The sequence below is a fragment of the Chelativorans petroleitrophicus genome (genome assembly GCF_025398195.1).
Lineage (GTDB): Bacteria > Pseudomonadota > Alphaproteobacteria > Rhizobiales > Rhizobiaceae > Chelativorans > Chelativorans petroleitrophicus.
The window spans coordinates 1-55,615 of sequence record NZ_JAODNV010000019.1; the positions used below are offsets into that span (position 1 = coordinate 1).

Sequence of the window (55,615 nt, forward strand, 5' to 3'; positions counted from 1 at the left end):
CTACGCTATGCTCGAAGAGCCGGCCATGGCAGCGTGACTCAAACCAAAATGCCTCCGGCAATCCCGGCGCGGTTCAGTTCTCTGGCTTCTGCACGATTTTCTTGAAGTAGAGAGAGCTTATGTGGGAATTGGACGGGCTAGGTTCGCGACGACTGCTCCAGCCTCGATCTGGCGTCGGATGGATAGTCAAGGGCTGCGAGACAGTTGACCTTCACCGCTTGCGCTATACCCTCGGAGGTCGTGCCAGGGGTGACCTTAGTAAGAATCATACCGATCGATGATGCCGCATGCTCTATGACAGGTAACGTCCTCTCTGGCGGCAGCCCTTGCCGGATTCCTCGCTTGCAGATGACAGCAAGGAGATTCGCAAAGGCGTGAATTCCTTCTGGGGTGTCACCGGTCGCGTGGCCTGTACCCCTGACAGGTGGCCTACGAGTTCCGTATGCCGAGGCTGCGTGGCTTCCGTGATCGCTAACAGTCGACGAGTCGATGCCTGCGTATTCGATCGCCCTTGTCCGGGCCGAACCCGCATCCGGGGCGGTTCTGTGACGGTCGACGGCTTGCCGCGCCGTTCGCGAATCCCCAATAGACCAGTCCAATACTGGCAGTACATCGAGCCGGAGCCAGTCTCCCAGTTTGTGTCCACCAGGCCAGGTTGATCTTTGACTGAGGTCCTCAAGGGCTTTCATGAGTTGAGCCCAACGACTGCCGGACGGGAACGATGACCACGAAATGGTCGTGGCTTCCGTCGGGTGCGGAACAGGATGGAGACAGAGGCTACGGAGTTCCAGGATGCAGAAGCGAGATGGCACGACCACTTCTGCCAACGCACGCTTCAGCGCACGTGGCCCGGTGGATCCCTCCAGGGCGATCTGGACCCGGTTGTAGATCCAGCGCAGTCGCCGGAAGAACTGCTGGGCGTATCCCCACTTTGCGGCGTGGTATCGCCTGACCCCCTTGGCCCCACCAACCTCCCGCTCCGAGGAGCCATCAGTCGAGCCCCGCCGCGAAACCAGGCCGGAGATCTCTGCTACCGTTGGCCTCTTGCCATTCCGGATTGCGTCCAGGACGTCATCGACCATTTCAGGCGCCCGGGACAAGTGGAACAGCGAGGCCCTTGGGACGCCGGCTACTATCAGACGATCCTTGTATTCCGACAGCGTCTTCGACACCTTGATGAACCTGAATGCGTATTTCCTGTCATATGGCCAGACAAGGCGCAGCCATTCGTCAAAGGTGCTATCGACGAGCGCCTCCTGTACACGTCGAAGCGCATCTCCCTTTGTGAAGGTCGCGCCGGTTTCGGTCGCTTCCGTCTTGTTGAGCTGGGCTTCCGACTCAAGGGCGATTAAACGCGCATCAGGATCCAGACGCGTATAGAACCGTGCCTTTTCGTCAGTCGCCTGGCGGAGTTTCGCGTACGGGCCCATATCGGTCCGCGCCCTCCTTCTGGTAGTCCGGATGGTGGTGACCATAGGTCTTCTCAAGGGTCTCGAGGGTCATGCCGAGAAAGCCGCCAGCTCCCATTTGTTGGCTCCAGCTTGCATTCCCCAGGTCGCGCGCGTGTGCCTCAGGGGGTGAGGAGAAACCCCGGACAGGCCTGCTTTGATGCATGCGTTCCTGAATGAACTCTTCACGTCGCCAATCAGATGGCCGTCATCATGGATGACGTAGTCGCTCGTGCCACGACGCTCGTACGCCCGCCTCAAATGTGGAACCAGCTTGCGAGGCAGGCGAGCGAGCGGACGCACCTTGTTGTTGTTCGGAGGGCGCGTCGGATCGCGCCAGTCGATTCTCCGATCGTTGAAGGATATCTGCGACCAGCGCCATCCGAGGATTGCACGCTTGCGCTGGCCTGTGTGCAACCCGATGACGATGAACAATGGCAGATAGGATCGGCTCTTTGGCAATCGAAGCGCAGCGCGCAACAGCGCCGCTGCCTCTTGTCGCTCCAGCCAACGTTGCCGAGGGGCCGGCTGCCTCTGGCAGGAATACCTTGACCCGTTCCTTCAGGCGTCGCGTGTCCGCGGCGTAGTAGATGGCGGCACGAAGGATCCCAAGTTCCCGGCGGACGGTCCCGTCGGATCGGCGCCGCCATTGCCCGTATTTCGCACACGAATCCTTGTCGACTTCCGCGACAGTCTTTTCTTCCCAGAATTTCGACAACGGGACCGCCGCATATGCCGCGCGCTCCCTGGAATCCGGCTCCATGGCGCCCTCGTCAAGGTAGATCTCCAGCACCTCCGTGAGGAGGAGCTGGTCAGCCGGGGTCAGCTTGCCTGGCTCCCGCAGACGCTCCTGGAGGAATTCCGCGAGCCTCGCCTCAGCTTCAATGCGGTCTCTCGTACGCGTGCTGCGCTCCTTGCTGCGGCCATTCTCCGACCAGACGATGTAGAAAGCCCTGCGCTTCGGGTATCATCTGATGCGCGGACCATTGTTCCTTCTGCCCATGCTGTCGTGGTCCTCTCTGCGATAAACTTCTCCCATGCACCGGAAGGGATCATTTTGCGCGATCCCACCGGCACATACTCGAGTCCCTGCCGGATCAACTGATCGACCTGGTAGCGGGTCAGCCCCTCTTCCCGCTGAAACTGCGCGAGTGATCGTAGTGCCATAGGTGTTCGAACTCTTGGTGCTAAATTGTGCACCACGCAATAGTGCCGCTTATCCCCCGGTGTCAATGATGGTAGTGGTGGAAGACGAGACTCGAACGATTCTTGGTTAATGATGCCACCGACCAATCCGCACTGGCATGCAGTCGCCGAGGAGCTCCGCAAGGAGCTTCAGGCGGCGCGCTACGGAAGCAAGTCGGAGATTATTCGGCGCTACTCGGAACAGACGGGTTACCACCCCGCCTCCCTGCGACGCGACGTGATGGCCATCGATTTCATACAAGCGATGGAGAAGAGCGATCCGGCTTTTGCCGCCATCCTGCGCAAGCTGGGGAGTTCGGTCGTCCTCGAATTGGCCCGCCTCCATGCAACGGATCCCAAAGGCGCATTGGAAGCTGCGCTCGCGGCTGTAGCCGGTGCCAGGACTCGCCGTGAACTGTCAGCGCGTCGGAAAAAGCATCAGAGCATGCGAAGGGAGGAGATTCGGGCGGAAGCAATGCGCGCCTTCGAGCACGTGAGATTTTTTGAACTCCTCGAGGACTTCGGCCGGCCACCGTCACTCGAGGGAAGCGCCGAGGGGGAGCTTGAGACGGGCATTCACTTCAGCAAGCGTGCCGGCAGCTGCTTCGCCTATTGCCGGTTGAAGGGCACGCGCGGCACGTTCAAGCAGCTGCTTCCGTACCTGGGCCTGTCGCTTTACTATGGGCGCGTGGTCCTTGCCATCGACGTTCCCCGGGTTCCCAAGGAGTGGCTGCGAGCGTTGTCGAGTTCGTATTCGAATCCTGGCATGACGCTCTACGTCAATGATGTGAACCGTTGGCTGCCTGCGCACCCGAGAGAAGTGGACTGAAGCAGAGGCGTCCGCATAATGTCCGCAGTATGGCCGAAAATCCGGGGTTAATCCGGGGTGTTTCGATTTGCTTCGTCCATTTTTTTCAAGCCCTTGAGCGTTGGCTCTGCCCTCCGAAGGCAGAGGTCACACGTTCGAATCGTGTCGGGTGCGCCATAATTTCTTTGAATTCCGTAGCTTAAAGAAGCAGCGAAATTGCAGATTCGCAAAGTGCTGGCTGTGCTGGGAACATAGGCCGCCAGTCGGAGAGGTCGCGGTTTTTTCGCGCCCGCCGCCGTACTTTCTACCAAGGTTCAAGAAGATTGGTTTCGGCATATCGAAACAATGGACAGGCGTGTCCATATTTGCCTAAGTATAAAATCAATCGCCCGAAACCTGCCTTGGAGATGCCGTGATCGGCGCGGAACCTCACCGCCCAATCGTTGTTCGTGTGCCACGCTGGCAGCCCGTATTGCTTGCCTGCGTGGTCATCATCGTTGGCATTCACGGCGCGTTTGCCAGAGCCTTCTGGAGTTCCGGGGAACCGGACTCCGTGCTCGAGTTCAGGCTATTCAAATTTCCCATACGCAGCCATCCGCGACTGGAGGCCCACAGCCGGGACGGTTTCGCCGCCGGCGCGCTTGACGGTTGCGGCCAAGCCGCGATCGTCTCCCTGCCTCCTTTCATCCCGCTGAAGGCCATGGAAAAATGCGACCTCAGCGGGATGGCTGCCGAATCGCTGCCGTTCCGTCTAGACAAGGATACCGCACCAAGGGCGCCGCCCGTTGCTTCGCGCTTGCCGGGAACTGACAGCAATCGCTGAGTGACTTTTTCTCGAGCGACCGATTGGCAGGTTCTCGGTTTCGTTTGCCCTCCCTTTTCCGGCGGTATGGCGGGACAGGGTGTCTTTCGACCGAAGATGCCGTGCGAAGTCCGGTATTCTTTTCGCCTGGGCCGCGAGTGGATGATGATTACGAACAATGCATTGCCGGCGCTGATTTTTCTGCCCTTTCTGGGGTCGATGCTGGCTGCTTTGCTGCCTGCGAACGCGCGCAACGCCGAGGCGTGGCTCTCGGGCGTAACAGCATTGCTGACATTCGGGCTCGCAGCTCTGCTCTACCCCTCGGTCGAAAACGGGGGGATCGTCCGCCGGGAAGTGGCCTGGCTTCCGGAACTCGGCCTTAATCTCGTGCTCAGGATGGACGGCTTCGCATGGCTGTTCACCATCCTGATCGGCGGCATCGGCCTCCTCGTCGTCATCTATGCGCGCTACTACATGTCGCCGCAGGATCCTGTTCGGCGCTTTTATTCCTTTCTGCTCGCCTTCATGGGCGCGATGCAGGGGGTGGTCCTTTCCGGCAATCTGATCCTGCTGGCGATCTTCTGGGAACTTACCAGCATCGTCTCCTTCCTGCTCATCGGCTACTGGTACCACAACGCGGCTGCGCGCGACGGCGCGCGCATGGCGCTCACCATCACCGGCATCGGCGGCCTCTGCCTTCTCCTGGGCTTCATCCTGATCGGCCACATCGCAGGGAGCTACGATCTGGATGAGGTGCTGGCATCCGGCGCCGCTATCCGCGCGCATCCGCTCTATCTTCCCGCGCTCCTGCTGATCCTGGCGGGGGCGCTGACGAAGAGCGCGCAGTTTCCGTTCCACTTCTGGCTTCCCAATGCCATGGCCGCGCCTACGCCGGTTTCGGCCTATCTTCACTCCGCGACCATGGTGAAGGCCGGCGTGTTTCTCCTGGCGCGGCTTTGGCCGGTTCTTGCGGGCACCGACGCTTGGTTTTTCATCGTGGGGATCGCAGGCATCAGCACACTGGTGATCGGCGCCTATTTCGCGATCTTCCAGCAGGACCTGAAGGGACTGCTCGCCTATTCCACGATCAGCCATCTGGGCCTGATCACGACGCTTCTGAGCTTCGGCAGCCCGCTTGCGGCCGTGGCGGCGATCTTCCACATGGTCAACCATGCGACCTTCAAGGCTTCGCTCTTCATGGCAGCCGGCATCATCGACCATGAGGCCGGAACGCGCGACATGCGCAAGCTGAGCGGCCTCTTCAGCGCGCTGCCGATCACGGCGACGCTGGCCATGGTGGCGAGCGCGGCCATGGCGGGCGTGCCGCTGCTCAACGGCTTCCTTTCCAAGGAGATGTTCTTCGCCGAGGCGATCGAGGAGCATCGGGAATCGCTGCTCGACAGCGCGATGCCTTATCTCGCGACGCTCGCCAGCGCCTTCGCCGTGACCTATTCGGTGCGGTTCATTCACTCCGTTTTCTTCGGGCCGAAGGCGGCTGATCTGCCTAACGAGGCGCATGAGCCGCCCCACTGGATGCGCCTACCCATCGAGCTGCTTGTGCTTGCCTGCCTTCTGGTCGGCATCATTCCTGGCATCACCATCGGACCCTATCTGAACACGGCCGTAACCTCCGTGCTGGGCGACCGGACTCCCGAATACAGCCTTTCGATCTGGCACGGATTCAACCTGCCCCTGGTGATGAGCGCGATAGCGCTCGTCGGCGGCGTCATTCTTTACCTCCTCCTTCACCGGTACCTTGCGCACTGCAAAGAAGATCCGCCCGGTCTGCGCGTGCTTGTCGGCCAGCGCATTTTCGAGCGCGTGCTGGTGACGGTCTCCTGGCGCTGGGCGCGCTGGGTGGAGGTAAATCTGGGCACCAGACGGCTGCAGCCCCAGCTTCGCGTGCTCGTCACTGTCGCGCTCATGGCAGGCGCCTGGCCGCTCTTCGAGGCGGGATTGATGCCGGACCTGATTTCGGTCGCGAACCTCGACCCGGTCCTCGCCATCATCTGGATCGTGGGGATCGGATGCGCCATCACCGCGGCGTATCAGGCAAAGTATCACCGCTTCGCGGCGCTTATCCTCATTGGGGGCGCGGGGCTTTCCACCTGCATCACCTTCGTCTGGTTTTCCGCGCCGGACCTTGCGCTCACCCAGCTCGTGGTGGAGGTCGTCACCACCGTGCTTATCCTTCTGGGCCTGCGCTGGTTGCCGAAACGCATCGAGGAGATCGACACACCGACGACCCTTGCTGCGCGTCTGCGCCGGCAACGCGACTTCCTGCTTGCACTGGCCTGCGGCTTGGGGGTCACGGTAGTGTCCTACGCCATCATGACCAGCGCGCCGCCAACCACGGTCGGCGATTTCTATCTCGAGCGCGCCTATTCGGAAGGCGGCGGCACCAATGCCGTCAATGTTATCCTCGTGGATTTCCGCGGCTTCGACACGTTTGGCGAGATCACGGTTTTGGGCATCGTCGCGCTTTCCGTCTTCGCGCTGTTGCGCCGCTTTCGCCCCGCGCCGGACAGCATCGAACTGCCCGAGCAACAGCGCATTCAAAACGCCTATGACGATGCGCAGCAGGGACGCAAGCTTGGCGAAACCGCGCATGATTATCTGCTCGTACCCTCCGTTCTCATGCAGTGGATGTTTCCGGTGATCATCGCGCTTGCAGCCTACCTGTTCCTGCGCGGCCATGATCTTCCGGGCGGCGGCTTTACTGCGGGCGTTGCCATGGCGATCGGGTTCCTGCTGCAGTACCTGGCGGGAGGAACGCGCTGGGTCGAGGAACGGCTGCGCATCCTGCCCGTCCGCTGGATTGGGTTCGGCCTGTTCATGGCGGCCTTTACCGGCATGGGCGCGTGGCTCTTTGGCCTTCCGTTCCTCACCTCCGCCTCGGGCTATCTCGAGATCCCGCTGATCGGCGAGGTGCCGCTCGCCAGCGCGCTGCTGTTCGATCTCGGGGTCTTCTTGCTGGTCGTCGGTGCCACGGTGCTCATGCTGATCGCCATCGCGCATCAATCGATCCGCAGCCATCGCGTCCGCGCGACAGAGGCCGCCGCCACCAGGACGGAGGAGGCTGCCTGATGGAACTTCTTCTGTCGCTGAGTATGGGGGCGCTGGCCGGCTCGGGCGTATGGCTGCTGCTCAGGCCGCGCACCTATCAGGTCATCATGGGTCTGGCGCTGCTTTCCTATGCGGTGAACATCTTCATCTTTTCCACCGGGCGCCTGCGGGTGAACGCGCCTCCCATCGTCGAGAAAGGTATGGAAGTCGACCCCGCAGCCTTTACGGACCCCGTTCCGCAGGCCTTGGTACTGACCGCGATCGTCATCAGCTTTGCGACCACGGCGCTGTTTCTGGTAGTGCTTCTGGCCTCGCGCGGCCTGACGGGAACGGACCATGTGGACGGAAGGGAGCCGGAGAAATGATGTCCGCTCCCTCGCACCTCATCATTGCGCCCATTCTTATCCCGCTTCTTGCGGGGGCGCTCCTTCTGTTCTTCGAGGATCGCGAACGCCGGCTGAAGGACGCGGTCTCGATACTGACGTCGGCGGCGCTCGTGGTGGTGGCGGCGGTGCTCCTGTTCAGGACCGGCGCGGACGGTGGACGGATTTTCGTCTATCTGCTCGGTAACTGGCCATCGCCCATCGCCATCAATCTGGTGCTCGACCGGCTGTCGGCCATGATGCTCCTGCTGACGGCCGTTCTCGCGCTGCCCGCACTTGTCTTCTCGATCGCCCGCTGGCAGAGGGCCGGCGCGCACTTCCACAGCCTGTTCCTGTTCCTCCTGGTGGGGCTGAACGGCGCGTTCCTCACCGGGGACCTGTTCAACCTCTTCGTCTTCTTCGAGGTGCTTCTGGCAGCTTCTTATGGGCTGATGCTGCATGGCTCCGGCCAGCTCAGGGTAAGAGCCGGAATGCACTACATCGTCATCAATCTCGCCGCCTCGCTGCTCTTCCTCATCGGCGTGGCGATGATCTACAGCGTGACCGGCACGCTCAACATGGCGCATCTGGCCATTGTTCTGCAGGGGCTTGAAGGTGAGAGCCGCTTCATGGCCGAAGCAGGCGCTGGAATCCTGGGCATCGCCTTTCTGGTCAAGGCCGGCAGCTGGCCGCTCAATTTCTGGCTGCCCACCGCTTATTCGGCGGCTGCGGCGCCTGTGGCGGCGATCTTCGCCATCCTGACCAAGGTCGGCGTCTATGTGCTTCTGCGGTTCTCCCTTCTGCTCTTCGGCAGCGAAGCCGCCTCGACGGGCTTCGGGGAACAGGCGCTGTTCTTTGTCGGCATGGCCACGATCCTGTTCGGCGCGATCGGCATTCTTGCTTCCCAGGCGCTTGGGCGGCTTGCCGGCTATTCCGTCCTCGTCTCGTCGGGAACTCTGCTTGCGGCCGTGGGCTTCGCGCAGACCGGTGTTACGGCGGGCGCGCTCTTCTATCTCATCAGTTCCACGCTGACGCTCAGCGCGTTTTTCATGCTCATCGAACTGATCGCGCGTGGGCAGGACCCTGCGGCCGATGTTCTGGCCGTGACGATGGAAGCCTATGGCGAAGGCGAGGAAGAAAAGGAGGAGGCGGAGGAAGTGGGCGTCACCATCCCCGAAACGCTGGCCGTTCTGGGCGTGAGCTTTGCCGCCTGCGGCATCCTGCTTGCGGGCCTTCCGCCGCTGTCCGGCTTCGTCGCCAAATTCGCCATGCTAACCTCCATGTTCAATCCCGACGGGGTCGGCGAGGGCGTCATCCGGCATTCCTCCTGGTGGCTTGCGAGCTTCCTGATCCTGTCGGGCTTTGCCACGCTGATTGCCATGACGCGTGCCGGCATCAGCGCGTTCTGGGCCCGCATAGACGGGGAAGTGCCGCGCGTCCTGCTGGTGGAGATGGCACCGGTCGCGGCTCTGCTTGCAATGACGGTGTTTCTTACCATCGGGGCCGGACCCGTAATGCGCTTTCTGGAGGCCGCCGCGGCGGATCTGCACTCGCCGCAGGCTTATATCCAGTCGGTGATGGAGGCGGTGCAGGCCGTGCCGCATGCGCGGGAGGTTCTACCGTGAACCGCCTCCTTCCCTATCCGCTGCTGATCGTCTCCATTGTGGTCATGTGGTTAGCGCTCACACGATTTTCGGTCGGGCAGCTTCTGCTCGGCGCGGGGGTGGCGCTGGTGGCCGCTCAGGGCCTTGCAGCGCTCCGCCCGTCGACACCCAGATTGAGGCGCTGGGACCTCATACCCAAGCTGATCGGCATCGTCCTCCTCGATATCGTTCGCTCCAACATCGCCGTGGCGCGGCTGATCCTTTCTGGCAAACGGGCGAAGCGCAAATCGGGATTCGTGGCCATCCCGCTGGAACTGCGCGATCCGATGGGGCTTGCCGTGCTGGCGGTGATTATCACGAGCACGCCCGGCACCGCCTGGCTCGACTACAGCGACAGGCGCGGCGTTCTGCTTCTGCACATCTTCGATCTGGTGGATGAATCCGAATGGGTCGATCTGATCAAGACCCGCTACGAATACCTTCTCATGGAGATCTTCGAATGAGTGGTGCCATTCTCGGCTGGTCGGTGCTGATCGCCCAACTCGCCGTCGCCGCAGCGATGATCCTCGCCGCAATCCGCATGCTGAAGGGACCGCGCGCGCAGGACAAGGTGCTTGGGCTCGATACGCTCTACATCACGGCAATGCTGCAATTCCTGCTGTTCGGGATCAGAACGGGCACCAGCATCTATTTCGAGATGGCGCTCGTCATTGCAATCCTCGGTTTCGTAGCCACCGTCGCCCTTGCCAAGTTCCTGATGAGAGGGGAGGTGATCGAATGAGCGTCGAATACGATATTCCCCTGTGGATCGCGCTGCCGGTTTCGGCCTTTTTGCTCATCGGAGCGTTCCTGACATTGACGGGGACCATCGGTCTTATCCGGCTCAGGATCTTCTATGACCGCCTCCATGCTCCAACGCTGGGATCGAGCTGGGGGACCGGGGCGATTGTCATCGCCTCGATGATCCTCTTTTCCTATCTCGAGAGCCGGCCGGTGGTGCACGAGATCCTGATCGGCATCTTCGTGACGGTCACCACGCCGGTGACCTTCATGCTGCTTGGGCGTGCCGCGCTCTACCGCGACCGGTCGGAGGGAAGCCCGCTCGTGCCGCCTATGGACGTCGCGCCGCCGCCGTCCAAGGAAACGACGGCCGAACCCGCATCCTGAACCGGATCAATGGCGCCTCAACTCAAGCTCGATTGCTCGCCAGCTGGCTGCGCTCGAAACCGAGCACGACCAGAAGCGCGATGATGAAGGGAATGATGAGGTAGAGAAGCCGGAAGACGAGCAGGGCGGCAAGCACATCGGCCCGGTCCATTTCGGAAAGGCCGGTGATGAACGCGATTTCCAGCACGCCAAGTCCGCCCGGCGCATGAGAAAGAAGCGCGAGCGAAAAAGAAATCACGAAAATGCCGAGCACGACGAGGAACCCGGGATTGCCAGCAGCCGGGAGGGCGAAATAGATGATCGCGGCCGCACCGATGATCTCCAGCGGCCCGATCAGCAATTGGCGGCCGACAATGGGAAGGCCGGGATAGGCGATCTCGAGCTTGCCGATCCGCAGAGGCCGCAGCTTCAACGCGCTCCCGATTACGTAAAGCAGCACGGCCCCGAGAAGAAGAACGCCGGTGGCCGCGGAGGCTTCCATGGGCAGCTCATCAACGAAGCGTTCGGAAAGCTCAGGCACCAGGACGAGCACGAGCCCCGCCAGCAGCGTGATGCCCAAAGCGAAGGTGAAGGAACAGAACCCGACGAGCACACCGACTTCGGCGGCGGACAGGCCCTTGGCCGAATAGGCCCTGTAGCGCACGAGCGAGCCGGAGAGCACCGATGCGCCGATGTTGTGGGACAGGGCGTAGGTCGTAAACGACGTTACGGTGATGTAGAACCAGTCGATCCGTTTCTTCAGGTGAAGCAGAGCCAGATGGTCGTAGCCCGCCAGCGCCGCGTAAGCCAGAAGAGTCGCCCCAATGCATAGCAGCCAGTTTGGCGCCGAAATGGCAACGATGCTGTCCCACAGTTCGTCGAGCGAAAGCCCCCGCAGCTCGTGATAGAGCAGCCAAGCGGAGAAGAACACTGCACCGAAGCCAATCGCGGGCCAGAAATACTTCTTAAGCTGCATGGGCCATTCCGGATCACGCTTTCTTTCCGATTGTCACAATGAAGATGTCCCACCGGTTTGCCTGCGATGCAATAGGCGTTTTGGCCAATCGGCCGGCGGAATGCAAAGCCTTCGGCAAGCGAACGCCTTCAGCAAGAGGGGTGTTCCCTGATCCCGATAAGCCGGTCCTTCGAATCTGCCGCAGTTTCGTCAAGATGGGGCTTGCTCTATGGCGCGTTCAACCGCGCAAATCCGCGCAGCAGAAGGCTTCGCTCAGGAAGTGAAGGCGATCGCAATAAAAATGTGCGGCCTGTCGGCTCAGGCCGGTCGTCTTCGTCCTTTGTTTGCATGCAACACGGAGGACTGACCGATGGCTTATGTAGATGGTTTTCTGATTCCCGTCCCCAAGGACCGGATCGAAGACTACAAGGAACAGGCTCGCCTCGGCGAACAGGTCTGGCGGGAATATGGCGCCCTCGATTACGTCGAATGTATCGGCGATGACGTGCCCTATGGCGAGGTGACCTCCTTCCCGCGGGCGGTGCAGGCGAAGGAAGACGAGGTCGTTATCTTCTCTTGGATCGTCTACAAGTCGCGCGAGCACAGGGATGAGGTGAACGCCAAGGTGATGGCCGATCCGCGGATGCAGGTGGATATGAGCAAGTCGCCTTTCGACGGCAAACGCATGATTTTCGGCGGCTTCCAGCCCTTCCTGGGACTTTGAGCACGGGCGATTCGATGCGCCGGCTCGCGAAAGGGCGGGCCGGCCTAATAAGTCGTGGTGACGCGGGTTTCGCCCTCCCGGTGCAGCACGTGGACAACCACTTCCGTCTCCGCCTGCCTCAGAAGCACGTCGATGCGCCCCTGAGGGAGCGTTATGCCGCGCAATGTGACCTCCTTCAGGAAGTCAGGCAGCATGGGCTGATGAAAGATCAGCGTCCCGGCGGAACAGTCGAAGCTCATTCCGAGGCAGGATTGCAGGATGGACAATGGCGCCACCGCCGCCCAGGCCTGGGGCGCGCAGGCCACTGGATAGAAGGTGGGGCCGCGGCTGCGTTGGCGAGGGAAGCCGCAGAACAGCTCCGGCAGCCGGCGCAGATCGATATAGGTCGAGGCCATAAACAGCCCTTCCAGAACGCGCGCGGCCTCGGCGCGGAAGCCATAGCGGGAGAGCCCGGCGGCAATCAGCGCATTGTCATGCGGCCAGACCGAGCCGTTGTGATAGCTCATCGGATTGTAGCGTGACTCGGTGGTGGCAACGGTGCGGATGCCCCAGCCGGAGAAGGACGACCGGCCCATCAACACGTGAGCCACGGAGACGGCGCGCTCAGGATACGCTATGCCGGTGAAGAGGGTGTGGCCGGCATTGGAGGCGCGTACGCGGCAGGGCTTCTTTTCCCCGTCGAGCGCAAGCACATAGGTGCCGAGCTCCTCATCGAAAAAGGTCCGGTCGAAGCGGCCCCGCAGATCCTCCGCCAGCGTCTCTAGCTCATGCGCACGCGCTTCGAGGCCAAGCGCGCGGGCAACCCGGGCGGCCGCCTTCCATGCGCCGTAGACGTAAGCCTGCACCTCACATAGCGCGATGGGACCTATGGCGAGACGCCCATCGGCGTGGAAGATCGCATCGAAACTGTCCTTCCAGCCCTGATTGGCCAGCCCCGCCACCGTGCGCCGGCCGTATTCCACGAAGCCGTCGCCGTCGCGGTCGCCGTAAGTCCGTATCCAATTGAGCGCCGCCTCGATGTTGGGCCAGAGCCCGCGCAGCGTGTCCACGTCGCCGGTGCGCTCCAGGTAGCTGCCCGCCAGCATGACGAAGAGCGGCGTGGCATCGACGCTGCCGTAGTAGCGGCGGAACGGCACCTCGCCCAGCTCCGCCATTTCACCGTAACGCACCTCATGCAGGATCTTTCCCGGCTCCGCATCGGCGGCAGGATCCTCCTCTGTCGCCTGATTGGCCGCGAGATGCTTCAGCACGCCGCGGGCAATGGACGGGTCCAGCCACAGTGTCTGCATGGCGGTGATCAGAGCATCGCGGCCGAAGACGGTGCTGAACCATGGAATGCCGGCATAGGGATAGTGGCCGTGCTCCGTCTCGGTGACGAGCATGTAGAGGTCGGCTATGGCGCGCCGTATGGCCTCGTTGAAGACATCGTGGGAGGTGGCTATGGACGCGGCTTTCGTAACCATGCCACGCATGAAGCGGCGCGCCTCGAGAAGGCCGGAGAAGAACTGGCGGCGGGGCTCGAATCTCGGCTCCTCCGCCCCGCAGATCACCTCAATGAAGAGCTGGCGCGTTTGGCGCGGCTTCAGCTCCACTTCGTGCACCGCGCGCTCGCCGGTCAATTCGTCCGGCGCCGGGTCAAAGCGCAGGACCGTCTGCCGCTTCACGCCGTCAAGGCCCGTGTAGGAAAGAATGACCCGATCCTTTTCCACCTTGGGCTTGTGCATCGTGCCGCGCTTCGGCCTGCGCGCGCCACGCACCTCGAAAAGGTCGGCGAAATCGGACGCGAAGGCGAGTTCCAGCCGGATGCGCCGTGTCGTCTCGTCATAGTTGCGCACGCTCACCCGTTCGAAGCAGGTGGCGTTCCACAAAAAGCGCGTGCGGCGGATGTGGATCAGGTCGTGCTGGAGCCTGAGCTCGTCAGCCTCGTAGAGATCGGGATTGGCAAGGTCGAAGGTGAGCAGCGCGTTGTCATCGCGCAGCATCGAACTCAGCAGAAGCGGCCGCTCTCCGCCGATCGTGAGAAAGAAATGGGAAAGATAGCGGGTGTCGCGATGGTAGATGCCCTCAGGGCTGTCGGGGCTCCCGAGGGCATCTCCGTTGTGGTCGAACATGGAGAAGGTGTCCCCATGCTTCTGCGTACGCGGCCGCCGTTCCTGCAGGGGAGCGGTGGCAGCGATAAAGAATTGCGGCGTTCGCGCCGTGCCGAACTCCATCGGCTGCGGAGTGAGAAGATCCGTACGGTCTTCCATTACATCTCCCGAAGATGGCTTCAGGCTATGGTGGGCACACCCGCAGCCTCGGCCGGGAACGGAATGGCCCGCAGGCGATGGTGCAACAGCCGATCATAGACCTCAAGATAGTCGGAGGCCATGCGGCCGGCGCTGAAGCGCACCTCGAACCGTCGGCGGATTGCCGCCCGGTCGAGCGAGCCGATGCGGCCGACGGCGGCCACAGCCTCGTCGAGGTTGTCGACGATGAAGCCGGTGAGCCCATCCTCTAGCACTTCGGGGACCGAGCCGCAGCGGAAGGCGATCACGGGCGTACCGCAGGCCATCGCCTCGATCATCACAAGGCCGAAGGGTTCTGGCCAGTCGATGGGGAAGAGGAGGGCGGTCGCCTTGCCGAGGAATTCCGCCTTTGTGGCTTCATTGACCTCGCCCACATATTCCACATTCGGATGGCGCTCGACCATCGGCGCGATGACCTGGTCCCAATAGGCCTGGTCAACCACGTCGATCTTGGCGGCGATCTTCAGCGGCATGCCCGTGCGCGCGGCGATCTCGATGGCACGGTCCGGCCGCTTTTCCGGTGAGATGCGGCCGAGGAAAGCAAGATACCCGCCGTCGGCGCGCGCGCTGAACGGCAGGAGATCAAGCGGAAGGCCGTGCAAGACCGTCCCCTGCCAGTTGGCCATTGGCAGCGGAATGCGCTGATGGTCGGAGATGGAGACGACCGGGATTTCCGGGAAGGCTTGGTAGAACGGCTTGAGGTCGGGAAGGTCGAGGCGCCCGTGAAGGGTCGTCACCGTACGGTCGGCAAAGGGCCTAATCAGCGGGAAATGCAGGAGGTCTATGTGGAAATGCAGAATGTCGAATTCATCCATCCTGCGCCGGACTTCATCCAGCAGAATAAGATGATGGGGAATGGGATCGCGTACCGAAGGGTCAAGCCGCAGCGCGCTTTTCGTGCAAGGCACGAGCTCGGCGCTGGTCAATGAATCGCCGGAGGCGAACAGCGTAACCTCATGCCCCATGCGAACCAGTTCTTCGGTAAGATAGGAAACGATCCGCTCCGTGCCGCCGTATAGGCGCGGGGGAACGCTTTCGACGAGCGGAGCGATCTGGGCAATCTTCATCGGCAACACCTCCTCTTGTCTCAGAGCAAGCATCATCAAGTCAGGAAGCCCGAACCCCAAGCGGGTCGATACTCGATGATGATTTAGTGCCCAAGCTGCCGCTTCAAAGAGGTGCGGCGTTTTTTCGTTCCATTGCCTGGTTAGGAAACTTTCCTTGCGGCGGGCTTCCTTTAGCAGCACGCACAGGAACATGGCCGCCTATTTCGACCGACTGACGGAACGCCCGTCCTTCAGGCGGGCGGACGCTCGACAAGGCGAGACCCTATCTCGACCTCCTCCCCCATCCTATCGTGAGAACATCCCGGAGCAATTTCTGAGGCAGCCATGACCGCCACGCATCAGGTCAATATGGACCGTCTTTTTCATGCGCTTTCCGATCCGAACAGGCGCGGCATCGTCGAGCGGCTTCCCGTGGGCCTGCATCGGTGAAGGAACTGGCGGAGCCCTTCAAAATCGCTCTGCCGTCCGTTCTGAAGCATCTGCGCGTGCTGGAGGAAGGCGGCATCGTCCTTTCCTGCAAGACGGGGCGCGTACGCACCTATCGTATCGAGCCCACGGCCTTCACGGCGATGGAGGAATCGATAGAAGCGCGTAGGGCTATGTGGCACCGTCAGTTCGACCGTCCGGCCGACCATGTCGCTCAGCCGGCCGGCGCGCCGCAAAAGGCGTCCCGGAAATGACCCGGAGCCTCGTGGAGCATGTGACCTTCACCATCGAACGCAGCTTCGATGCCCCGCCCGAGCAGGTGTTCACCGCCCGGGCGAACGAAGATGCGAAGCGGCGTGCCACGATACCGAGTTTGATGTGGAGTATCACCTTGATTTCCGTATCGGCGGCATGGAGGTGAACCGGGCAATGGGGCCAGCCGGGCCCGAGCATATCTACGAGGCTTGTTCCTCGACATCGTTCCGGACCGGGCATCGTCTACGCATTCAACATGAAGTTCCGCGGGAGGCGGCAATCCTCCTCGCTGGCAACGGGTCTGCTCCTGCCATCCAGCGCCGGGACGATGATGCGCTTTACCGAGCAGGTGGCGGCGCTGAACGGCTATGACGTGGAGCCTCGGATGGCCGGCACTGGAAGTTTTCAGCTCGCGGCCCTTCTTCCGAAGCGTCGTGAGCGCTTGGGGCCGCAGCTCGCGGCATATTGCCGGAGCTATGCCTCAGGAGACAGCCATTCGCGCGCCGCATTCAGACATGCGACCACCTCGGCGTCGCTCGTCTGTTCGAAATTGTCGTAGTGGAGCCCTACCGCGCGGAAATGGTCCGGCACGCTGAGGCAGACGACCTCGTCTGCCTCGTCATGGAGCGACTCCAACGTGTCGCGCGGTGCAACTGGAACGGCAAGAACGATGCGGGCGGCGTTCGCTTTCCCGATGGCTTTGAGTGCCACCCGGACCGTGCCGCCCGTGGCAATGCCGTCATCGACCACGATGGCCGTCCGTCCGCTGAGCGGGATCGGGGCCCGGTCGGAGAAATATTGCGCCCGCCTGCGCTCGATCTCCTTGAGCTGCCGCTGCATCTCGGCTTCGATGTATTCGGCGGAAGGACGGACGATCTCCATCGCCTCGTCGTTGAGCACAAGCTGAGGCTCGCTGCCGTCCACCACCGCGCCGATGCCGTATTCGGGATGGCCGGGCGCGCCGAGCTTGCGCACCATGAGCAGGTCCAGAGGCGCTGCGAGCGCCTTGGCAACCTCGAAGGCCACCGGCACGCCGCCGCGCGGCAAGGCAAGCACGACCGGGCGCTCCTCTTTCAGATGCAGGAGTTCACCCGCCAGGCGCTGCCCCGCATCATGGCGGTCAACGAACTCAGTTTGGGAGCGGTGCATGAGGCTCATCCTGTCCCTCCCGCGGGCGCCGTCAAGTGTAACGTTTCGCTCCGCAAAGAACATAGCGCGCTGCTGCGCTCCGCAGCGGCCATCGACGCATCCTCCAGGTCTCCAACCCTTGTTGCGGAGGATTGTTCGGCGGGAAGCGAAAATCCCCATTTTGAGGAATCCCGAAGCGGCCGGGAACGCGCGGAGGGTAAGGCCGTTGATAGGGCTTCCCGTAAGCCGAAAATGAAGGAGACGCCAAAATGCCAGGCCAAAGCCGCACTCTTGAAACGCTGATGCTTGAGACGCTGAAGGACATCTACCACGCCGAGAAACAGATCCTTCGCGCGCTGCCGAAGATGGCCAAGGCAGCCAGCTCCGATGAGTTGAGAAATGGCCTCGAACAACATCGCAAGGAAACGGAAGGTCAGATCGAGCGCCTCGAAAAGGTGTTCGAGGCCCTGGACAAGACGCCGCGTGGCAAGACCTGCGAGGCCATGCAAGGACTGATCGCCGAAGGCCAGGACATCATGGAGGATTTTTCCAATTCCGATGCTCTGGACGCTGGACTGGTCGCCGCCAGTCAGGCCATCGAGCATTACGAGATTTCGCGCTATGGCACGCTACGCACCTGGGCGCAGCAGCTCGGAATGGACGAGGCGGCAAAGCTCTTCGAGCAGAATCTCGAGGAGGAGAAGAAGACCGCCGCGATGCTGACGAAGATGGCGGAAGCAGAGGTCAACCGTCAGGCCGCATGAACATGGCCGCAGAGCTTGCCTGCGGTTGCGAAAAGGAGGCTTCCGCAACGAGGCGTGCGGAGGCTTTCTTTTTGAATGCAGCTCGCTACAACCTTCCTGCCTAATATGTAGGCAGGAAGGCACATTTGATTAAGAATTAGGCAAAACACTTCCCGGAAGGCACGCCCATTGCAATATCGGCAGTGCCATCTCGTTGAAAAACCGTAAGCTTTCTGCAGCGCCGGAACTGGCACATCCGTTGCTTCGACTGTTCGGACCATATCGGCCGCAAACAGGGGAAGTGCTATGTATCTGAAGTCTAAAAGGCGCAGCCTGGTGATGGGAGCAGTCATCGTTTCGGGGATGCTGATGGCTGAACCGGGCTTTGCTCAGGAAGACACCATCAAGGTCGGCGTGCTTCACTCGCTCTCCGGAACCATGGCGATCTCGGAGACCACGCTGAAGGACGTCATGCTGATGCTCATCGAGGAGCAGAACAAGAAAGGCGGTCTTCTGGGCAAGAAGCTCGAAGCCGTGGTCGTCGATCCCGCATCGGACTGGCCACTCTTTGCCGAAAAGGCACGCGAATTAATCTCGGTCCACGGTGTCGCTGCCGTATTCGGCTGCTGGACGTCCGTCTCGCGCAAGTCGGTGCTGCCCGTGTTCGAGGAGCTGAACTCCCTGCTCTTCTACCCCGTCCAGTATGAGGGCGAAGAGAGCCAGCGCAACGTCTTCTATACTGGGGCGGCCCCGAACCAGCAGGCGATCCCCGCCGTCGACTACCTCATGAACGAGGAGGGCGTGGAGCGCTGGGTGCTCGCCGGCACCGACTATGTCTATCCGCAGACGACGAACAAGATTCTCCAGGCCTATCTGGAATCCAAGGGCGTGGCGCCCGAAGACATCATGGTCAACTACACGCCCTTCGGACATTCCGACTGGCAGACCATCGTCACCGACATCAAGAATTTCGGCTCCGCGGGCAAGAAGACGGCCGTGGTTTCGACCATCAATGGCGACGCCAACGTGCCCTTCTACAAGGAACTGGCCAATCAGGGGATCAAGGCGGAGGACATTCCGGTCGTGGCCTTCTCTGTAGGCGAGGAGGAACTCGCCGGCATCGATACCGGTCCGCTGGTCGGCCATCTCGCGGCATGGAACTATTTCCAGTCCGTCGAAAGCGAGGCGAATGCCGAGTTCATCGAAACCTGGCATGCTTTCACGGGTGATGAAAGCCGGGTCACGAATGATCCGATGGAGGCCCACTACATCGGGTTCAACATGTGGGTCAAAGCGGTGGAGAAGGCCGGTACGACCGATCCCGACGCCGTCATTGACGCCATTGTCGGCGTTTCCGTGCCGAACCTTTCGGGCGGATACTCCACGATGATGCCGAACCACCACATCACCAAGCCGGTGCTGATCGGCGAAATCCAGGACGACGGCCAGTTCGAGATCGTTTGGGAGACGCCGGGCTTGGTGGTCGGTGACGAATGGTCCGATTACCTGCCCGATTCCAAGGACCTGATCGCCGACTGGCGCGCGCCGCTCTCCTGCGGAAACTTCAACGTCGCCACAGGCAAGTGCGGCGGCAAGGGCATCAACTGACCTGCCCCTCCGGGCCGGGGACGGGTACGCTTCCGCCCCCGGCCGGAACGAAAATCCACCAATTGCGACCTGAGCCGATGATGATCTTGCGCGCCTTATGGATGCTTCTGCTGCCGCTGCTGCTCCTGCCGGGCGTTGCGCGCGGGCAGGATGCTCCGCTGGGCGAGATCATTGCAAGATTCGCCAATGTCGAGAAATTCGACCAGACGGAAGCTCTGGTGCGCGAGCTCGGCGCGACCGGCGATCCCGGGGTACGGCCCGTTCTGGAGGCGCTTGCCGAAGGAAATCTCTACGTGCGCAAGGTCGACAACGCCATCTTCATCGTCCCCGGTTCCGGCAAGGTCCTGAAGCTCATCGATCCGCTCACGGGCGAAGAGGCCGACGAGGCATCCTCGTCCGCGCTCAAGAAGGTTCGGGTGAACAACGGGCTGCGGCGCCTCATTCGCGACGTGCTGAGCACGCTTACTCTCGGCGCAAAAAGCGCCGAAGCGCGCATGGCTGCCGCCGACACGATGTTCGCCAATCCCGATCCGGCAATGATCGAGGCGCTGGACGCGGCAATCGAAGCGGAGTCCGATCCTGCGGTGAAGCTGCGCATGGAGCGGGCGCGCGCCGCTGCTGTGGTGCTTTCCGATCTGCCTGAGAGCGACAAGATCGCGGCAATCGAACTGCTCGGCTCCCTCGGGGACCGGAGCGTGCTGTCTTTGCTCGCGACCGTCGAGGCCAATGCAGACGGCGATCTCCAGCGTGCCGCCGCGGACGCGATCGCGGAGATCAGGAGCGTGCTTGCCGCATGGGATGCGGCGCAGAACGTTTGGTTTGGCATCTCGCTCGGATCGGTGCTGCTGCTGGCAGCCATCGGCCTTGCCATCACCTTCGGCGTCATGGGCGTCATCAACATGGCCCATGGCGAGATGGTAATGGTCGGCGCCTACACGACTTTCGTGGTTCAGGGGGCTGTCCACGCCTTCGCTCCTGCCCTGCAGGAGTGGTCTCTGGCCTTCGCGTTGCCGCTGGCCTTCCTCGTCGCGGGGGCGATCGGCGTTGCGATCGAACGCGGCATCATCCGCTTTCTCTACGGTCGGCCGCTGGAAACCCTGCTTGCCACCTGGGGCGTCTCGCTCGTTCTGCAGCAGGCCGTGCGCATGATCTTCGGGCCGAGCAACCGTGAGGTCGGAAATCCGTCCTGGATGTCGGGCAGCTTCGAGATTGGCCAGATGGTCATTACCTGGAACAGGCTCTGGATCGTCGCCTTCTCACTCGGCGTTTTCGTGCTGCTGCTGTTCGTCTTCAACCGCACGTCCTGGGGGCTGCACATGCGCGCGGTCACGCAGAACCGGCGCATGGCTTCATCCATGGGCATCCGTACGCCTTGGGTCGATGCCTTCACTTTCGGGCTCGGCTCGGGAATTGCCGGAATTGCCGGCGTGGCGCTCAGCCAGGTTGGCAATGTCTCGCCCAATCTCGGGCAGAGCTACATCATCGATTCCTTCATGGTCGTGGTGTTCGGCGGCGTCGGCAATCTGTGGGGCACCTTGCTTGGCGCTTTTTCGCTGGGCATCGCCAACAAGTTCCTCGAACCCTATGCCGGAGCAGTGCTGGGCAAGATCATCGTCCTGGTGCTGATCATCCTGTTCATCCAGAAGCGCCCGCGCGGTCTGTTCGCGCTCAAGGGCCGGGCGGTGGAAGCATGATGTCCTCAAGCTTGTTCGGCGGCGGCCTTGACCGGCGCATTCTCGGGCTGCTTGCCATTCTCACCAGCGCCGCGGTTCTGGTGCCGGTGCTCAATCTGGCGGTTCCGCCCACCAGCAGCTTCCACATTCCCACCTATGCCGTGGCCCTGCTCGGCAAATACCTCTGCTATGCGATGCTGGCGCTGTCGCTCGACCTCGTGTGGGGCTATTGCGGCATTCTGAGCCTCGGCCATGGCGCCTTCTTCGCCCTCGGCGGCTACGCCATGGGCATGTATCTGATGCGCCAGATCGGCACCCGCGGCGTCTACGGCCACCCTGTGCTCCCCGACTTCATGGTCTTCCTCAACTGGAAGGAGCTTCCCTGGTACTGGTACGGCTTCGACCAGTTCTGGTTCGCCGCACTCATGGTGATGCTGGTGCCGGGGCTTCTTGCCTTCGCCTTCGGCTGGCTTGCCTTTCGTTCGCGCGTCACCGGCGTCTATCTCTCAATCATCACGCAGGCCATGACCTATGCGCTGCTCTTGGCCTTCTTCCGCAACGACATGGGCTTCGGCGGCAATAACGGCCTGACGGACTTCAAGGACATTCTCGGCTTCAGCCTTCAGGCGCCGACAACGCGCGCCGCGCTTTTCTCGATCAGCGCGCTGATGCTCGCAATCGCGGTGATCGTCACGGCGGTGCTCGTCAGCTCCAAATACGGAAAGCTGATGATCGCCGTGCGCGACGCCGAAAGCCGCACGCGGTTTCTCGGATGGCGGCCGGAAAACATCAAGCTTTTCGCCTTCACGGTATCGGCCGTCATGGCGGGCATTGCAGGCGCGCTTTACGTTCCGCAGGTGGGCATCATCAATCCCAGCGAGTTCGCGCCGGCGAATTCCATCGAGATTGTGATTTGGACGGCCGTGGGCGGGCGAGGGACCATCCTCGGCCCCGTCATCGGCGCCGTTGCCGTCAACTGGGGCAAGAGCTGGTTCACTGCTGCAATACCGGAATTGTGGCTGTTCGCGCTTGGCGGGCTGTTCATCGCCGTCACACTGCTCCTGCCCAAGGGCATCGTCGGGACATGGGATGCGTGGCGCGCTGCACGCAGGGCGCGCCGTTCGGCGGGGAAGGGGACTTCGCAGGTCGAACCGCCCGTTGCCGAAGGCACAACCGCCCGAACCACCCGGCATTCCATCGAGCCGCAACCTGCCGAGTGACTGATGACGAACACGAATACGATCCTCTATCTCGACGGCGTCTCGGTTTCGTTCGACGGGTTTCGCGCCATCAATAATCTCTCGCTGGTGCTCGACAGGGGCGAGATGCGCGCGATCATCGGCCCCAATGGCGCCGGCAAGACCACGATGATGGACATCATAACCGGCAAGACGCGGCCGGACACGGGCACCGTCTATTTCGACGGCACTCATGACCTGACCCGCTATGACGAAGCCGATATCGCCATGCTCGGCATCGGCCGGAAATTTCAGAAGCCGACCGTGTTCGAAAGCCATACGGTGGAGGACAACATCGCCCTCTCCCTCAAGGGGCCGCGCACTGTCCTGTCCACGCTTCTCAACCGGCGTTCTGCCGACGATGCCAGAAGGATCGACGAGATTCTTGCCACCATCCGGCTGGAGGAGAGGCGCGACGAACTCGCCTGCAACCTGAGCCACGGCCAGAAGCAGTGGCTCGAGATCGGCATGCTGCTGGCACAGGACCCCAAGCTGCTTCTCGTAGACGAGCCGGTCGCGGGAATGACCGACGCGGAAACGGAAGAGACGGTCCGCCTGCTCAAGGATGTGGCGAAGCGCCATTCGGTGATCGTGGTCGAGCACGACATGCATTTCGTGCGCGAGCTTGGCGTCAAGGTCACCTGCCTGCACGAAGGCTCGGTGCTGTCGGAAGGAAGCCTCGATCACGTCTCGCAGGATCCGCGGGTGATCGAGGTCTATCTCGGGAGGTGATGATGCTCGAAATCACCGATGCAAGCCTCCACTATGGCGCCGCCCAGGCGCTGCGCCGGGTTTCGCTCAAGGCCGAGGCGGGCCGCATCACCTGCGTTCTGGGGCGCAACGGGGTGGGAAAGACCAGCCTGTTGAAGGCGGTGGCCGGTCATCATCCGCTGAGCGACGGCAGCATCTCCTTCGACGGCGAGACGATCAACAGACGTGCCGCCTACGACCGCGCCCGCCTGGGCATAGGCTTCGTGCCGCAGGGCCGCGAAATCTTTCCCCTGCTGACGGTTCGGGAAAATCTTGAAACCGGCTTTGCACCTTTGCCGAGATCACAACGTACCATTCCCGAACATGTTTTCGAGCTTTTCCCGGTTCTGGCGGACATGCTGTCGCGCCGCGGCGGGGATCTTTCGGGCGGCCAGCAGCAGCAGCTCGCGATCGGCCGCGCGCTCGTCATGCGGCCGAAGCTGCTCATCCTCGATGAGCCGACCGAAGGCATTCAACCGTCCATCATCAAGAATATCGGCCGCGCGATCACGTGGCTGCGCGACACGATGGGCATGACGATCCTGCTCGTCGAACAGTATCTCGATTTCGCGCGGGAGCTTGCGGATACCGTAGCAATAATGGATCGTGGCGAGATCGTTTTCACCGGAAACGCGGCAAGCCTGGATGAGCCGGATGTACGCCGTCACCTCATGCTTTGAGCCTTCCGGCAATTGGCTGCCCCTGGCTGAAGCAGCGACCATGCCGAAGCTGCAGAGGGCGGGCGGGCATGCGCGTATCGCTTTCAAGCGACGCGAGGGCGCCACCAGCCTTGACCGGCTCTATCAGGAAGGCTGCTCCAAGATCCGCCTGCCGCGCATGTCGGGTGCAGTACCTGAAGCCGTGCTGATCAACACGGCGGGAGGCCTCACCGGCGGCGACAGCCTGACTACGGAGATCTCCCTCCAAGCCGGCGCGCAGGCGGTCATGACCACACAGGCCTGCGAGCGCATCTACCGCTCGGTGGGCGGTGATGCCGAGGTTGCGACGCGCATTGAACTTTCTGAAGGCACGCGGCTCGACTGGCTGCCGCAGGAGACAATCCTGTTCGATGGCGGGCGCCTGTCGCGCCGCTTCGAGGCGGACCTTGCCGGAGGCGCGGAACTCCTCGCCGTCGAGGCGCTGGTGCTTGGCCGCGAAGCCATGGGCGAGACGGTCACCTCGGGCCTGTTCCGCGATCGTTGGCGCATCCGCCGGAACTGCAGACTTCTCTTCGCGGACGACCTGCGCCTTTCCGGCGACATCGCCGCGCTGGCCGGTGAAAAGGCAACGCTCGGCGGCAACCGCGCCATCGCCACCATCCTCTTCGTCACCGAGGACGCGGACCAACTCATTGATGCGCTGCGCGACGCCATCGGTGGCGCGGGCGGTGCGAGCGCGTGGGACGGCAAGCTCGTGGCCCGCCTTGCCGCGCCCGACAGCCTGACGCTGCGCCGGTTTCTCATTCCCGCACTCGCGGTTCTCCTGGGCGGAAGAGCCCTACCCAAAGTCTGGCAGATCTGAGTTTTCCATGAACCTGACCCCAAGAGAAAAAGACAAGCTCCTCATCGCAATGGCCGCCATGGTCGCGCGGCGCAGGCTCGAGCGCGGCGTGAAGCTGAACCATCCGGAAGCGGTCGCGCTCATCACCGACTTCGTCGTGGAGGGCGCGCGCGACGGCCGCTCCGTCGCCGAGCTGATGGAGGAAGGCGCGCATGTGCTCACCCGCGACCAGGTAATGGAGGGCGTTGCCGAGATGATCCACGACGTCCAGGTCGAGGCCACCTTTCCCGATGGCGTCAAGCTGGTGACGGTCCATCAGCCCATTCGCTAACGCAGAACCAACCCGGAAGAATAAGCCATGAAGCGCATCGCACTTACCCTCGGAGCCGTCGCCGCAACCTGCGGCCCTGCCTTCGCTCATCTCGATCCCGTGGAGCACGGCTCCTTCGCGGCGGGCTTCTCGCATCCGTTCGTCGGGACCGACCATGTGCTTGCCATGGTTGCCGTCGGCCTCTGGGCCTCGATGCTGGGCGGACGTGCGATCCTCTCGGTCCCGGCCGCATTTGTCGCCTGCATGGCCGCAGGCTTTGCTGCCTCGCTGATGGCGCTGCCCCTGCCGCTCGTCGAGCCGGTCATTCTCGCATCGGTGATCGCCCTCGGTCTCATGGCAATGATCGCGCTGCGCGTTCCCGTGGTTGCCGCAGCCGCAATGGTCGGCTTCTTCGCCTTCTTCCATGGCCATGCGCACGGTTCTGAACTCGGCGCGGCGGGGGCGCTCACCTTCGCCCTCGGCTTCGCCGCTGCCACTGCTCTCCTCCATGCCGCCGGCATTGGCCTTGGCGTCCTCCTCGGCAAGGCCGGCCGCGCCTCATCCGGCAACGTCCTTGCCCGCCTTCTCGGCGCCGCGACCGCCCTCGGCGGTGCATGGCTCGCGGTCGGAGCATGAAGATGATCCCCGGCGAAATCATTCCGGCGGAGGGCGAGATCGTCCTCAACGAGGGCAAGGAGGCGATCACGCTGCGCGTCGCCAATCGGGGCGACCGCCCGGTGCAGGTTGGCTCCCACTACCACTTCTACGAAACCAACGAGGCGCTCGACTTCGACCGTGAAGCCGCACGCGGCATGCGCCTCGACATTGCCGCAGGCACCGCGATCCGGTTCGAGCCGGGCCAGGCGCGCGAGGTGCGGCTGGTGCCGATCGGCGGCGCGCGCCGCATCTTTGGCTTCAACGGTCGAGTGACAGGACAGCTCTGATGCCAGCAACGATTTCCCGTTCGGCCTATGCCGACATGTACGGTCCGACGGTCGGCGACCGCGTCCGCCTCGCCGATACCGACCTCATCATCGAGGTCGAGAAGGACTTCACGACCTATGGCGAGGAAGTGAAGTTCGGCGGCGGCAAGGTGATCCGCGACGGCATGGGCCAGAGCCAGGTGTCGCGCGCCGAGGGCGCCGTCGACACCGTCATCACCAACGCGCTGATCGTCGACCACTGGGGCATCGTCAAGGCCGACGTCGGTCTCAAGGACGGCCGTATCGTCGGCATCGGCAAGGCCGGCAACCCGGACACGCAGTCAGGCGTGAACATCATCATCGGGCCGGGCACCGAGGCGATCGCCGGCGAAGGTCGTATCCTCACCGCTGGCGGCATGGACGCCCACATCCACTTCATCTGCCCGCAGCAGATCGAGGAGGCATTGATGTCGGGCATCACGACAATGCTCGGCGGCGGCACCGGCCCCGCGCACGGCACCCTGGCGACCACCTGCACGCCCGGCCCGTGGCACATCGCCCGCATGATCCAGTCGTTCGACGCCTTCCCGATGAACATCGGCCTCGCCGGCAAGGGAAACGCCTCACGCCCCGAGGCGCTCATCGAGATGATCCAAGGCGGCGCCTGCTCGCTCAAGCTGCACGAGGACTGGGGCACCACGCCGGCGGCAATCGACTGCTGCCTGTCGGTGGCCGACGACTACGACGTGCAGGTGATGATCCACACCGACACGCTCAACGAGAGCGGCTTCGTGGAAAACACCATCGCTGCCTTCAAGGGCCGCACCATCCACGCCTTCCACACGGAGGGTGCGGGCGGCGGCCATGCGCCTGACATCATCAAGGTCTGCGGCCTGCTGAACGTCATTCCGTCATCGACCAACCCGACGCGGCCGTACACCCACAATACGATCGCCGAGCACCTCGACATGCTGATGGTCTGCCATCACCTGTCGCCGTCGATCCCGGAGGACATCGCTTTTGCCGAGAGCCGCATCCGCAAGGAGACCATCGCGGCCGAGGACATCCTGCACGACATGGGGGCGTTCTCGATCATCTCCTCCGACAGCCAGGCGATGGGCCGCGTCGGTGAGGTGCTGATCCGCACCTGGCAGACCGCACACAAGATGAAGATACAGCGCGGGCGCCTGCCGGAGGAAACCGGCGACAACGACAATTTCCGCGTCCGCCGTTACATTGCCAAGTACACAATCAACCCGGCCATCGCGCATGGCATGTCGGCGCATATCGGCTCGGTCGAGGTAGGCAAGCGCGCGGACCTCGTGCTGTGGAACCCGGCCTTCTTCGGCGTGAAGCCAGACATGGTGCTGGTCGGCGGCACGATCGCGGCAGCGCCGATGGGCGACCCGAACGCCTCGATCCCGACGCCGCAGCCGGTGCACTACCGGCAGATGTTCGGCGGCTTCGGCCGCGCGCCGGCAGCTTCGTCCGTGACCTTCACTAGCCAGGCGGCGATGGATCTCGACCTGCGCGAAAAGCTAGGCGTTGCAAAGGAAATGGTGGCGGTCGAAAATACCCGCGGCGGCATCTCGAAGGCGTCGATGATCCTCAACAACGCGACGCCGCACATCGAGGTCGATCCCGAGACCTACGAGGTGCGCGCTGACGGCGAGCTGCTGACCTGCGAGCCGGCCACCGTGCTGCCGATGGCACAGCGCTACTTCCTGTTCTAAGGCGAGACGAATGCTGCGCGCCCTTTCCTACATCCGCCACGGGGAGGACCAGCGGCCCTCCTCGGCCACCGTCCGCCTCGCGCAGGACAAGCGGCACCTGCGTCGCAAGCGCATCACGCTCGACAGCGGCGAGGACGTGCTCGTCGATATGCCCGAGCCGGTGTTGTTTGCCAATGGCGACCGCCTCGTGTTGGAAGACGGCCGGCAGGTCGAGATCATCGCCGAGGAGGAGGAACTCTACGAGGTCGTGCCGCGCGATATGCTGCACCTCGCGGAGCTTGCCTGGCACCTCGGCAACCGCCACTTCCAGGCGCAGATCGAGATCGAACCCCTGCGCATCATGATCCGTCGTGACCACGTGCTGCGGGCGATGCTGGAAGGCTTGGGCGCGACCGTGCGCGAGATGGTCGCCCCATTTCAGCCGGTGCACGGCGCTTATCACGGGCATGGTCATTCGCATGATGGGCATCACCATCATCACGACCATGACCATGAGCACGGCCATCACCACCATGACTGAAGCGACGACATCAGCGCTGCTGCGGCTCATGACCTGGCTTTCGCCGGCCTTCCCGGTCGGCGCTTTTGCCTGCAGCCATGGTCTCGAACGAGCGATCGATGAGCGGCTGGTGCGCGACCGCGCATCGCTCATTGCCTGGCTCGAGGTCCTGCTGAAGCGTGGCTCGGCATGGAACGACGCGGTGCTGCTGGCTGAGGCCTGGCGCGAGGTGATTGCCTCCGGCAGCTGCGCGGAAGTCGCCGAACTTGCCGAGGCAATGGCCGGCTCGCGCGAACGGCATATGGAAACGATGCTGCAGGGCGTAGCCTTTGCAGCGGCCATATCCGCATGGGCTGGCGAACCCGAGAAGACCGAGATGCGCATTGCTTATCCTGTTGCGGTGGGGCAGGCAGCCGCGCAACACGGCCTCGAACTGGAGGATACTCTCGCCGCCTATCTCCACGCCTTCGCCTCGAACCTCGTCCAGGCGGCCGTGCGCCTCGTTCCGCTTGGCCAGCGCGACGGCGTGAAGGCCATGGCAGCGCTCGAAGCCGTGATCCGCCGGACCGCCGAGCGGGCGGCGGTGTCCACGCTAGACGACCTTGGCTCCTCCGTATTCATGTCCGACATCATGGCGATGCGGCACGAAGTCCAATATTCGAGGGTATTTCGATCATGAGTTCACTGAACGGGCCGCTGCGGGTTGGTATCGGCGGGCCGGTGGGCGCCGGCAAGACGACGCTCACCGAGATGCTCTGTAAGGCGATGCGCGACCGCTATTCCGTCGGCGTCGTCACAAACGACATCTTCACCAAGGAAGACGCGCTGATCCTCAACCGGCTGCAGGCGCTGCCCGAAGACCGCATCATCGGCGTCGAGACCGGCGGCTGCCCGCACACCGCGATCCGCGAGGATGCGTCGATCAATCTCGCCGCGGTCGCCGAGATACGCCGCCGCTTCCCCGACCTCGACGTGGTCTTCATCGAATCCGGCGGCGACAACCTCGCCGCGACCTTCTCGCCCGACCTTGCGGACCTTACGATCTACGTCATCGACGTAGCGGCCGGAGAAAAGATTCCGCGCAAGGGCGGGCCGGGGATTACCCGGTCCGACCTGCTGGTCATCAACAAGATGGACCTTGCTCCTTACGTCGGCGCGAACCTCGAGGTGATGCGGGCGGACGCCGAGCGCCAGCGCGGCGGTGCGCCGTTCCTCTTCACCGATCTTCGCCGCCGCATCGGAGTGGACGAGATCGTCGCCTTCCTGGAAGAAAACGGCGGTCTCACCGCGAAGTCTGCGGCGGAATAAGGCTGCGGCTCTGGCAGGGTGAGCGGAACATCCCTTAGACATTTCCGCCAATGCCCGTGCCAGCGGATTTGTCGAACCCGGTGCTGACAGGTATCTTTCCTGATCGGCTGCCCAAGGCGCGGCCAATTCGGAGGGATACGAAAATGCGCAGGTTCGTTGCCTGGGGAATTGTCGCGCTCGCGCTGCTCGGATTGGCCGGTTTCGGGGGCTGGATGCTCACCCTCCCAAGCTCGACCGCGACCGCGGAAGCGCCGGAAGTGCCGCAGGCCGAAGCCGAGGCGATGCTCGCCTCGCTGAAGCCGCCCAAGCGCGAGCGCCCGCTGATCGCGATCATCGGCCTCAACGATGCCACCGAAACGACGGACTACATCATGACTGCGGGCATCCTGCGGCGCGCCGATATTGCCGACGTCGTCATGCTGGCGACCGGGCCGGGTCCGGTGCAGCTTTATCCCGCCCTGAAGGCCGAGCCGGATGCAACCATCGCCGAGTTCGACGCTGCCCATCCTGAAGGCGCGGATTACGTGATCGTGCCGGCCATGAGCCGCGACGACGACCCGGCGGCGCTGGCGTGGATCAGGAGGCAGGCGGAACAGGGCGCGACCATCATCGGCGTTTGCGCCGGGGCCAAGGTGGTGGCGGCCGCCGGGCTGCTCGAGGGCAAACGCGCCACGACCCACTGGTACTATCGCCCGAGAATGCTCAAGCTCAGCCCGACAACCCAGTATGTGCCGGACCGGCGGATGGTGTCGGACGGAAAGGTGATCACCACCACCGGCATCAGCGCCTCAATGCCGATGATGCTGACGTTGATCGAGGCGATTGCAGGCCGGGCGAAGGCGGAGGAGGTTGCGCACGGTCTCGGCGTGGAGGCGTGGAGTGCGCGCCACGCAAGCGATGCGTTCAGGATTACCCGCGCCTTCGCATCGACGGTACTTGTAAACAGGCTGGCCTTCTGGCGCATCGAAAGCTTCGGCATCCGGCTGGAGCCGGGCATGGATGAGGTCTCGCTGGCTCTGGTGGCCGATGCATGGTCGAGAACCTACCGTTCCAGCGCCTCGACCTTTGCCGCCACGCCGGAGCCGGTGGAAACGCGCAGCGGCCTGCGCATCATCCCTGACGAGGCGGCCGGGCAATGGGCCAATGATCGCATGGTCTCGACGTTTCCCGACAGTCCTCCAGCCGTGGCGCTCGATCAAACCTTGGCGGCCATCGCGGCGCGCTATGGCAGCCGGACCACGGATGTAGTCGCCATGCAGCTCGAATATCCACGGGGGCCGGCTCGATAGACGGATGCGGCGTGAAAACCGACCCCACTTTTCGCGCTATGGGCAGGTGGTCACCTGGTTCGAACACGTCCCCCGCGTCCAGCCGCGATGATGCCTGCTAAATAAATGGCCCTCCACCTCGACCCACGAGCCGGCACAGGCATGAAGCCTCTGGACGGCGAATGAATCTGGCCCCGCCCTCTCGTCAATTTTGGACAGGTCCGCGACGACCATCGCGTCGGATGACGGCTTTTCGTAGAGATAACGGTGGTTGATAAGCAGGCCGAGATGGTCGCCCTGTACCCATCCTTCCCCGTTGAACACTACCTTGGTTTCTTCATCAAAAATGTAATCGATGACGAAAGCCTGACTGATCCTGAACCAGCCCTGCTTGAAGCCGGAGATTTCCATCTCCGTTTTGAAGGTGAAGTCCTGGACACGATAAGGTGGCGGCATGCTTCCGATGACCGGAGCGTCAGGCCGGGGTGCTGCGCGAATATCGAGTTCCTCAGGCCCCGTGCCGTTGAACCAGGCCGATATGTCACACATTCTCACATCGGCCGCCTCAGGGGCGATTTCTTGCCCGCGACAGGTTTCGATGAGGGGCGCCGCCGCCTCACGGGCGCCCTCCAGCGGAAATTCCTCCACACCGTCCCCTACGAAGACGAACAGCATGCCCCGGGACGTCAGGAGATCAATCAGCCGGTCGTTCAACTCCGCCTTGCCCTCCAGAACGAAGGTGTCATCAAGTGCGAGGCGCCAGCCGAAGGTTCTGATAGGCACCTCGATGTCACCTGCCTGAAGCAGGACTTCAACCTCGACGCCGTCATAGGCCTCAATCGGTTCATGGATGTAGGTGAAGGTGAGGCCATCGCCCTCGCGCGAGCACGTGAACGACAGCGGTCCGTAATCGGTGCCGGGAATGCCATAGAAGAGTGCGGCGCTGCTCTCTTCGACACTGCCATGCCATGCGAGATCATCCTGCGCCACTGCGGGTCCCGCCATAAAGGGCGAGAAAGCCAAGGCCAGCAGCCATGTTAGCAGGTGAGGGCGTATCAGACTGCGGCTTCCCTTTCGTGGACGGGAGCAGGCCATCAACGCCAAGGCTTTTCCGAAACCGAAATCCCACATCTCCTGCCCCCCTCAAGGTGGATTGCGCGTCGCGCTCCCGGCCGGCCGCGCAGCTTATCAGTCCTACCAATCTCCTCAGAGCGGTGCGTGCCGCTCCCCATGCACGGGCCGAGGAAGCAGACACGCAGGGAAGACGCAAAGCAAGCATATCTTGTCTCGTAATAGGAACCGTGGCCTTCATTTCCGGCCAGTCGGCCACCAAATATGCGGTTCCGTCAGGCCTGGCTGATCAGCCATTCCGTCAGCGATTGCGTGGCGGCGGTGGCCGGCTGATGGGGTATCAGCCAGTAGCCGAAAGTCTGGCGCTGCACCTCGGGCGCGACCGCAACGAGGGTTCCGGCCGCTAGAAACGTATCGACGAGGCCGATCCAGCCGAGGGCGATTCCCTGTTCGGCAAGTGCCGCCTGGATCACGAAGCCGTAGGTGTTCAACCCCAGGTCGCCCTGCGCAGGTTCCCGCGTGACCCCGTGCATGGCGAGCCACGTGCTCCATGTGAGCCAGCGCGGAACCCCGGAAGTTTCAAGATGAAGCAGCGGCGCCCTCGCCACCGCGGCCGTATCCTCGAACGGGCCGTAGCGGGTGAGAAAACCCGGCGCGCAGACCGGCACGACGCGCTCTGGCATCAGGAGCCGGGCGTGCTCGGGAAAGTCGTCTCTTTCGCCGAAAAGCACGGCCGCATCGACGTCCCCCGCCGACTCGTCCTCCAGGCTTTGCGAGGCCACGATATGGACCTCCACATGCGGATGTAGCCGGCGGAAATCAGCCACTCTTGGCATCAGCCAGTAGGCGGCGAAGCCGTAATCCGTGAAGATCCGTATCGCGGGCGCCCGCGCCCTGCGGCGGATGTCGCGCGCGGCTTCGTCAATGCGTTCAAGCCCGGAATGCACGACGCGGTAAAGCATCTCCCCGGCTTCCGAAAGCCGGCTGCCTCCGTGAGAGCGATGAAACAGCGTCGCGCCAAGCTGCTCTTCGATGCGCCGGATCTGATAGGTCACCGCCGGCTGGGAAAGGCCCAGTTCCTGCGCGGCCTTCGTCAGGCTTCCCAGGCGCCCGACCGCCTCGAAGATGCGAAGCCAGCCAACGTCCAACGGCCTGTCTCTCATAAAGAACCTCTATGGCATCGATCGAAAATCTGCGGGTTCAAAGATAATGTCATATGCGGAATTAATGGAAGGAGCCCGGTTTTGCGTCACGTGCAACTTGAAAAAGGGGAACTTCGCCATGTTACACCGTTGCCTCGGCCTGGCTGCCGCCGCTTTCCTGCTCGCAAGCACCTCGGCCTTCGCCGCCGATCCGGAAAGCTGCGAAACCATCCGCCTTTCCGATCCCGGCTGGACGGACATCAACTCGACCAACGCGATCGCCTCCGTCCTGCTCGACGGGCTGGACTACACTGCGGAGATACAAACCCTTTCAGTGCTCGTCGGCTATCAGGCGCTGAAGAACCAGGACATCGACGTTTTCCTGGGCAACTGGATGCCCTCGCAACAGAACTTCATCGAGGAGCTCAATCAGGCCAATGCGGCGGAGGTGCTGGTCAAGAACCTTGAAGGGGCGAAGTTCACGCTCGCCGTGCCGAGCTATGTCACAGCGGAGCTGGGGGTGCGCGACTTCAAGGATCTCGCCGCGCACGCCGATGCTTTCGACAGGCAGATCTACGGCATCGAACCCGGCGCCCCCGCCAATGAGAACATCCAGCGCATGATCGACGCCAATGATTTCGGGCTGGGTGACTGGCGTGTGGTGGAGTCGAGCGAAACGGGAATGCTCTCTCAGGTGGCGCGCGCCGCGCGGGGGCAGGACCCCATCGTGTTCCTCGCCTGGGCGCCCCACCCGATGAACCGGAATTTCGACATCACCTATCTCTCCGGCGGTGACGATTACTTCGGCCCCAATTACGGAGGCGCGGAGGTGTTCACGATCGCTCGCACCGGCTGGTCCGAGGAGTGTCCCAATGCGGCGCAGTTCTTCCGCAATCTCGTCTTCACCATCGATATGGAAAACGAGATGATGGCCAAGATCCTGGACGAGGGGAAAACGCCGGAAGAGGCGGCCGTCGAATTCCTCAAGGCCAATCCCGATCTGCTTGAGCCGTGGCTTGACAGCGTGACGACGCGCTTGGGCGAGCCTGGCCTTGAGGCGGTAAAGGCCTCGCTCGCAACGCGCTAGCGCGGGCTCAGGCGCACATCAGCCATCCCGGGTTTCCCTCCGGTTGGCCGGGATGAGCGGTAGGGGGCGGGCCGGGCTGGCGCAGACGGCCTCGGCTGCCCGTTATCCTTGTTCTCGTCCTTTTCATGGAGCCATCTCGCATCATCATGAAGCGCCCGAACATCCTCATTCTCATGGCCGACCAGGTCAATGGAACCCTGTTTCCGGATGGCCCGGCTCCATTCCTGAAGACGCCCAATCTTGAAGCGCTTGCTAAGCAGTCCGTCCGCTTCGCCAATGCCTATACGGCAAGTCCGCTTTGCGCTCCGGGCCGCGCATCCTTTATGTCCGGGCAACTGCCGAGCAGGACGGGCGTCTACGACAATGCCGCGGAATTTGCCTCCGACATTCCCACCTATGCGCATCACTTGCGCCGGGCCGGATATTACACCTGTCTCTCCGGCAAAATGCACTTTGTGGGGCCGGACCAGCTCCACGGGTTCGAGGAACGGCTGACCACCGACATCTATCCGGCCGACTTCGGCTGGACGCCCGATTATACCCGCCCCGGCGAGCGCATCGATTGGTGGTACCACAATCTGGGCTCTGTTACCGGCGCCGGCGTCGCCGAAATAACCAACCAGCTCGAATATGATGACGAGGTGGCCTATCACGCCACGCACAAGCTCTACGACCTGGCGCGCGGACATGACCCGCGGCCCTGGTGCCTGACGGTGAGCTTTACGCACCCGCACGATCCCTATGTGGCGCGCCGCCGCTTCTGGGATCTCTATGAGGATTGCCGGGCACTCGATCCCACGATTCCAACCATCCCCTTCGAGGAGCAGGATCCGCATTCGCAGCGGCTGATGCTCGCGAGTAACCATGCCGCCTATGAGATCACGCCGGAACACATCCGCCGTTCCCGCCGGGGCTACTTCGCCAATCTCTCCTATGTGGACGAGAAGATTGGCGAGATTCTCGATGTGCTGGAGCGAACGCGCCAGGCGGAGAACACCATCATCGTCTTCCTCTCTGACCATGGCGACATGCTGGGCGAGCGCGGCCTGTGGTTCAAGATGAGCTTCCTGGAGGGCTCTGCCCGCGTGCCTCTTATGATCGCCGCACCTGGCCTGCAGCCTGGCCGCGTAGACACGCCGGTTTCGACGCTTGATGTCGTCCCGACCCTTGCCGAGCTTGCGGGCGTGGATCTGGCCGAGGTGCTTCCCTGGGCCGACGGCGAAAGCCTGGTGGATGTCGCCTCCGGAGCCCGCAGCCGCGCGCCGGTGCCGATGGAATATGCGGCAGAGGGCTCCTATGCACCCATGGTGGCGCTGCGCGACGGGCGCTTCAAGATCGTACTCTGCGAACTCGATCCGCCTCTGCTTTTCGATCTCGAAGCGGACCCGCACGAGCTTTCCAACCTCGCGGCCGATCCCGACCATGCGGAAAGGCTGGCCGTGATGACCGCGATGGCGAAGGAGCGCTGGAATCTTGAAAGCTTCGACGCGGCGGTTCGTGCGAGCCAGGCGCGCAGGCGCGTGGTCTATGAGGCGCTGCGCGACGGCGCATACTACCCTTGGGACTACCAGCCGCTGCAGCGCGCATCGGAACGCTACATGCGAAACCACCTGGACCTGAACGTGCTCGAAGAAGCGCAGCGCTTCCCGCGCGGCGAGTAGACCTTGCGCAGCCGCCCGTGAAGGCGGCCGGCGGCACTGCGCATGCAGCGGTCGGCTCGCGAGCCGATCGCTGCGTATGGCGTGATCCTCAGGTCTCCCCATCACGGATGGCCTTAAGCACTCCCGGAACGTTGTCAGGCTGCAGTTGTTCGACCAGCACGGGCCGCTGGCGCGCCCTTGCCGGGCACAAGCCCGGCGCGGTTCTGCACCACGCAATCACAGGGTTCTGTCGTGTATCGGGTCGTCCTTTCGCTGATCGTCATTCTTCTTGGACTGGTTCTTGCTGCGGGCGGCGTCTGGCTTGCCGTGCTCGGCGGCTCCTGGTTCCACATCCTATGGGGTATGCTGCTGACCGCGTCCGGTGCTCTGATCATGGCGCGGCGCCCGGCCGGGCTAGCGGTCTATGGCGTAACCATTCTGATCACGCTCGCGTGGGCGCTTTGGGAAGTGGGTTTCGACTGGTGGGCGCTCACTCCGCGCGGCGCAGTTCCCATGATCATCGGGCTCCTGCTTCTCTTGCCACCGCTCGTTAGGGCTCTGCACCCCCGTGGCGCGGCGAGGGCGCGCTACGACGCCAACAGCGCCGTGCTTGCCGTCTCGCTTGCCATTGCCGCCGCGGTGAGCATCTATTCCATGTTCCAGACGCCGCACGACATCGCGGGCAGCTTCCCGCAGGAGCGAATGACGGCGGATGTCGCTGAGGATGAGGGCGTGCCGCCCGGCGAATGGGCAGCCTATGGCCGCACGCACTACGGAAGGCGCTATTCGCCGCTTGACCAGATCACGCCGGAAAATGTCGCTGAACTTCAGGTCGCCTGGACCTATCATACGGGTGAACTGCGCGACGAGGACGACCCGGGCGAGACCACTTATGAAGTCACGCCGCTCATGGTCAACGATACGGTGTATCTCTGCACGCCGTTCAGCACAGTGATCGCGCTCGATCCAGTCACCGGCGAGGAGAAATGGCGCTTCGATCCGCAGCTAAGGCAGCCGCCTACGCCGACGACGCAGCATATGACCTGCCGCGGCGTCTCCTTCCACGCCGCATCGCCGGAAGATCTGCCCGCGCGGCCACCCGGAGCGGAAGCGCCGCAGGCGGCCTTGAATACAGAAAACGAGGCGCCGGTGGGCAGGGCGGCCGGCGACACGGTGGCTGCTGACCAGATCGGCGAGGGTGACGCCAAGCCGGAACCGGAGGAAAGAAGCCTTATCGAGGAAAGTGTCGCACAGGTGACGACCGGCGCTGCACCCGTCCCGCAGAACATTGTTACCGGTGCCGTCCAAGCGGGCGCACGGGTGCCGGCCGTGGAGCGGGAGGAGCCGCCGCAGAGCGTGGAGCTGAGCGAGGCGTGCATGAACCGGCTATTCGTGCCAACCTCTGACGGGCGGCTCATTTCCATCAGTGCCGAAAGCGGCGCGATCTGCCCAGGCTTCGGCGGCCGTGATGGTACGGTCAATCTGTGGGCCAACATGCCAAATGTGACGCCCGGCTCGTTCTATTCAACCTCTCCGCCGGTCATCACCGAGGACGATCTGGTCATCATCGGGGGCGCGGTCAACGACAACGCCTCGACCACATCGCCTTCCGGCGTCATCCGCGCCTACGACGCCTACACCGGCGCGCTGGTGTGGAATTTCGACAGCAAGAATCCGGATGCTACGGAGCCCATTCCGGCGGGTGAGACTTACAGCCCGAACGCACCGAATTTCTGGAGCGTGGCAAGCTACGATCCGGAGTTGGGTCTGGTATACTTCCCGATGGGCAACGAGTCACCCGATCAGTTCGGCGGTAAGCGTGGCGAGAACACGGAGCGCTTCTCCGCCTCGATTCTGGCACTGGACGCCTCGACCGGTGAGATGGCCTGGGTGTTCCAGACAGTGCATCACGACATCTGGGACTACGACGTGCCCGCGCAGCCGAGCCTTGTCGATCTTACCATCAATGGAGAGGCCGTGCCCGCGCTCGTTGCGCCTACGAAGCAGGGCCAGGTTTTCGTGCTGAACCGGGAAACCGGCGAGCCGGTGCTGCCCGTGAAGGAGCAGCCGGTGCCCCAAGGCGCAATCGAGGGCGACTTCACCGCGCCTACACAGCCTGTGTCGGCTGTCTCGTTCGCCCCGGAGCCGCTTACGGAAGCGGATATGTGGGGAGCCACGCCGGTCGATCAGCTCTGGTGCCGCATCCGGTTTCACCAGCTCGACTACGAAGGCATATTCACGCCACCCTCAATGAATGGAACTATCGTCTATCCCGGCAATTTCGGCACCTTCAACTGGGGCGCCGTTTCCGTGGACCCCAACCGCGACATCATGTTCGGCATGCCCGTCTATCTGGCTTTCACGGTGAAGCTGATCCCCCGTCCGGACGGGATGACGCGCGTGGTCACGAAGGAGGGCGAACCCATCTTCAACGAGAATTTCGGTGCGCCCTACGCCGCCGAGATGGGCCCGTTCTACTCGCCGCTCAACCTGCCATGCCAGCAGCCGCCCTGGGGATATGTCGCGGGCGTAAATCTGACGACGGGCGAGACCGTCTACAGGCACGTAAACGGCACGGTGCGCGATCTCGCTCCGGTTCCGCTGCCGTTGGAGATGGGCGTGCCCGGCATTGGCGGACCGATCGTCACGGCCGGTGGAGTAGCATTCCTGTCCGGCACGCTCGATTACTATGTGCGCGGTTACGATCTCGCGTCGGGCGAGGAAATCTGGCGCGCACGGCTGCCAGCCGGCGGGCAGGCTACGCCTTCAACCTATATGGGCGCCGACGGGAGGCAGTACCTCATCGTGGTGGCAGGCGGCCATGGCTCCACCGGCACGAAGGCCGGCGATTCGGTCATCGCCTACGCCTTGCCGCGATAGAGCAGTTCAGGAAAGTGGAGACCGGATTGCCGAGCAGGTGGACAGAAAACACACGAAGGTGGTGACGAGGGTCCAGGAAGCGAACGGCGCGGACCGTGTCACCGATACGGGTGATGTCGGCACGGGGCAGGCTTCGCCTTACGGCACGGAGGCGCCGGCCGAGGCACTTGCCGGGGCAGGCCGGGAAGCCCGGCAGGCAGCGCGATGTGGAAAAACTGAAATGTGGCTAGCCGGCGCCTCGTTTTCATGCTCCCCATCGCACATGAGCAGGGGGCGGAGCTTCATCAAAACAGTTCAGGCCATGGCCTGCCTGATGCTGGCGGCGCTTGTTTGTGCCGCTTGCGCCCCAAGAAGCACCGGCAATTATGCCCTAGAAGACGTTCGCAATCTTGCCGCGTTGCGGCAAGAGGCGCTCTCGCTCGTAAACCAGGCGCGCCGTGAACAGGGAGTTGCCGCGCTCCGATTTTCCGGCCCGCTGAACGCGGCGGCGCAGGCACATGCCGAGGATATGGCGCGGCGCGGCTATTACGGCCATTATTCGCCCGAAAGGCAGGACGTTGCCTATCGCTATCGCGCTCATGGGGGAGGGCGCTGGTCCATCATCGCGGAAAACATAGCACGGTGCAATTCGTGCGCGCCGAACCGCGAACAGCTTCGCCGCTTTCAGCAGGGATGGATGCGTAGCCCAGGTCACCAACGCAACATCCTTGACCCGCGGGTGGCAGAGTTCGGTTTCGGCATGGCATCGGCCGGCGGCTCGGTTTTCGCGGTGCAGACTTTCGTGACGCAGCGCGATTAGCGCGGCTGCCGGACGTCAGCTACAAAATATGTTCCCCGCCGGTTTGTCGGCCTGCGGGGAACATGATGCGATAGCTGGTTAACGGCGATCAGCGATAGAGCGAAGGATCCATGCAGACGGTCTGCCCGCTGGCAGTGACCTGACATCCTTGGGTATTCGACAGGTTTTGCGGCAGCGCGTCCTGCTCGGTGTCCGGCTGGATGGTCGCGCCGGGATCGGCGATGCCCACGGAAGCGGTGGTCGTCGTATCGATCTCTCCATACATCGCCGTTTGTCCGAGCACCTCGCCATTGTCGAAGCCCGGACCAGCGGGCCGCCGCACCGGCGCGGGTGTCGGTATGGCCGCCGTGGAGAGCGGATCAACCGCGACAATTGGCTGCTGCGGCTGTGTCATCTGGAGTTCTAGAGGCAGGTCGTCATTCTCAGACTGGACTTGGACGGTGACGCTCGGATCGTAGAAATCCTGCGCCATTGCCGAACCCGCCATCAGGGCGAAACCGGCAGCGGCGACTAGCATTCGACGAAACATTATGACCTCCTTTGAAGTCGATTGTGCCCCACGACCCAACAACGCAATGTCCATCGGGTTCCGGCAGGAATTGCGGCTCTCTGCCCGACCACGCGATTGTGAAGCCGTCTTTTATGAAGCCTCTTTTCGGCAGGCACGGCCCGTGTGGAACTGGGGAAAGCTCATGCAGTTCGCCAAGGCGGCTTTGCGGAGCGGTCCCAATGAACATTGCGCGATATGCTCTCTACAGCGGCACGATGGCGGGCCTTGCGTCGCTTGCCGTGCTGATGCTTGCCGCAAAGGTGGAGGGCAAGGCGCTGCCTCAGCCGATCAACGCCACGAGCCACTGGATTCACGGCGAGAACGCCGGCCAGGTCACGCGGTGGAACGCCCGCCACACCGCAACGGGCCTGTCACCCATTTTGCGTCCGCCATGTTCTGGGCGGTTCCCTTCGCGGCCTGGTATGTCTGGCAGCGCCCGCGTACATTCCTGCACGGTTTCTGTGGTGCAGCGGTCCTTTCCGCCTTCGCCGCCTTCTTTGGCTACAGGGTGATCTCCCGACCGCTCACGCCGGGCTGGGAGCGCTGCCGAATGTGTCTGTGGCCGCGGCCTTCGCATCCATTGCGCTGGGACTGGCAACCGGCGCAAGGATCGCGCGGCCGAAATCGTGAGCCGGCTGTAACGCTTCTTCCCGGTTTTCCGGCCCGAATCGCGGAACTTTATCGTTCATATACGGGTTCATCCTGCCACCGGCAGGAACAGGCTATGGCCAAAACACAGCTACAAGGCCCGCCCATCCGTAAAGACGGATTGCAGATCGACGAAAGGCGGCATTTCCAGGAAATTTTCTGGACGGTCGAGCGTTTCGCCTGGATCATCTTTGCCCTCATTCTCCTGCTCGCCCTGCTTGGGCTGACCGGCTCCGGCGGATATTTCGCAAAGACAACCCAGACCCTGGACGCGGGAACGGCGGAATATGCGCGGTTCTCACGCTGGGAAGCCTCCGACGAGATGCGGTTCACCTTTAACGCTGGCGCCGGTACGCATCGCCTGACCATAGAGCCTGCCTTTTACGAATATTTGCAGGTGGAGGGCGTTCAGCCCGCGCCTGAACGCGCTTTTTTCAATGAGGATGGCCTCGTGATGGAATTTGCCGCGGAGCAGGGCGCACCGTTGAGCGCTGTTCTCTATTACCGCCCGCTCAGGCCCGGCTATCTGAGCTACCGGGTGGTGCTGGACGGAAGCGCTGCGGACCTAGCCACGGTCGTCCTGCCATAGGAGGAGCAGATGGATTCGGTCATCCGAGGAGTTGTCGTCTATCTCTTCCTGCTGGTGGTTGTGCGGCTGTCCGGACGGCGGACGCTGGCGCAGATCACGGCATTCGATTTCGTGTTGCTTCTCATCGTTGCAGAGACCACGCAGCAGGCGCTGCTTGGTGACGACTTTTCGCTTTCCAACGCCTTCGTGCTGATCCTCACGCTGTTCACCATCGACATCGCGTTCTCGTACATCAAGGGCTGGTCGCCGCGCGCCGCAGCCATGCTCGATGGCACGCCGACGGTCCTCATCAGCCTTGGCAAGCCTGACGAGGTAGCGATGCGGCGCGCGCGGGTCGATCTCGACGACATCATGGAAGCCGCGCGCCAGCAGCATGGGTTGGAGCGGCTGGAGCAGATCAAGTTCGCCATTCTCGAGGTCGGCGGCAATGTGAGCATCGTGCCAAAATAGGGGTAGTCGAGGGGCGACAGCCGGATCAGCGGAGGATTTCAAAGCGCCCGGGCGCTTCTTGCGGACTGGCGTGCTTAACCGTGACGGACGCGTCGGAAGCGGCCGGCGGCCTTCCCGAAACCGCTATACCATGGCTTCAAGCACCTGCCTTGGGCTTGCGATCAGCATGCCACGCTTACGGAGCTATCGGCCTCGTTGCGCACCCAGCCGGTCAAGCCCAGCCGTTGCGCTTCCGCCCGCGTTCAGGCGCGGAAGCTCATGCCCTGAACGCGGCCGGTGATGCGTAGGCGCCCGCGCCTCGTAGTCGTTCTTCACGACAGCCTCTCATCCGTTTTATTCCCGAATTTGCCGCAAGGAGGCTTAAAGTCCAGCCATGACGGCAGCGCCGGAGGGCGCTGCCGCCGCGGGCTTATGCGGCACGCCTCAAGCTGAATGGCCTGACAGTGAGGCGGATCAGGCCGCCTGCGTCCAGCCCTCGCGGATGTGGCGGTAGCCGTTGCGATAAACGGCTTCGGGGCTCTCGGCGAAATCCCGCCAGACCTTCGTCGCCGCGGCGAGGTCCTTCAGTGCACGGCCGAAGGATTCGATGGTGAGCCACCCGTCATAGCCGCTCTGCCGGATGGCCGCGAACGTCTCCCGCCAGGGAATGTTGCCGCGGCCGGGAACGCCCCGGTCATTCTCCGAAATGTGCACGTGGACGATGTTTCGGGCGTTTCTCGTGAATGCGCCGATCGGATCGACCTCCTCGATATTGGCATGAAACGTATCGTACATCGCCCTGATGTTCGGATGGCCGATCTCGTCAATATGCGCCGACAGATCGTCCATGGTGTTGAGGAAGTAGCATTCGAAGCGGTTGAGCGCTTCCAGCCCTATGGTGACGCCTCGGCTCGCGGCGTGGTCGCCGATGGCGCGCTGGGAGCTGATCGAGCGCTTGCGCTCTGAGGCGGTCGGCCCGGTGCCCGTGAAGTGGCCGAGCGCGGAGTGGAGCGGCCCGCTGAGCACGCTCGCGCCGACGGCCGCGGCACAGTCGATTGCCCAGCGCATATATTCGATCCCCGCCTTGCGCGTGCCGGCATCGGCCGAGATCAGATTCTTTGCCGGATCGCCAATGGCAGTGACGGCCGTGCGCTCCAGCCCTATGCGATCAAGCAGGGCCCCAAGCCGGTGGTATTTTTCCGGCGTCCCCTCGAAAATTGGAATTTCGACGCCGTTAAAACCGGTAGCCTTGATGTCGTGCAGCAGTGCTTCGTGCTTGTTGGAGACGTTGGTCGTCCACAAAAACATGCACATGCCGATTTTCATGATGCTACTCCTCCCCCGGCTCGTCAGATGCTGTCGTTCGAGCTCGGCTATTGGTAATACCAAATAGGCCGAAGGGTCAAGCAAAGCTCATAAAAGTTGCACCGGAAGACAGGGGCTTCACTACACAAAATTTATTGAGAAATCAATTAGATGGACAGAAGGGGCGTTATCTGTCCTACAGCGTCTTGCGGGCAGGCGGAAAGTAGGTTAGACGTTTTTTACGCATAAGTGGTCGAACCAGTTTGCGTGTATACGGTTCGGCTGAGGAGGAGATGAGCCGTCCTCCCATCCCGGATGGGCGGCGCAGTGCGGAGGTAGATTTTCATGCATCTTTCAACCCACAACTGGATGCGGGCGGAGCCCCTGGAGACCACCCTCAGGCGCATCAAGAAGTTTGGCTATGAAAGCATCGAGATTTCCGGCGAGCCCGAACAGTACGACGTGAAGGAAACGCGCGCTCTTCTCAAGGAGCATGGCATCCGTTGCTGGGGTGCTGTCACGCTGACCCTGGGCGAGCGCAACCTCGCCGCCAAGGACGAGGGCCAGCGCGCCCGCTCCGTGGACTATGTGAAGAGTGTCATCACCATGGTTTCCGAGCTCGACGGCGAGATCGTCACCCTGGTTCCGGCGACTGTGGGCAAGGTGGTGCCGGATGGCTCCGAGGAGGAGGAGTGGAAGTGGGTGGTTGATGCCACCAAGGAATGCTTCGCCCATGCGCAGGCCAAGGGCGTACGCATAGCCATCGAGCCGCTCAACCGTTTCGAGACCTATCTTTTCAACCGTGCGGCCCAGGCGCTGGCGTTGGCTGACGCCGTTCATCCCGACTGCGGGGTCTGCCTCGATGCCTTCCACCTCAACATCGAGGAGGAGGATATGTATGAGGCGATCCGGCTTGCAGGCAAACGGCTCTATGATTTTCACGTCGCCGACAACAACCGCTTTGCCTGTGGCCTTGGCATGCTGGACTGGCCGAAGATCATCGGCACGCTGAAGGAGATCGGCTATGACGGCGCGCTGACGAACGAGTTTGTGGCTCCCGTCGATCGCACGCCGGCAGCGAAGTACCCGAACATGGTCGAGCGCAACCCTGTCGACATTCCGCCGGAGCAGCTGAAATTCATCCAGGACCACGGCTCCAGCCTGTTGACGGAGGAATTCTACGCCGACCAGATGCGAATCACGGCGGAGACCCTCCTGCCGCTGATCAAATAGACGCGGAATTTCAAAGGCGGCAGGAGACCGGCCGAGATGCGCATACGGAAGGTCGAGGCGTGGTGGGTGCGCGTGCCCATCGAGGAACGGCGGCAGCACCGCAGCGATTTCGGCCGGACCGTCACCTTTGATGCCGCTATCGTCAGGATCGAGACCGATGACGGGATCGTCGGCTGGGGCGAGGGCAAGAATGCGGCCGGCAGCTCCGGCAGCTATGGCGCGCTTGTCCATCTGCTCAATCACGAAATCGGCCCGAGACTTATCGGCCGCGATCCCGCTGACATCAGCCCGATCTGGGAAATGCTCTATAACGGCGTGCGCCACGAGATGGCCGCCACGGCTGGCCATGCGATGCCGGAGCTTGCCCGGCGCGGGCTGACGGTTGCGGCCATCAGCGCGGTGGACATCGCGCTGTGGGACATTCTCGGCAAATCGCTCGGCCAGCCGGTGTGGCGGCTGCTTGGCGGCCGCAAGGCCGAGCGCCTGCCCGCGTATGCGTCAGGCGGCTGGGCGGACGCCGACACGATCGCGGATCAGCTTCGCGGATATATCGAGGCGGGCGGCTTCAAGGCGGTGAAGATGCGCGTGGGTGCCATGGACGGCACGCCGCATGTCTCGGCGGAGCGCGTGCGCGCCGCACGGGCCGCTCTCGGGCCGGACACCGACCTGATGGTGGATGCGCACGGAACCTATACGGTCGCGGAGGCGAAGCGGTTCTGCCGCCTGGTTGCCGACTGCGATCTTGCCTGGTTCGAGGAACCGGTGATCGCGGATGACAAGCCGGGAATGGCGGAAGTCCGGGCGGCGAGCCACATACCCATTGCCGCGGGCGAATCCGAGGCGACCCGTTTTGCCTTCCGCGACCTTGCGGTGCTGAAGGCGGCGGACATCCTGCAGCCGGACCCCGCCTTCTGCGGCGGCATCACCGAGGCGATGCGGATTGCCGCGCTTGCTAGCGCGTTCAACCTGCGTTTCGCGCCGCATTTATGGGCTGGCGCACCTTGCTTCTTTTCCGGCCTGCATGTATGCGCGGCCTCGCCTGCAAGCTTCATCATCGAGTTCTCGCTTGGGGCGAATCCCATGATCCATGACCTCATCGAGGAAGAGGTGCGTGTGACGGACGGCATGATTGCAATTCCGGAAAAGCCAGGTCTGGGCTTCACCGTGCGTGAAGACTTCCTGCGCGCGCATGCGATAGGGGGACCATGAGGGAGAACAACCTCCTGCCGGATCTCGCCGCCTATCTCTACGCCCATTCCAACAAGGCGAACGGACGCACGCCGTCCGAACGCGAGCTTGCGGAGCATTTCGCCGTAAGTCGCGGGCAGATTCGCGAGGCGCTCGCCATTCTGGAGGCCATGCGCATCGTTGAACGGCGTGCCAAGTCCGGCATCTACCTGACGACGACAAATGCCAGTGTGGAGGCGATGGCGCTGTTCGCCAGAGCTGGCGTCCCGCTCGATCCGATCCAGATTTACGAGACCGTGGAGCTGCGCAAGATCCACGAGATAAAGGCGGCGGAGCTCGCCTGCGAGCGGGCGACCGAGGAGAATTTCGAGCGGCTGAGGGAAATTCTGCGCGCTTCGGAGGAGAGTATCGCCGCCGGGCGCGGACTCGTACGGGAGGACCGCGACTTTCATCTTGAGATCGTTCGCGCCACCAAGAACAGCGTCTTTCACAAGGTGTGCAGCGTCTACTACATGATGGGCGAGCAGCGGCTGCCCGTCTATTTCGCCGATCCGGAGCGTTCGCGCATTTCGCACGCGGAGCATATCCAGATTTTCGAGGCGCTTCTCCGCCGCGACGGAAATCTGGCCCAGGCGCTGATGAGTGCGCATCTGAAGGGCGCGGAAAGCTACTGGAAGGGTCTGATCGGCAGCCCGGACGAGAAGGAAAGCCGGGAAGAGGAACGGGTGTGAGCCGTGCCGGTCATACTCTCCACCCATCCGCTCCATCCGCAAGTGGAAACCAGGCTTGCCGAGGCGGGGATACTGAGGATAGCGGCGGAGAGGCAACCGGCGGCGCTCGTCGAAGAGGCCCGGGACGCCGATATCGTTATCGTGCGGGCGCCCCTGCCGCCTGAACTGTTCACCGCCGCACCCCGCCTTCGTGCCGCCATCCGCCACGGCGCGGGTCTCGACATGATCCCGATAAAGGAAGCAACCGCGGCCGGCGTTCTGGTGGCCAATGTGCCGGGCGCCAATGCCCGTACAGTGGCTGAGCACGTCTTTCTGGTGACTCTGGCGATGCTGCGCCGCCTGCGCCTTATGGACCGCGACCTGCGGACATCCGGCTGGTCCGCCGCTCGGGCACATGCCGATCATGGAGCCGAGCTTTCCGGCCGCATCATGGGCATCGTCGGCATGGGCAATGTTGGCCGCGCGGTTTGCCGTATCGCGCAGGGGTTCGGCCTGGAGGTGATCGCCAACACCCGCACGCGATCCGCGCTGCCGGAGGGGGTGCGGATGGTCGGGCTCGACGAGCTGTTTGCGCAGGCCGATGTCGTCGTTTTGTGCTGCCCGCTTACCGACGAGACGCGCGGCCTTGCCGATCGCGCTAGGATCGGGCGGATGAAGCCCACGGCGCTCTTGGTCAATGTCTCGCGCGGTCCTGTCGTGGACGACGATGCCCTTCTCGCCGCACTGTCTGAAGGTCGGATCGGCGGCGCCGCCCTCGATGTCTTTACCGTCCAGCCGCTCCCCCAGGATCACCCCTATTTCGGTTTCGACAATGTGATCCTCACACCGCATGCGGCGGGTATCACGCGGGAAAGCATGCTGCGCATGGGTATGGGGGCTGCCGAGGAGGCCGTTCGGGTGCTTAAGGGCGAACTGCCAGTGAATCTGTGCAATCCGGAGGCTGTGGCGCTTTACCGGACTCGCTTTCCGCAGCAGCCCTTGCAAGCCGGGTAGCGCCGCCTCACGCAATTTCCGCATCTCGCAACTTGCCGCGGCGGGCCCCATATCGGTGAAAACAGGTCAGCCGTGGAGAGCCCCATGATTCCTTTTTCCGTCCTCGACCTTGCTCCCATCGCGGACGGCGCAACCACAGCCGATGCGCTTTCAAATATCCTTGATCTCGCCCGGCATGCGGAAGCCTGGGGCTACGAACGGTTTTGGCTGGCCGAGCATCACAACATGCCCGGCATTGCCAGCGCGGCCACGGCGGTGCTGGCCGCCCATGTGGCGGCGGGCACGAAGCGGATTCGGGTTGGCGCCGGCGGCATCATGCTGCCCAATCATGCGCCGCTGGTGGTGGCTGAACAGTTCGGGACGCTCGCCACGCTTCACCCGAACCGCATCGACCTCGGCCTTGGCCGCGCGCCTGGCACTGACATGGTCACCGCTCGCGCCTTGCGTCGGGGCCTGGAACAGGGCGAGGGATTCCCGCGGGATGTGTTGGAGATACTCTCCTATTTCGATGACCCGCAGCCGGGTCAGGCTGTGCGCGCCATTCCCGGCGCGGGGACCCACGTGCCCGTCTGGATTCTCGGCTCCAGCCTCTATGGGGCGCAGCTCGCCGCGCAGCTTGGGCTGCCCTACGCCTTCGCCTCCCATTTCGCTCCTGCGGCTCTTGACGACGCACTTGCTCTCTACCGGGAGACGTTCCGCCCGTCACGCTATTGCGAGCGCCCCCGCTTCATGCTGGCGCTAAATGTCTTCGCCGCCGAAACGGATGAGGAGGGGCTTTTTCTCAAAACCTCCATGCAGCAGGCCTTCATCAACCTGCGCTCAGGCCGGCCCGGACCCCTGCCAAGGCCGGTCAAGAACCTTTCCGATGAGGTAGAACCTGCGATGATGGCCGCTGTAGATCACGCGCTGTCCTTCTCGGCGGCAGGCTCGCCGGAAACCGTGAAGCGGGTGATCTCGGATTTTCTGACACGGTATCGGCCGGACGAAGTTATCATCACCGGCCAGATCCACGATCATCGGGCCCGGCTCCGATCCTTCGAGATCGCAGCTGATGTTCTGCGCTCGATCGGCGAGGATGTGAAAGCAGCAGACGATCGGTAAGAGCAGTGCCCATCCTAGGAAGTATGCAGCATCCCGCCGCAAGGAAGGGCTCCGCAGCGCCGATAACGGCGGGGCAACGGTCCGCCGGGAGTGGCTCCCCCCACCCACATTCTCCCGGCGGACCCCCGCCGCCCCCTCCCGAATCCTTTCCGTGTCTCACGGAAGCACGGAAAGAACTCTGTTGCTGATATTGCGCGATTCCGGACGGAAACCAGTGATCGCCTCTCCCGGAAACGCGCTAGCCTGCGTGCCTCAGGCTGAGCCCGCTTGAGCCATCGAACAGGATCACTTTCTGCGGGTTCCACGCGCAGCGCACCGTCTCGTCCACCTCCACCTTGAGCGTGGCTGGAACCGTGGCGCGGAAGATCGTCTGTGCCGCGTTGAGCGTAAGGATCTTCTCCACGCCGTGGTTTTCCACGTCATGCACCGTGGCTTCGACCGCCGCGCCCGGCTCGACGGAAACGTCCTCCGGCCGGACACCGAAAATGATCGGCCGGCCCTCATCCGGAACAGCCTGGCCGTTGAGCGGCAGCTCGAACGTGCCGGGTTTAATGACCGCCCGGCCGCCTTGCAGCCGGCCCTCGAACAGATTTATGGGCGGCGAGCCGACGGAGCGTGCCACAAATGTGTTGCGCGGATTGTTGTAGATTTCGTTCGGCGTGCCGGTCTGCACCAGCCGGCCGCGATCGAGCACGCCGATCTTGTCGGCCATGGACATGGCCTCTATCTGGTCGTGCGTGACGAAAAGGAAGGTGGCGCCGAGCGTCATCTGCAGGTTTTTCAGCTCCGTGCGCAGCGCCTCGCGCAGCTTGGCGTCCAGCGCCGACAGGGGCTCGTCCATCAGGAAGACGCGCGGCTTGCGCACGATCGCCCGGCCGATGGAGACACGCTGCATCTCGCCGCCCGACAGCCTCTCTGTCTTGCGGTCTAGCAGATGCTCGATGCGCAGGATTTTCGCTGCACGGGCCACCCGGTCCCGCATCTCGTCCGGTTCGACACGCCTGATCTTGGCCTTTAGCGGGAATTCGAGATTCTCGCGCACCGTGTAGCGCGGGTAGAGCGAGTATTGCTGCAGCACGAGGGCCACGTCGCGTTCTGCCGGCCCCCACGTGCCGACGTCGACACCGTCGATGAAAATCTGGCCCTCGGTCGGCTTTTCGAGGCCGGCGATCAACCGAAGTGTTGTCGTTTTGCCGGCACCGGTCTGCCCGAGGAGGACGAAGAACTCGCCATCGCCGATCTGCAGGTCGAGCTTGCGAAGCGCGGTCGTGGCGCCGAATTTCTTGGTGATGCCCCTGAGTTCGATATGCGCCATTACAACCTCACGCCAAGGGAGTTTCCGCTCCTCGTATCGAAGAAATGCGCCTGCGCCGGATCGATGCGCGCCCAGACCTGTTCACCTGGGCGCGGCACGAAACCGCTTTTCGTGCGCGCGCGCAGGAAACGGTCGCCGATCTGAAGATCGACGATGTCGTGCGAGCCGAGAGGCTCGATAATGTGAGCCTCGACCGGCAGATAGCCTTCCCGTTTCTCCCGCTCCACCAGCACGCCCTCGGGCCGCACGCCGAGGCTGATGGCGTCCGGAGAGGCCTTGCCCGCCTCAAGCAACGCGATGAGCTTGCGGGGGAACGGGAAGCCATGTTCTGCGCCGGGCATGAAGACGCGGGCCTCGTCCTTCTCCTCCGTGATGCGGGCCTCGGCCACGTTCATGACCGGGCTGCCCACGAATTGCGCGACGAAGAGATTGGCTGGATGGGTGTAAACCTCGTCGGGCGTGCCGACCTGCTGCAGCACGCCCTCGTTCATGATGACGATGCGGTCAGCCAGCGCCATGGCTTCCACCTGATCGTGCGTGACATAGATGGTGGTAGAGCCCTGCTTTATATGCAGCCGCTTGATCTCAGTGCGCATTTCCTCGCGCAGCGTCGCGTCCAGCGCGCCGATCGGCTCATCCATGAGAAGCGCCTTGGGGCTGCGAACCAACGCGCGCCCGATCGCCACGCGCTGCATGTCGCCGCCCGAAAGCGCGGAAGGCCGGCGCTGCAGAAGCGGCGTGATCTGCAGGATCTCCGCCATCTGCCGCACGGCGCGGTCCACTTCTGCCTTGCTCTGGCGCGTGGCGCGCAGCGGGAAGGCGATGTTCTCGTAGACCGTCATGTGCGGGTAGAGCGAGAAGGACTGGAAGACGAAGGCGATGTCGCGGTCCGCGGCCTTCAGATGCTGCACCGCCTTGCCGTCTATGAGGATGTCTCCCTCGTCGATCGTCTCCAGACCGGCGATGGCGCGCAGCGTCGTCGTCTTGCCGCAACCGGACGGCCCGAGCATGACGATGAATTCGTTGTCCTCGATGACGAGGTTCATGTCCTTGATGACCTGAACGTCGCCGAAGAACTTCTGCACTCCGCGAAGCTCGATATGGGTCATAGGGCGGCTCTCCCCTCGCGCGCGTCTTCCTCCTCTTCGTCCGATGCTTCTGCCTCGAGCGGAATGTGCGAGGTGATCATGAAGGCGACGAGGCCGACGAGTGTGATGGTCACGCCATAGCGGTGCAGGAACAAGTTCCACGGCTGGCAAAGCGCCACGATGCCGAGGATCATCAACGTCTGCGCCGCCGGAACCAGATATTTTTGGTTCAGCTTGCGGAAGGTCATTTGCGGATCGCTCCGAAGGACATGCCGCGCAGGAGATGGTTGCGTAGCAGGAAGGTGAAGATAGCGACCGGCAGCAGGAACAGGAACGTGCCGGCGGCAATCGCCGTCCAGTCCGTCAGGCCCGATCCCACCTGGGCCGGAATGAAGGGCGGCGCCGTCTGTGCGTCGCGGTTGGTCAGCATCAGCGCAAAGGCATATTCGTTCCACGCCGTGATGAAACAGAAGACGGCGGTGGCGGCGATGCCGGTGGTCGCTTCTGGCAGCACGATCTTGAAGAAGGCCTGCATACGCGTATAGCCGTCGACCAGCGCCGCCTCCTCATATTCCTTCGGGATCTCGTCGATGAAGCCCTTCATGAGCCACACCGAGAAGGACAGGTTGAAGGCGGTGTAGAGGATGATGAGGCCGATATGCGTATCGGTCATGCCCACCGCGCGGTACATGAGGAACATCGGGATCGCCACCACCACCGGCGGCAGCATGCGGGTCGACAGGATGAAGAACAACCAGTCCTGCTCCCCCGGCACCCGGAAGCGCGAGAAACCGTAGGCCGTGAGCGTGCCCATGGAGACGGCGAGCAGCGTGCTCGTCACGGCAACGATCAGGCTGTTCTTGAAGCGGTCGGGATAGCCGGAAAGCTGCACGGAATCGCCCACCCGCAGCACCCGCTCGCCGCCGTCGTAGATACGCCTCTCCCACCAGGGCGCGGCCTCGTAGACCTCCTCCTCGACCGGCCGAGTAAGCTGCACCCGCTTGGTGAACAGCTTGATGAAGGGTGTGATCTCCGGCTGGAAGAGAACCGTCGGCGGCACGGTGGTGGCAAGCGCGCGCGGCTTGAACGCAGTGGAGCCGATCCAGTAGATCGGTGCCAGGAAGATGAGCGTGACGACGATGACCGCCGCGATGGCGAGGCGGTTGGCCAGTCTCTGGCGCGAGGTCTGGACAGCAGCCATCTCAGCGCTCCTTCACGCGATTGAGATATTTGATGTAGACGTTGGTTATGGCGATCACCACGATCAGCATGATGTAGGCGAGCGCGCAGGAAAGCCCGGTCTGCCACTCCTGGAAGGCCATTTTGTACAGTCTGATGGCGATCACTTCCGTGGTAGGCTGGCCGCTCATGATGAAAGGCAGATCGAAGCTCTTGAACGCCTCCATGGTGCGGAAGATGAGGGCAATCAGGAGCAGCGGCGAGACCAGCGGCAGGGTTATGCGTGTGAAGGTGTACCAGCTCGACGCGCGGTCGATCGCCGCCGCCTCGTAAAGATGCTTGGGCACGGCCGAAAGCCCCGCCAGCGACAGCAGCATGACGAAGGGTGACCACATCCAGATATCGGTGATGGCCACCGCGTAAAGCGCCATGTCGGGATTGGACAGCCAGTCGAAACGGCCGAGGCCGAGGGCATAGTTGATGATGCCCCAGGACGGATCGTAGAGCAGCTTCCAGAAGAGGCCCACCACGGCCATAGACATCATCATCGGCAGCAGCAAGAGCGTGGTGACGAAGCCCTTGAAGGGAAAGGCGCGGTTGAGAAGTAGCGCCACGCCGAAGCCGACAATCATCTGCCCGCCGACCGAAACGATCACATATTTCGCCGTGACGGTGAAGTTGCGCCAGATATTCGGATCGGACAAAAGCCGCCGGTAGTTTTCGAGGCCGATGAAGCTGGCCGGCGCGTTCACCGAAGCGCGGAAATCCGTGAAAGAGTAGCCAAGCGAGTAGAGCAGCGGAAAGATGTTGAAGACGATCAGGAACAGGATCGTCGGAATGATGAACATGTTGCGGATTTTGATGTCGCTCCAGCCGCGGGCGGCGGCGCGCGCCTGCGGATCCAGCCTATCGAGGGCGGCGGTCGTCACGACCCGGCTCCTTTCGACTTCGGTCATGTCAGTCGGTCATTCAGATTGCCATGGGAGGGAGCGGCGCTCCCTCCCATCCTCCGTCCCTAGTTCAAGCGGCCATACCTCTTGAACGTCTCCTCCCAGTCTGCGGCAAGGCCGTCGAGCGCTTCCTTGGCCGTTCCCTGGCCGCCCACCACATAAGGATAGACGCGGTTGTTCATCTGGCTGAGCAGTTCCGCATATTCCGGCACGGCCCAGAAGTCCTTCACGATCTGCATGGACTGGTAGAACGCCTCGTTGAAAGGCGTGGCCTTGCGGAATTCTTCGGATTCCAGAACCGCGGCATGGCAGGTGTAGCCGCCGAGTGCGCCCCACTTTTGCTGGACGTCCTCGCGGATGAACCACTCGAGGAATTTGAAGGCTTCCTCCTTGTTCTGCGAGTAGCTGACGATCGACATGCCCTGACCGCCCAGCGCTGCGAACTGCGCTCCACCCGGTCCGGCCGGATTGACGAAATAGCCGGTGTTCTCGGCGTGCGGGTTGGTCGCAGGGTTGGCGAGCGCCGGGAAGAAGGCGAAGTAGTTCATGCTCATCGCCGCCAGACCCTCGGTGATCGCCTGGTTGTTCTCCAGGAAGAAGGTCTTGCCCCAGTTGGGCGGCGTGAATTGATAGAGCTCGCGATACATCTCGAGCGCTTCGATGTTCTCGGGCGAGTTGGTGATGCCCTGAACCTGATAGGTTCCGTAGTCGCCAAGTTCTCCGCCATAGGAGAAGATGGTCTGCTCCACGCCCATGATCAGGCCGTCATAGGAGTTGTCCGTGTAGATGGCGATGCCGTAACGCCCTTCGTCCGGACGGTGGAAGAACTCCGCGATGTCGCGAAGCTGCTTGTAATCCTTCGGCACGTCCAGTTCGTAACCGTACTTCTCCTTGAAGGCCGCCTTTTCGGCCGGATCCTCGAACCAGTCCTTGCGGTAGGCCCAGCCGTTCGCGTCGCCCTCGGTCGGGATCGCCCAATACTTGCCGTTATATTCGGAGTAGTACTTGATCGTCGCCGGCACGAAGACCTCGTGCAGGTTGTGCTTCTCGAAAAACTCCGTCAGATCGACGAAGTGGCCGCCCTCCGAGCCAGCCCCGAGCCACTGGGAATCACCGACCACGAGATCGTAGGCGTCGCCATGGGCGTTGAACTCGGCGAACGCCTTTGTCTGGAAGTCCGCCCAGGGGGTCGTTTCGACCCGGACCGTGACGCCCGTTTCGGCGGTGTATTCGTTGACCAGTTCCTGCAGGTAGTTGGCAGGATCCCATTCCGCCCAGAAGATGGTCAGTTCCTGGGCGAAAACGGAGGTTCCGCTGGACAAAACAAGCCCAATGCCGGCGAGCACGCCGGTCAGTTTCATGCGCATGTCGAATTCCTCCCAATCAATCTACGCATTTGTAGAATGCCGGTATTCCATCCGGCATCCGATCTCCTCCAAATTGCCGCCTCCCGGCGCGAAGCCCTCCCCTGGCTTCGCTGTCCAGCCGCAGCTTTCCAGCATGCGGCATTCTTCAATCTGGTATTACCAAAGATGAAGTTCCGTCAAGGTCCCTATAGCGCGCTCCTCCCGTTAACCTCCCTGTAAGAACCGCAATCGGCGCTGTTTTCCGCGATTCCCGGCAGCATATTTCCACAGTGGGGCTTGGCCTTTAGCCGAGAAGCAGATTTTCAGACGGTTCGATAAATCCCAAACTGGTCTAGCCAGTTCCTCCTGTTTTGCGGTTTTCCCCCTCCGCGATAGCCGCGCGTACCAAAGCGCCCGCTGCCCAATCGGCGACCTCCCGGGCCTCTCTCCCCTCAAGCCCCCAGATGTCCTTGAGTACGATCAACATCTCCACGCCAAAAATCAAGGACAAAGCCTGCGCGAGCCGTTCGACCCGCTTTTCCGGAAGCTCCCGCTTCAGCGGCGCCAGCGCCTGACGCAGCAGTTCGACCCGATGGCCGCGCTTGAATTGCGGCTCGTTGCCGAGAGCATCGGCCTGCCCCTGCGCCCATTGTTGTAGCGACAGCTTCAGCGCCGCTTTGAACGTGGCCTCGAACTGCTCGAGGCGTGGAAGCGAGGACTCGAAAAGTTCGGCAATGCGCTGCTCCGCGCATTGCGAATCCGAGCGCCACGTCAGGATCGGCCCCAGCGCCTCGTCCACTACCGCCTGAACCAGAGCAGCCTGGCTCGGGAAATAGCGATAGGCGGTGGCACGGGAAACGCCCGCGGCCTCCGCGACCTCGCTGACGGAAGGCGTCACGCCGGCCTGCATGAGCCGGCTTGCCGTCGCAAGCATAAGACGCCGCGTCCTGGCGCGGGGGCCTCGCTCTGCCTCTTCGGCCAGCTCGAATTGTTGACGTAAGACTTCCATATCAATATGATACGCACGTCTCAAAAATTTGCAATGGCTTTCGCGCGAGCCGGGTGAACGGAACCTTTCGGGGGTGGCGCGACGGCAGGAAACTGCGGTGCATGCCGCTTTTGCGACGGACAGGAGGGAAGTCACCATGCCAGCCATTCCGCGCCGGGAGATCCTGGAGAAGTTCCGCGCCATGATCGCGCAGGGCCAGCCGATCATCGGGGGAGGCGCCGGCACGGGTCTTTCGGCCAAGGCGGAGGAGGCGGGCGGTATCGACCTTATCATCATCTACAATTCCGGCCGGTACCGTATGGCCGGCCGCGGTTCCGCCGCGGGGCTGCTTGCCTATGGCAACGCCAACGAGATCGTGAAGGAAATGGCGGTCGAGGTTCTGCCGGTGGTCAAGAACACGCCTGTGCTTGCCGGGGTCAACGGCACGGACCCGTTCGTGCTGATGCCGCAATTCCTGGCCGAGCTGAAGACGATGGGTTTTTCCGGCGTGCAGAATTTCCCAACCATCGGGTTGTTCGACGGACG

54 protein-coding genes, 1 tRNA gene and 2 pseudogenes (1 of these 57 cut by a window edge) are annotated in these 55,615 nt (G+C 62.8%); 39 read left to right on the top strand and 18 right to left on the bottom strand.

The window, feature by feature from the left end:
- Window positions 1-137: 137 nt before the first annotated feature.
- Complete coding sequence (locus NYR54_RS15935) at window positions 138-1,475, bottom strand: hypothetical protein (RefSeq protein WP_261516702.1); 1,338 nt, start codon at window positions 1,473-1,475, stop codon at window positions 138-140.
- 24 nt (window positions 1,476-1,499) lie between these two features.
- Window positions 1,500-1,928 carry a tyrosine-type recombinase/integrase gene (locus NYR54_RS15940; RefSeq protein WP_423738628.1) on the bottom strand — a complete coding sequence of 143 codons (429 nt, stop codon included), beginning with the start codon at window positions 1,926-1,928 and terminating at the stop codon, window positions 1,500-1,502.
- Window positions 1,929-2,724: 796 nt separating this feature from the next.
- On the opposite strand from NYR54_RS15940, the gene NYR54_RS15945 reads away from it, so the two are divergent.
- The 9 genes from NYR54_RS15945 (at window position 2,725) to mnhG (ending at window position 10,442) form a co-directional block, all read left to right on the top strand.
- Complete coding sequence (locus tag NYR54_RS15945; RefSeq protein WP_261516703.1) at window positions 2,725-3,462, top strand: hypothetical protein; 738 nt, start codon at window positions 2,725-2,727, stop codon at window positions 3,460-3,462.
- Window positions 3,463-3,486: 24 nt separating this feature from the next.
- Window positions 3,487-3,618: transfer RNA gene (locus NYR54_RS15950), tRNA-Arg, on the top strand.
- 235 nt (window positions 3,619-3,853) lie between these two features.
- Complete coding sequence (locus NYR54_RS15955) at window positions 3,854-4,264, top strand: hypothetical protein (RefSeq protein ID WP_261516704.1); 411 nt, start codon at window positions 3,854-3,856, stop codon at window positions 4,262-4,264.
- 141 nt (window positions 4,265-4,405) lie between these two features.
- Window positions 4,406-7,330, top strand: coding sequence for a monovalent cation/H+ antiporter subunit A (locus tag NYR54_RS15960; RefSeq protein WP_423738629.1), 2,925 nt, complete (start codon window positions 4,406-4,408; stop codon window positions 7,328-7,330).
- A complete protein-coding gene (locus NYR54_RS15965; RefSeq protein WP_261516706.1) occupies window positions 7,330-7,674 on the top strand; it encodes a Na+/H+ antiporter subunit C in 345 nt (114 codons plus the stop codon). The genes NYR54_RS15960 and NYR54_RS15965 overlap by 1 nt, the downstream gene beginning before the upstream one ends.
- Window positions 7,671-9,296 carry a monovalent cation/H+ antiporter subunit D gene (locus tag NYR54_RS15970; RefSeq protein WP_261516707.1) on the top strand — a complete coding sequence of 542 codons (1,626 nt, stop codon included), beginning with the start codon at window positions 7,671-7,673 and terminating at the stop codon, window positions 9,294-9,296. Before NYR54_RS15965 ends, NYR54_RS15970 begins: the two co-directional genes overlap by 4 nt.
- Window positions 9,293-9,778: a Na+/H+ antiporter subunit E gene (locus NYR54_RS15975; protein ID WP_261516708.1), complete on the top strand. Its 486-nt coding sequence runs from the start codon at window positions 9,293-9,295 to the stop codon at window positions 9,776-9,778. The genes NYR54_RS15970 and NYR54_RS15975 overlap by 4 nt, the downstream gene beginning before the upstream one ends.
- A complete protein-coding gene (locus NYR54_RS15980; RefSeq protein WP_261516709.1) occupies window positions 9,775-10,056 on the top strand; it encodes a K+/H+ antiporter subunit F in 282 nt (93 codons plus the stop codon). Before NYR54_RS15975 ends, NYR54_RS15980 begins: the two co-directional genes overlap by 4 nt.
- Complete coding sequence (mnhG, locus tag NYR54_RS15985) at window positions 10,053-10,442, top strand: monovalent cation/H(+) antiporter subunit G (protein WP_261516710.1); 390 nt, start codon at window positions 10,053-10,055, stop codon at window positions 10,440-10,442. The genes NYR54_RS15980 and mnhG overlap by 4 nt, the downstream gene beginning before the upstream one ends.
- A gap of 22 nt (window positions 10,443-10,464) precedes the next feature.
- Here the strand turns inward: mnhG and NYR54_RS15990 are convergent, their stop codons facing one another.
- The gene (locus tag NYR54_RS15990) at window positions 10,465-11,397 is read right to left on the bottom strand and encodes a lysylphosphatidylglycerol synthase transmembrane domain-containing protein (RefSeq protein ID WP_261516711.1); all 933 of its coding nucleotides are present in this window, start codon (window positions 11,395-11,397) and stop codon (window positions 10,465-10,467) included.
- Window positions 11,398-11,746: 349 nt separating this feature from the next.
- Between NYR54_RS15990 and NYR54_RS15995 the strand changes: the two genes are divergently transcribed.
- The gene (locus tag NYR54_RS15995) at window positions 11,747-12,100 is read left to right on the top strand and encodes a DUF1428 domain-containing protein (protein WP_261516712.1); all 354 of its coding nucleotides are present in this window, start codon (window positions 11,747-11,749) and stop codon (window positions 12,098-12,100) included.
- A 44-nt stretch (window positions 12,101-12,144) separates the two neighbouring features.
- On the opposite strand, the gene NYR54_RS16000 is transcribed toward NYR54_RS15995, so the two are convergent.
- Window positions 12,145-14,349, bottom strand: a complete 2,205-nt coding sequence (locus NYR54_RS16000; protein ID WP_423738630.1) for an amylo-alpha-1,6-glucosidase — start codon at window positions 14,347-14,349, stop codon at window positions 12,145-12,147.
- 20 nt (window positions 14,350-14,369) lie between these two features.
- Entirely contained in the window at window positions 14,370-15,455 is a 1,086-nt protein-coding gene (locus tag NYR54_RS16005) for a glycosyltransferase family 4 protein (RefSeq protein ID WP_261516713.1), read from the bottom strand.
- Between the two features lie 324 nt (window positions 15,456-15,779).
- On the opposite strand from NYR54_RS16005, the pseudogene NYR54_RS16010 reads away from it, so the two are divergent.
- Window positions 15,780-16,135: pseudogene (locus NYR54_RS16010) on the top strand (ArsR/SmtB family transcription factor).
- A complete protein-coding gene (locus tag NYR54_RS16015) occupies window positions 16,132-16,302 on the top strand; it encodes an SRPBCC family protein (RefSeq protein WP_261516714.1) in 171 nt (56 codons plus the stop codon). Before NYR54_RS16010 ends, NYR54_RS16015 begins: the two are co-directional and overlap by 4 nt.
- 308 nt (window positions 16,303-16,610) lie before the next feature.
- Here NYR54_RS16015 and NYR54_RS16020 read toward each other — a convergent pair whose 3' ends face one another.
- Window positions 16,611-17,285, bottom strand: a complete 675-nt coding sequence (locus NYR54_RS16020) for a phosphoribosyltransferase (protein ID WP_261516792.1) — start codon at window positions 17,283-17,285, stop codon at window positions 16,611-16,613.
- A gap of 248 nt (window positions 17,286-17,533) precedes the next feature.
- Between NYR54_RS16020 and NYR54_RS16025 the strand changes: the two genes are divergently transcribed.
- From NYR54_RS16025 to NYR54_RS16095, 15 genes are all read left to right on the top strand, one after another.
- Window positions 17,534-18,028, top strand: coding sequence for a YciE/YciF ferroxidase family protein (locus NYR54_RS16025; RefSeq protein WP_261516717.1), 495 nt, complete (start codon window positions 17,534-17,536; stop codon window positions 18,026-18,028).
- A gap of 318 nt (window positions 18,029-18,346) precedes the next feature.
- Window positions 18,347-19,615 carry an urea ABC transporter substrate-binding protein gene (gene urtA / locus NYR54_RS16030; protein ID WP_261516793.1) on the top strand — a complete coding sequence of 423 codons (1,269 nt, stop codon included), beginning with the start codon at window positions 18,347-18,349 and terminating at the stop codon, window positions 19,613-19,615.
- 77 nt (window positions 19,616-19,692) lie between these two features.
- Window positions 19,693-21,309 carry an urea ABC transporter permease subunit UrtB gene (gene urtB / locus NYR54_RS16035; protein WP_261516718.1) on the top strand — a complete coding sequence of 539 codons (1,617 nt, stop codon included), beginning with the start codon at window positions 19,693-19,695 and terminating at the stop codon, window positions 21,307-21,309.
- The gene (gene urtC / locus NYR54_RS16040; protein WP_423738631.1) at window positions 21,309-22,508 is read left to right on the top strand and encodes an urea ABC transporter permease subunit UrtC; all 1,200 of its coding nucleotides are present in this window, start codon (window positions 21,309-21,311) and stop codon (window positions 22,506-22,508) included. The genes urtB and urtC overlap by 1 nt, the downstream gene beginning before the upstream one ends.
- A 3-nt stretch (window positions 22,509-22,511) precedes the next feature.
- On the top strand, window positions 22,512-23,258 hold the full coding sequence (urtD, locus tag NYR54_RS16045) for an urea ABC transporter ATP-binding protein UrtD (RefSeq protein WP_261516720.1): 747 nt from the start codon (window positions 22,512-22,514) through the stop codon (window positions 23,256-23,258).
- Between the two features lie 2 nt (window positions 23,259-23,260).
- The gene (urtE, locus tag NYR54_RS16050; RefSeq protein ID WP_261516721.1) at window positions 23,261-23,956 is read left to right on the top strand and encodes an urea ABC transporter ATP-binding subunit UrtE; all 696 of its coding nucleotides are present in this window, start codon (window positions 23,261-23,263) and stop codon (window positions 23,954-23,956) included.
- A 16-nt stretch (window positions 23,957-23,972) separates the two neighbouring features.
- Window positions 23,973-24,797 (top strand): urease accessory protein UreD, encoded by an 825-nt coding sequence (locus NYR54_RS16055; RefSeq protein WP_261516794.1) that lies wholly within the window; start codon window positions 23,973-23,975, stop codon window positions 24,795-24,797.
- Window positions 24,798-24,804: 7 nt separating this feature from the next.
- Window positions 24,805-25,107 (top strand): urease subunit gamma, encoded by a 303-nt coding sequence (locus tag NYR54_RS16060; protein ID WP_261516722.1) that lies wholly within the window; start codon window positions 24,805-24,807, stop codon window positions 25,105-25,107.
- A gap of 27 nt (window positions 25,108-25,134) precedes the next feature.
- Complete coding sequence (locus tag NYR54_RS16065; protein ID WP_261516723.1) at window positions 25,135-25,722, top strand: HupE/UreJ family protein; 588 nt, start codon at window positions 25,135-25,137, stop codon at window positions 25,720-25,722.
- A gap of 2 nt (window positions 25,723-25,724) precedes the next feature.
- On the top strand, window positions 25,725-26,030 hold the full coding sequence (locus NYR54_RS16070; protein WP_261516725.1) for an urease subunit beta: 306 nt from the start codon (window positions 25,725-25,727) through the stop codon (window positions 26,028-26,030).
- Window positions 26,030-27,742 carry an urease subunit alpha gene (gene ureC / locus NYR54_RS16075; RefSeq protein WP_261516727.1) on the top strand — a complete coding sequence of 571 codons (1,713 nt, stop codon included), beginning with the start codon at window positions 26,030-26,032 and terminating at the stop codon, window positions 27,740-27,742. The genes NYR54_RS16070 and ureC overlap by 1 nt, the downstream gene beginning before the upstream one ends.
- 10 nt (window positions 27,743-27,752) lie before the next feature.
- Window positions 27,753-28,262, top strand: coding sequence for an urease accessory protein UreE (locus NYR54_RS16080; RefSeq protein WP_261516728.1), 510 nt, complete (start codon window positions 27,753-27,755; stop codon window positions 28,260-28,262).
- On the top strand, window positions 28,189-28,920 hold the full coding sequence (locus tag NYR54_RS16085) for an urease accessory protein UreF (RefSeq protein ID WP_423738632.1): 732 nt from the start codon (window positions 28,189-28,191) through the stop codon (window positions 28,918-28,920). The genes NYR54_RS16080 and NYR54_RS16085 overlap by 74 nt, the downstream gene beginning before the upstream one ends.
- Window positions 28,917-29,549 carry an urease accessory protein UreG gene (gene ureG / locus NYR54_RS16090; RefSeq protein WP_261516729.1) on the top strand — a complete coding sequence of 211 codons (633 nt, stop codon included), beginning with the start codon at window positions 28,917-28,919 and terminating at the stop codon, window positions 29,547-29,549. The genes NYR54_RS16085 and ureG overlap by 4 nt, the downstream gene beginning before the upstream one ends.
- A 143-nt stretch (window positions 29,550-29,692) precedes the next feature.
- Window positions 29,693-30,838: a DJ-1/PfpI family protein gene (locus tag NYR54_RS16095; protein WP_261516730.1), complete on the top strand. Its 1,146-nt coding sequence runs from the start codon at window positions 29,693-29,695 to the stop codon at window positions 30,836-30,838.
- A 36-nt stretch (window positions 30,839-30,874) separates the two neighbouring features.
- On the opposite strand, the gene NYR54_RS16100 is transcribed toward NYR54_RS16095, so the two are convergent.
- Together NYR54_RS16100 and NYR54_RS16105 are read right to left on the bottom strand one after the other, a co-directional pair.
- A complete protein-coding gene (locus tag NYR54_RS16100; RefSeq protein WP_261516731.1) occupies window positions 30,875-31,807 on the bottom strand; it encodes a hypothetical protein in 933 nt (310 codons plus the stop codon).
- 356 nt (window positions 31,808-32,163) lie between these two features.
- Window positions 32,164-33,051, bottom strand: a complete 888-nt coding sequence (locus NYR54_RS16105; protein ID WP_261516732.1) for a choline sulfate utilization transcriptional regulator — start codon at window positions 33,049-33,051, stop codon at window positions 32,164-32,166.
- A 118-nt stretch (window positions 33,052-33,169) separates the two neighbouring features.
- Between NYR54_RS16105 and choX the strand changes: the two genes are divergently transcribed.
- The 4 genes from choX to NYR54_RS19305 all read left to right on the top strand — a co-directional run bounded on the left by choX (window position 33,170) and on the right by NYR54_RS19305 (window position 39,436).
- On the top strand, window positions 33,170-34,117 hold the full coding sequence (gene choX, locus NYR54_RS16110) for a choline ABC transporter substrate-binding protein (protein ID WP_261516733.1): 948 nt from the start codon (window positions 33,170-33,172) through the stop codon (window positions 34,115-34,117).
- Window positions 34,118-34,263: 146 nt separating this feature from the next.
- The gene (gene betC, locus NYR54_RS16115) at window positions 34,264-35,778 is read left to right on the top strand and encodes a choline-sulfatase (RefSeq protein WP_261516734.1); all 1,515 of its coding nucleotides are present in this window, start codon (window positions 34,264-34,266) and stop codon (window positions 35,776-35,778) included.
- A gap of 231 nt (window positions 35,779-36,009) precedes the next feature.
- Window positions 36,010-38,637 (top strand): PQQ-binding-like beta-propeller repeat protein, encoded by a 2,628-nt coding sequence (locus NYR54_RS16120; protein ID WP_261516735.1) that lies wholly within the window; start codon window positions 36,010-36,012, stop codon window positions 38,635-38,637.
- Between the two features lie 37 nt (window positions 38,638-38,674).
- Entirely contained in the window at window positions 38,675-39,436 is a 762-nt protein-coding gene (locus NYR54_RS19305) for a CAP domain-containing protein (RefSeq protein WP_261516736.1), read from the top strand.
- Window positions 39,437-39,524: 88 nt separating this feature from the next.
- Here the strand turns inward: NYR54_RS19305 and NYR54_RS16130 are convergent, their stop codons facing one another.
- Window positions 39,525-39,965, bottom strand: a complete 441-nt coding sequence (locus NYR54_RS16130; protein ID WP_261516737.1) for a hypothetical protein — start codon at window positions 39,963-39,965, stop codon at window positions 39,525-39,527.
- A gap of 745 nt (window positions 39,966-40,710) precedes the next feature.
- Between NYR54_RS16130 and NYR54_RS16135 the strand changes: the two genes are divergently transcribed.
- Window positions 40,711-41,223, top strand: a complete 513-nt coding sequence (locus tag NYR54_RS16135; RefSeq protein ID WP_261516738.1) for a hypothetical protein — start codon at window positions 40,711-40,713, stop codon at window positions 41,221-41,223.
- A 9-nt stretch (window positions 41,224-41,232) separates the two neighbouring features.
- Window positions 41,233-41,673, top strand: coding sequence for a DUF421 domain-containing protein (locus NYR54_RS16140; protein WP_261516739.1), 441 nt, complete (start codon window positions 41,233-41,235; stop codon window positions 41,671-41,673).
- Window positions 41,674-41,698: 25 nt separating this feature from the next.
- Here the strand turns inward: NYR54_RS16140 and NYR54_RS19375 are convergent.
- Together NYR54_RS19375 and NYR54_RS16150 are read right to left on the bottom strand one after the other, a co-directional pair.
- Window positions 41,699-41,933 (bottom strand): annotated as a pseudogene (locus tag NYR54_RS19375) (acylphosphatase).
- 193 nt (window positions 41,934-42,126) lie between these two features.
- Window positions 42,127-42,978, bottom strand: a complete 852-nt coding sequence (locus tag NYR54_RS16150) for a sugar phosphate isomerase/epimerase family protein (protein WP_261516740.1) — start codon at window positions 42,976-42,978, stop codon at window positions 42,127-42,129.
- Window positions 42,979-43,302: 324 nt separating this feature from the next.
- Here NYR54_RS16150 and NYR54_RS16155 point away from each other — a divergent pair, with 324 nt between their 5' ends.
- From NYR54_RS16155 to NYR54_RS16175, 5 genes are all read left to right on the top strand, one after another.
- Window positions 43,303-44,190 (top strand): sugar phosphate isomerase/epimerase family protein, encoded by an 888-nt coding sequence (locus NYR54_RS16155; RefSeq protein WP_261516741.1) that lies wholly within the window; start codon window positions 43,303-43,305, stop codon window positions 44,188-44,190.
- A 36-nt stretch (window positions 44,191-44,226) separates the two neighbouring features.
- Window positions 44,227-45,399, top strand: a complete 1,173-nt coding sequence (locus NYR54_RS16160; protein ID WP_261516742.1) for a mandelate racemase/muconate lactonizing enzyme family protein — start codon at window positions 44,227-44,229, stop codon at window positions 45,397-45,399.
- Complete coding sequence (locus NYR54_RS16165; RefSeq protein WP_261516743.1) at window positions 45,396-46,109, top strand: FadR/GntR family transcriptional regulator; 714 nt, start codon at window positions 45,396-45,398, stop codon at window positions 46,107-46,109. Before NYR54_RS16160 ends, NYR54_RS16165 begins: the two co-directional genes overlap by 4 nt.
- A 3-nt stretch (window positions 46,110-46,112) precedes the next feature.
- Window positions 46,113-47,102, top strand: a complete 990-nt coding sequence (locus tag NYR54_RS16170; protein WP_261516744.1) for a hydroxyacid dehydrogenase — start codon at window positions 46,113-46,115, stop codon at window positions 47,100-47,102.
- 84 nt (window positions 47,103-47,186) lie between these two features.
- The gene (locus tag NYR54_RS16175) at window positions 47,187-48,203 is read left to right on the top strand and encodes an LLM class flavin-dependent oxidoreductase (RefSeq protein WP_261516745.1); all 1,017 of its coding nucleotides are present in this window, start codon (window positions 47,187-47,189) and stop codon (window positions 48,201-48,203) included.
- Window positions 48,204-48,441: 238 nt separating this feature from the next.
- On the opposite strand, the gene NYR54_RS16180 is transcribed toward NYR54_RS16175, so the two are convergent.
- The 7 genes from NYR54_RS16180 to NYR54_RS16210 all read right to left on the bottom strand — a co-directional run bounded on the left by NYR54_RS16180 (window position 48,442) and on the right by NYR54_RS16210 (window position 55,090).
- A complete protein-coding gene (locus NYR54_RS16180; RefSeq protein ID WP_261516747.1) occupies window positions 48,442-49,518 on the bottom strand; it encodes an ABC transporter ATP-binding protein in 1,077 nt (358 codons plus the stop codon).
- Window positions 49,518-50,627: an ABC transporter ATP-binding protein gene (locus NYR54_RS16185; protein ID WP_261516748.1), complete on the bottom strand. Its 1,110-nt coding sequence runs from the start codon at window positions 50,625-50,627 to the stop codon at window positions 49,518-49,520. Before NYR54_RS16185 ends, NYR54_RS16180 begins: the two co-directional genes overlap by 1 nt.
- Complete coding sequence (locus NYR54_RS16190; protein WP_261516749.1) at window positions 50,624-50,854, bottom strand: hypothetical protein; 231 nt, start codon at window positions 50,852-50,854, stop codon at window positions 50,624-50,626. Before NYR54_RS16190 ends, NYR54_RS16185 begins: the two co-directional genes overlap by 4 nt.
- Window positions 50,851-51,807 carry a carbohydrate ABC transporter permease gene (locus NYR54_RS16195; protein ID WP_261516751.1) on the bottom strand — a complete coding sequence of 319 codons (957 nt, stop codon included), beginning with the start codon at window positions 51,805-51,807 and terminating at the stop codon, window positions 50,851-50,853. The genes NYR54_RS16190 and NYR54_RS16195 overlap by 4 nt, the downstream gene beginning before the upstream one ends.
- A 1-nt stretch (window position 51,808) precedes the next feature.
- Window positions 51,809-52,714: a carbohydrate ABC transporter permease gene (locus NYR54_RS16200; RefSeq protein WP_261516752.1), complete on the bottom strand. Its 906-nt coding sequence runs from the start codon at window positions 52,712-52,714 to the stop codon at window positions 51,809-51,811.
- An 86-nt stretch (window positions 52,715-52,800) separates the two neighbouring features.
- Window positions 52,801-54,102 carry an ABC transporter substrate-binding protein gene (locus tag NYR54_RS16205; protein ID WP_261516753.1) on the bottom strand — a complete coding sequence of 434 codons (1,302 nt, stop codon included), beginning with the start codon at window positions 54,100-54,102 and terminating at the stop codon, window positions 52,801-52,803.
- 331 nt (window positions 54,103-54,433) lie between these two features.
- Window positions 54,434-55,090: a TetR/AcrR family transcriptional regulator gene (locus NYR54_RS16210; RefSeq protein WP_261516796.1), complete on the bottom strand. Its 657-nt coding sequence runs from the start codon at window positions 55,088-55,090 to the stop codon at window positions 54,434-54,436.
- Between the two features lie 136 nt (window positions 55,091-55,226).
- On the opposite strand from NYR54_RS16210, the gene NYR54_RS16215 reads away from it, so the two are divergent.
- Window positions 55,227-55,615, top strand: the 5' end (the start) of a protein-coding gene (locus NYR54_RS16215) for a phosphoenolpyruvate hydrolase family protein (protein ID WP_261516754.1). The gene runs 460 nt beyond the window's last position; only the first 389 of its 849 coding nucleotides appear in the window; its start codon is at window positions 55,227-55,229; the stop codon falls past the right edge of the window.

Bases quoted from the DNA above. Each gene is read 5' to 3' on its own strand.
- ureC (WP_261516727.1), top strand. From the start codon at position 26,030: ATGCCAGCAACGATTTCCCGTTCGGCCTATGCCGACATGTACGGTCCG.
- NYR54_RS16065 (WP_261516723.1), top strand. From the start codon at position 25,135: ATGAAGCGCATCGCACTTACCCTCGGAGCCGTCGCCGCAACCTGCGGC.
- NYR54_RS16085 (WP_423738632.1), top strand. From the start codon at position 28,189: ATGGTCATTCGCATGATGGGCATCACCATCATCACGACCATGACCATG.
- NYR54_RS15945 (WP_261516703.1), top strand. From the start codon at position 2,725: ATGATGCCACCGACCAATCCGCACTGGCATGCAGTCGCCGAGGAGCTC.
- NYR54_RS15960 (WP_423738629.1), top strand. From the start codon at position 4,406: ATGATGATTACGAACAATGCATTGCCGGCGCTGATTTTTCTGCCCTTT.
- NYR54_RS16190 (WP_261516749.1), bottom strand. From the start codon at position 50,854: ATGACCTTCCGCAAGCTGAACCAAAAATATCTGGTTCCGGCGGCGCAG.
- NYR54_RS16205 (WP_261516753.1), bottom strand. From the start codon at position 54,102: ATGCGCATGAAACTGACCGGCGTGCTCGCCGGCATTGGGCTTGTTTTG.
- NYR54_RS16015 (WP_261516714.1), top strand. From the start codon at position 16,132: ATGACCCGGAGCCTCGTGGAGCATGTGACCTTCACCATCGAACGCAGC.
- NYR54_RS16060 (WP_261516722.1), top strand. From the start codon at position 24,805: ATGAACCTGACCCCAAGAGAAAAAGACAAGCTCCTCATCGCAATGGCC.
- NYR54_RS16080 (WP_261516728.1), top strand. From the start codon at position 27,753: ATGCTGCGCGCCCTTTCCTACATCCGCCACGGGGAGGACCAGCGGCCC.
- NYR54_RS16180 (WP_261516747.1), bottom strand. From the start codon at position 49,518: ATGGCGCATATCGAACTCAGGGGCATCACCAAGAAATTCGGCGCCACG.
- NYR54_RS16165 (WP_261516743.1), top strand. From the start codon at position 45,396: ATGAGGGAGAACAACCTCCTGCCGGATCTCGCCGCCTATCTCTACGCC.
- NYR54_RS16195 (WP_261516751.1), bottom strand. From the start codon at position 51,807: ATGGCTGCTGTCCAGACCTCGCGCCAGAGACTGGCCAACCGCCTCGCC.
- NYR54_RS16130 (WP_261516737.1), bottom strand. From the start codon at position 39,965: ATGTTTCGTCGAATGCTAGTCGCCGCTGCCGGTTTCGCCCTGATGGCG.
- NYR54_RS15965 (WP_261516706.1), top strand. From the start codon at position 7,330: ATGGAACTTCTTCTGTCGCTGAGTATGGGGGCGCTGGCCGGCTCGGGC.
- urtC (WP_423738631.1), top strand. From the start codon at position 21,309: ATGTCCTCAAGCTTGTTCGGCGGCGGCCTTGACCGGCGCATTCTCGGG.
- NYR54_RS16005 (WP_261516713.1), bottom strand. From the start codon at position 15,455: ATGAAGATTGCCCAGATCGCTCCGCTCGTCGAAAGCGTTCCCCCGCGC.
- NYR54_RS16210 (WP_261516796.1), bottom strand. From the start codon at position 55,090: ATGGAAGTCTTACGTCAACAATTCGAGCTGGCCGAAGAGGCAGAGCGA.
- NYR54_RS16070 (WP_261516725.1), top strand. From the start codon at position 25,725: ATGATCCCCGGCGAAATCATTCCGGCGGAGGGCGAGATCGTCCTCAAC.
- choX (WP_261516733.1), top strand. From the start codon at position 33,170: ATGTTACACCGTTGCCTCGGCCTGGCTGCCGCCGCTTTCCTGCTCGCA.
- NYR54_RS16095 (WP_261516730.1), top strand. From the start codon at position 29,693: ATGCGCAGGTTCGTTGCCTGGGGAATTGTCGCGCTCGCGCTGCTCGGA.
- NYR54_RS16000 (WP_423738630.1), bottom strand. From the start codon at position 14,349: ATGGAAGACCGTACGGATCTTCTCACTCCGCAGCCGATGGAGTTCGGC.
- NYR54_RS16140 (WP_261516739.1), top strand. From the start codon at position 41,233: ATGGATTCGGTCATCCGAGGAGTTGTCGTCTATCTCTTCCTGCTGGTG.
- NYR54_RS16020 (WP_261516792.1), bottom strand. From the start codon at position 17,285: ATGCACCGCTCCCAAACTGAGTTCGTTGACCGCCATGATGCGGGGCAG.
- NYR54_RS15970 (WP_261516707.1), top strand. From the start codon at position 7,671: ATGATGTCCGCTCCCTCGCACCTCATCATTGCGCCCATTCTTATCCCG.
- NYR54_RS15990 (WP_261516711.1), bottom strand. From the start codon at position 11,397: ATGCAGCTTAAGAAGTATTTCTGGCCCGCGATTGGCTTCGGTGCAGTG.
- NYR54_RS16025 (WP_261516717.1), top strand. From the start codon at position 17,534: ATGCCAGGCCAAAGCCGCACTCTTGAAACGCTGATGCTTGAGACGCTG.
- urtA (WP_261516793.1), top strand. From the start codon at position 18,347: ATGGGAGCAGTCATCGTTTCGGGGATGCTGATGGCTGAACCGGGCTTT.
- urtB (WP_261516718.1), top strand. From the start codon at position 19,693: ATGATGATCTTGCGCGCCTTATGGATGCTTCTGCTGCCGCTGCTGCTC.
- NYR54_RS16175 (WP_261516745.1), top strand. From the start codon at position 47,187: ATGATTCCTTTTTCCGTCCTCGACCTTGCTCCCATCGCGGACGGCGCA.
- NYR54_RS16185 (WP_261516748.1), bottom strand. From the start codon at position 50,627: ATGACCCATATCGAGCTTCGCGGAGTGCAGAAGTTCTTCGGCGACGTT.
- urtE (WP_261516721.1), top strand. From the start codon at position 23,261: ATGCTCGAAATCACCGATGCAAGCCTCCACTATGGCGCCGCCCAGGCG.
- NYR54_RS16150 (WP_261516740.1), bottom strand. From the start codon at position 42,978: ATGAAAATCGGCATGTGCATGTTTTTGTGGACGACCAACGTCTCCAAC.
- NYR54_RS16105 (WP_261516732.1), bottom strand. From the start codon at position 33,051: ATGAGAGACAGGCCGTTGGACGTTGGCTGGCTTCGCATCTTCGAGGCG.
- NYR54_RS16135 (WP_261516738.1), top strand. From the start codon at position 40,711: ATGGCCAAAACACAGCTACAAGGCCCGCCCATCCGTAAAGACGGATTG.
- NYR54_RS15935 (WP_261516702.1), bottom strand. From the start codon at position 1,475: ATGGTCACCACCATCCGGACTACCAGAAGGAGGGCGCGGACCGATATG.
- ureG (WP_261516729.1), top strand. From the start codon at position 28,917: ATGAGTTCACTGAACGGGCCGCTGCGGGTTGGTATCGGCGGGCCGGTG.
- NYR54_RS16155 (WP_261516741.1), top strand. From the start codon at position 43,303: ATGCATCTTTCAACCCACAACTGGATGCGGGCGGAGCCCCTGGAGACC.
- betC (WP_261516734.1), top strand. From the start codon at position 34,264: ATGAAGCGCCCGAACATCCTCATTCTCATGGCCGACCAGGTCAATGGA.
- NYR54_RS15995 (WP_261516712.1), top strand. From the start codon at position 11,747: ATGGCTTATGTAGATGGTTTTCTGATTCCCGTCCCCAAGGACCGGATC.
- NYR54_RS15980 (WP_261516709.1), top strand. From the start codon at position 9,775: ATGAGTGGTGCCATTCTCGGCTGGTCGGTGCTGATCGCCCAACTCGCC.
- mnhG (WP_261516710.1), top strand. From the start codon at position 10,053: ATGAGCGTCGAATACGATATTCCCCTGTGGATCGCGCTGCCGGTTTCG.
- NYR54_RS16160 (WP_261516742.1), top strand. From the start codon at position 44,227: ATGCGCATACGGAAGGTCGAGGCGTGGTGGGTGCGCGTGCCCATCGAG.
- urtD (WP_261516720.1), top strand. From the start codon at position 22,512: ATGACGAACACGAATACGATCCTCTATCTCGACGGCGTCTCGGTTTCG.